The following is a 57,671-nucleotide window of genomic DNA, read 5'->3' as shown; positions in this document are numbered from 1 at the left end:
CTCATTAGACTGCTGACCAGATAAGTCTTTGTGCGTTTAACCACACTCATACTCCTGCATTAATTAAGGTAAGTTATTTTCGAGCAACCATCTGAACTTTGCCGAAGAGCGTTTCTTCGTCGGCTGTGCTGTTCACATAGGCATTCCAATCGCGCTCGGTTAAGACGGCGGTCTGATCACCTTGAGCATGGAACACCTGAATCTGGTTGAACGTGAGATTTTTGTAGGCTGGAATGTCTTCTCTGGGATTGCCTCGCAAGCGTCCCATAAACAGTGCTGTAATAATTCGATGTCCGCGATCGCTCGAAAAATCGGGATTCGCCGAACTGTCGTATCGAATCGTGATTTGCTCTGCATCCAATTTTTCAACCGTGGGCTTAATCGCGTCGATCAGATCCTTTAGGTCAGGATTCTTTCTGGGAATTTCCGATCGCAGGTAACTCTGAATCAATCTGGCTTGCCAGGAAAAGACTTTTTCTTGAGCTTTAGAATGAAGCGAAGAACGATTTGAGATCGTCTGAATTGTTTCGATTGCTTTTTCTAAGTCGCCGCTCTGAGCGATGCTTACAGCTTCGTTGAATAGGACTTGATCCGAATCGATCGGATTCGGATCAGGTGCTTGTACGACTGGAGCAGGCGGCGCGGATTGAGGTTGTCGTGTGAGCACAAACGTAACGAGTCCAACAATCGCACTTATCGCCGCGCCTGTTCCAATCCAAATCGCAAGCCTACGATGCTGGGGCGCTCGTGGTTGTGGCAACGCTTCTGGAGTTAATTTGGAAGTACTTGATCGAGCTTCTCCGACCTTGGATGGCTGTGAGTGAGAAACTAGGGTTGCCGCTGGAACCGGAATTGGGTCTGATGGCTTGGCTGAAACAAGGGTTGCTTCCGGTACTTCAAGCATGGGATTCGCAGGCTTGGGTAATTCGACCGTGACTTCCGATTGTTGCAGTGTTGAATTCGATGACTCGACCGCAGCTTCCACAGGTGATGTTTCGGCAATCGGCGCTGGTGAAACAATCGTGGCTGGAGTTGTACTTTCTGTTTCAGCGGTTGCAATCGGCTCGATTTGAGCGCTCAATTGCAGCAAATCATCTAACGCTTGTGTCGCGGTTTGATAGCGCTCGATCGCTCGATATCGCACCATCTTTGTAATCACGTCTGCAATCGGTTGGCTTACTGTTGCAAACTGCTGCCACGATCGTTCATCCGCATCAAGATCATCTTTGAACGCTTCGGGCGATTGTCCCGTCAATGCTTGAATCGCGGTAATTCCCAACGCATATATATCACTGCTCGGACGGGGTTTGCCGCTGAACTGTTCTGGAGGCATATAGCCGAGCGTTCCTACAGAAATCGTCACGCTGGTATGACCTTGTTTGACAACATGCGATCGCCGAATCTGCTTGACTGCTCCAAAATCAACGAGCACCAATTTGCGATCGGCTTGGCGGCAAATCAAATTCTCTGGCTTGATATCGCGATGAATCACCTGATGGTCATGCACAAATGCCAACACCGTCAAGACTTCGATGAGCATCTGATAGACCTGATGTTCTTGCCAAGGTTGTCCTGCAATGAGCTTAGCGCTCAAAGGTTCACCAGCAATAAACTCTTGTACTAGGTAGAACTCTTGATCATCGCGAAAGTACGCTAACAACCGAGGAATTTGATCATGATTGCCTAAGTTTTCTAAGATTTCTGCTTCTTGTTGAAACAATCGCCAAGCGTCCTGCAAAAACTCAGGATCAGGATTCGCAGGTTGGAGATGCTTTACGACACAGCGGGGCTTTCCAGGTCTAAGCAAATCTCCGGCAATGTAGGTTCGACTAAACCCACCTTCGCCAAGATAATCGAGGACTTCGTACCTTTGAGCCAGTTTGACTCCCTTCGGCATATAGTATTCGCGTGGAGTGACTCGCCCACCTCCCTGAGACATGCGGTGCTGTCTGCCCAGAATTTTTCTCATCATGACTTGATGCCTCTGAATCAATTACTGGTGGCTGACATCTGTGCGATCGATCTGCCCATTCGCATTCGAGTAAGACAGAGTCACTAAATTGCTGGGATCGTTGCCGATTTTGACTTGCATTCCATCTCTGAGTTCGATTCCAGAGCTTGGAATCGGAGTCCCGTCAAGATAAATTCCGTTCGTGCTGGAAGTGCCGTTGCCATCTCCATCAAACAGATAGTAGATATCGCCCTTTTTGCGGAAGATCGCTTGTTTACGAGAAATCACACCCCAGCCTTGAGTGGGAAATTTGATGTTCGACCAACTCACATCCCGTCCTAATCGATGTTCTGATTGATTGAGGTTGAGACTTAACTGGTTGCCCTCACCATTCTTGAGATTAATCCGGTGCAGACTGCTGACACTGGTGGGGCGGAACAGTCCTGAAGCCGCTTTGGAGATCGCTCTCCACGATTTACGATCGCGCTTCTTGCCTGACACATCCGGAACGCTTAAACCCACCGGAATGCCTGCCATTTGTTGAGTGGGCTTTTGACGGAATAAGAGATAGGCAATCACGAGAATCAATGTGGTAAATCCGCCGATCACGCCCCAGAAGAGAAACTGTGGACTGACCGCCCGTTCTGCAATCTTCTGGTTAGAGTCGCGAATTAAGCGATCGATTTCGGAATGGTACTTGAACAATCCTTTGACCGCTTCAAACTTGAGCTTTGCACCTTCGTATTCGCCACGTCCATAAAGCTGTAGACCTTGCTGATAGAGTTCATTGATTGTTCCGGTTTGATTTGTTGCGCCTGCCGGACTTAAAAACTCTCGAATCACACTCGCAGGAACCGCAAACGCGACTTCTTCAGCGTCGTTGCCAAAGCTGAACGTTGCAATTCCGATCACTTTCCCTTGCTCATTTAAGACCGGACCACCAGAAGTTCCCCTAAGTATGGTTTGATTCAACTGAATCACAGGCGTTCTATCAGCTAGAATCTTGTTTGGATTTGCCACGGTGTTATCCATTACCGAAGCTTCTGAAAGTGCTTTCTCATTTAAGTCTGCTGCTCCTGGATAGCCAATCGTCGTCACTTTATCTTGATACTGAACGATTTCAGCGGGGTCTGATAACAACAACGCAGGTGTATTTTTAAGCGCAATTTTAATCACGGCAACATCTTTGTTTCCGCCTTCACTATCTTTGGTGTCTTGGATCGGCTTACCTAGCTTTTTCAGATCAAACTTAAATTGATAACCACGATCGCCGCTCGATTCGTTGAACAGAACAACATTCTGATAAAGTACAAAGTCCTCTAACTTGCTATCGTTGCGAATTCGAGATTTGACTTCCGCCGATACATCTTCGGGCTTGTCTCCGGTAACTTTTTCTACGAGTTTGTTGAACAGAATGGATTTACAGCCGTTTTCACCTTTCTCGACCGTACTCACCACATGAGCATTTGTCACAATGTATCCTTCAGTGTTGATAAAAAACCCCGATCCTGTTCCTCCCGCAAACACTCGCTCATTCTCTTCAGATTTAACCTTGCCGTCTTTGAAATACTCCGTATAGCGGTACGTTCCGGTACATCCTGCCTCAATGCGGACGACCGAGGGTTTAGCATCTAAGACTAATTGCTTCGCTGAAGCTGCTTGAGCGATCGTAAGAGTCGGAAGCAACAACAAGCAGGTTGAAACAGCGCGATAAGGAATACACTTACGCATAGTTAAAGCTCTTTATTGTAAGGATGCGAAAATTCGATACAGCAGCGGATTCATCAAACCGTGGAGCGTTCCAGTCAAGTCAATCGCCCGAACAAAATTGAGAACTTTGATCAAGCTCTCTTCGTGTGATTGAAGCGGTCTATGTGAACGATTTACCTCAGTAATTTCACACACAATTCCTGGGTTTCAATTTATTCTTCAAAATATTTAAAGGATTGTCAAGCCCCATTAAGAAGGCGATAAAAGCTAGAGTTATTCCTGGAAGTGCTGTAGATTAGGAAAAATCTCTGTCCGCTGCATCGTAAAAATCGCAACTGTTTGTAAAGTCAGCATGGTCAGAAAACCCGTTGAAATTTTCTTCTCTTACTCTCACAGAGATGAGCCGTTTCAAGATGAGCTAGTGAAACACCTGGGAGTTTTGAAACAACATGGAATTATCCAGGCGTGGCACGATCGCCAAATTGTGCCCGGTAGTCAGTGGGCAGACAAGATTGATAAGCATCTCAACAGTGCAGATGTGATCTTGTTGCTGATTAGCGCTGATTTCATCGCTTCGGACTATTGCTATGGAATTGAACTCAAAAGAGCAATGCAACGTCACGATCGAGGTGAAGCTTATGTGATTCCTGTGATTTTGCGTCCGGTCGATTGGCGAAGTGCGCCGTTTAGTCAGTTGCAAGCACTTCCGAAAGATGGAAAAGCAGTGACGCTATGGACAAATCAAGATGAAGCGTTTACGAACGTGGCACAAGGGATTCGTACCGTAGTAGAAGCGATTCGTCAGCGTGAACAGGAGTCAGTCCGTGTTCCTCGTGAACGAGAGTCAGTTCGCATTCCTTGTGAACAGAAGGCAGTTCGCGTTCCTCGTGTCGAGCCATTTCCACCTGCACCGTCTTCGATTCAGCACACGGCACTTTCGATCGCGATGGTCTTGCTCGGATGGCTATTAGCCAAACTGATCGGACAACAAATTGACATTCCTCAATCCATCATGCTTGCGGGTGGTCTGGGTGGGTTGATTACTGGACTATCGATTACCATGCGACTTCAGTTAATTCGGCAAACTTATTCTCGGTATTTGTTGCGATCGCTGCTGAGTTGGACAGTTGGTAACGGGATGTGGGGTTTTCTCGTCGGGTGGATTGTTGAGTCTGGAGGGGTTAGTCAATCAGAGGGCGTGTGGTTTGTCATCCTGCCAGGAATTGCCGCTGGAGTACTCTATCTAATTTGGAAGTTGAGACAAATTTACTAAAGCGCTGTCTCTGGCTCGATCTCGAAAATATAGTCGTGATCGAACACGATCGCATCGGGATGTCGAATCACTGAAAAGCCGAAATTGCTAATCACATCGGTGGTGAACGTTGCGATCGCGAGTTGAGTTAATTTTCGATCTGAAATTTCTGGTCGTTGAATAAAGTAGTCTCGACGCGCAAAGAATAGCTTTTCATCTCTGGGTACGATGATTTGATTCAATCGATGCGTTTGCTGAATCGGCTTGAGATACAGCGTGATGAATTCCTCTTGATTGCGCTGGAGCCGATAAAGCCGTTCATGCTGTAACCAACTCATTCGGAACAATAATTTGATGATTTCAAAACCGAGAATGTAATTGTAAATATGATTTCGTTCCTCGGTGCTGACAACGACACGCAGTGCAGATTCGAGGATCAGATCCGGTTTGACTCGCGAATCCTGAGCAGAATGGATGTAAAACTGGCGAATGTAGTCTCTTAGAACGGGTTCTGTGAGTTCTGTTTCGATCTGAAATCGATCGAGGTTGAGTTTGACCTTTTGACGAATTTCCTGATTTTCGACTAGCTTAGAGATTAAGCCATTTGCAGTGTATTCATCCAGGAATTCGGCTCTGACATCAGATGACGCGGCACAGAGCAAATGACACAGAGACAACACATAACGCCGCTGATTCCAGGGCAAGCTCTCCGCCCAGGATTTTGCTTCGGGTGGAAGCTTTTGCAAAATATTCTCGATCGAGTCCGGGTGCAGAGGATGGGTCATGATCGGGAAACTGAACACACTCGTTTAGTGTGCCCACTCTAAATCATCAATAAAAAAGCAGCGATGTTTGAGATCACTGCTTGAGAGGTGTATGCAATTGCTAAAGCGTATCTTCTGCTTCAGAGATATCGTTCTGCGCTGAGATGGAGAACTCCAGGGCGCTCTTGACTTGCTTCGTTTCGTTTTCTCGTTTTCAGTGTAGGAAGTTGACAAGAGTGTAACCTCCTCCGATCGAGTCACCCGACCGAATGAGATCACACATCGTAAACGCGACATTCTGCTGCGTCCGGATTCTCATCGCAGTAAGCATTAAAAGCGCTTTTCGTGTCCGATCGACGATGTGAAATTTCCGCTTGAACTTCTTCGACCGCATCCCAAGCCGTAGCACATTCACCAGACATCATGCCATTTTCGCCACAAGCCGCATGAGCTTGATTCACGAGATCATCTAGTCGCTGTGCGATCGTAACGTCTTCTTTTGCTTGAGTCATAACCTTACCCCTGGTTGTAGTGCAAACTGGGTGAATACCTTTAGTGTGGCTGCAAATTTCAGAATCAGGCTGACCCTTAACCTTTAATTTAACAATCCGATCGCTGCCTAAGCGGATGCTTTAAGAGGGTGTTTGGAAAGCAATCATTCATCGCATTCACCCGCCCGGAAATGAATCTCCGGGCTGATCGGGGAAGCCCACTAAACTGGGCTAAGAACTCCGTATTGCTCTCTTAGCCCGCTTCAGCGGGGTTTCCTCCATTAGCCCGGAGATTCATTTCCGGGCGGACTGGCAACGCAGCAAAGCCGCTTTTTATCCTTCTCAAACACCCTCTAATGCACGCTTTGTACAGCTAGAGTTTCCGGTGAAGATTCTAGCTCAAGATATTGCTGCCAAAAAGTCGGAGAAATCAGTTCTTGTGCCGCATCCTTCCACTCCTGGCTAACAGACGACCATTTCGATCGCCCTTCAGATACAATACTCGTCCATTGCTCCAGAAGATGAAGGTGCGTGAGTGGATCAATTTCAGATTGATTCTCGTAGCTCCGACTGAGTTTCAGCACCTTGGGATGCGTCGTTTCTGGGTCATTGTCCTTGAGCAAGCTTGGACCTTTGAGATAGTCTGCAAATGCGTTCATCAACATCTGAGCACGATCGTAGTCGGGCATTAACAACGCCAGCATAATTTCTCTGGTGTAGTTGTTAACGACGTGCGTGTAGTTGGGTGAATAGTGGATAGCGTAGGTGATTAAGTCATTGCGGAAATAGTAGTAGGCTTCCCAGTTCAACTTCTTCGCAGATGCAGGAATGTGCCAGACTGCCATTGAGGGGAATGTCACGATCGGAATGCCGAATTTTTTCTTAGCTCTGAAACAGTACTCGACATCATCGAGTTTGATAAAGAACGGTAGCGGCAGGTTGAGTTGGTCTACGAGTGTTCTAGAGAATGAGCAAAACCAGAATCCCCCGTAATCTGCATCTTCTTCAACGAGAAGCTGATTGAGGGTTTGAGATTGTCGCAGGTCGAGACAGTGATTGAGTGGAACTAACGAGCCAGATGCGCCCTTTGTTTTAGAGTCCTCGCTATAAGTTGCTCCTGCTTCATACAGAACGTGCTTATCAATGAGGCTGAGTAAGCCACCTGCAACGATCAGTTCAGTTTTAGCGTACTCGTGCACAGCGAACAGCCGATAGATACTTTCGCTTTCTAGTTCAATGTCGTCATCCATTAGTAGAAAATGCGAAGAATGTCCATCTGCTAGAGCTTCCATCAATCCTCTAGTGAAGCCACCACTACCGCCTGCGTTCTTGTTCGGAAAGATGTTGACTCTTGAATCTTGAAACTCACTGGGGTTCAGCGTTCTACCATTGTCAGAGATGAACACTCGAAGGGGTTTGTCTCGAAGTAGCTCATCTTGCAGAAGAGTCGCCATTGTCTCTCTAACGTAGTTCTCTTTCTTGTACGTACAGATGACGATACCGAGTGATACTTCTCGCGATCGCGGTTGATCGGTCGCAATCCAACCGGATTCAAAACAACCTTCTTGGCTTAAACAGGTGATTTCAACATAGATTCGACCTGCATTCTCGTTTTGCAATAGCTCGATCGATGAAAGTTTCACAGGTGACGAAAGTTGACACTGCTCGAAGCTTTCTTCTAAAATCTTCTCCCTTTCGTTGCTTTCATTGGTTTCCCGATAAACTACAACTTTAAAGCTGCCTTCTAGCTCCAAAACATAGTAGATAGAGCTTAGCGATGTGTAGTTAACATAGTATTTTTCATAGAATGAGTTGAAGTAAGAGCTTGAAGAAATGACTCCACCTTGCTGGAAGACCACTCTTTTGCTGCCGTTCTGTTCATCGATCGAGACTGTCTCGTTACAGTGAAGGTATAGTTCAGAGATGTCGGGCGATTTGGGAAGTTTGATTCTGCCTAAGATGTTCATAGAGTTCGTAGATGTTAGAGTAACGAAATGAGTTCGGGCATCTGTTCGATGATCTGATGAGCACCCGCTGATTGCAGGACAGCAATCCGATCGCTGCGCTCTTCATCAGTAATATGTGCGCCACCTACATAGCCAACAATCAGTGGAATCTCAGCCGCGATCGCTGATTTGACTCCGCTCACAGAATCTTCGATTGCAATACAGTTTGCAACATCTACCCCCAAATTTTGCACTGCATGAAGATAGATATCGGGAAGTGGTTTCGGTCGTCGTACCGGGAGAGAATCGTGAGCACTAAACACACGATCGTTCTCAAAGTGGCAAGTTAGTTCAGATGCCATTAAACAAGCTTTCAACCGTCGCGAACTGCTGTTGCTCACTAAAGCAAATTCAATATTACGATCGTTTAATTCATTCAATACAGCAGGAGTTCCCGCAGTCGGTTTCGCGTTGAGACTGAGATGTTCGATCGCCCGATCCTCTTCTTCGAGCACAAGTCGTTGAATGTCAGTTTCACTCAGAGCCGATAGACAATCTGCATAAACCTGCATCAAGATTTCTCGATAAGGCTTTCCCGCAAACTGTTTGATAAACTCAGGAAGCGTGTAGGATCTTGCACCAGGAAACTCATTTGCGACTTCAAGCGTAAGCTGCCACGCGCTTTTAAGAGCAATAATTTCACTATCAACAACAGTTCCATCGTGATCGAACAAGACAACTCTAGGCGGCGATATCATTCTGAAAATGCTCCTCACTATTATGATGCCTTAATGTAGCGGATAATCCAAAACTGCGAATCTCCCTTAAAGCTCGATCGCATTCTCGATCGAGCATCCTGCTACATTCATTTCGTTCCAGCCCAAGAGCCTGACTAAAGCTTGCTCCTGCTCGAATTGCACTAATCACATCACTCCGATCTTGAACATTGAACTTGCTTTCTTGTACTGCTAACATCCAAGCTGCGATCGGGAGAATCAAGCGGTGAGAATTGATTTCTTGAATGTACGCATCTTGCAGAATTGGAACAATATACTTACCGAGCTTTCTAGAAGTTTCTGTGGCAATCCGTTCAATCGCATCGGGGAGCGCTTCATTACTGAGCCTGAGTAACACACGATCGATGTACTGTTCGCACATCTGATAATCGACTGGAGTTGCAGCCGCGATGTCATCCATCAGCGATCGGAGAAACAAGTGAAACTCAGGTAATCTAAGAACTTGATGCACGTACTCGATTTCAGCTTCAACCGCTAAACAAGCAATAAAAGTGTGAACCGCATTGAGTAGTCTTGACTTGATGTACAAAAAGGGATCGATGTTATCGGTCATCGTCACGCCTGTGTCTTCCCAGGAAGGTCGATCGCTGCTGAACTTGTCTTCAACGACAAACTGCCAGAAAGGTTCTGTGACGATCGGAGCAACATCATGAACGTTCAGTAATTGACGCGGATATTCACAGTCAGAATCGCACTGGCGAGGAACGATTTGGTCTACAACCGTATTCGGAAAGCTTGTTTGATTTGCAATATGTTCAACAAGTGCTGGATCAAGCTGCTCGGCGTAAGTTAGTACCGCACGTTGCAAGATATCACCATTCTTCGGTAAGTTGTCACAAGACAGAATCGTTAAGGGTTTCAGGTTGCGATCGCGCCGTCGTCGTAATGCCTCAACAATGAAGCCAATCACAGTCGTAGGGCGAGTTGGATTGTCTAGATCATGAGCAATTTCATCACAGTTCGTATTGAGATTAAACCGTGAATCAAGGCAGTAGCCCGCTTGCGTCACTGTTAGCGTAACCATCTGAACAGAGGGCGATGCCATCAATTCAAGCACTTCGTTCGGATTTTCTGCACCATTGATAATCTGATTGATTGAGCCAATGATATCTGCCGATTCGTGCTGTTCGTCTCCGTCGTAGCGCTCGACTAGAGTATAGAGAAAATTTTGGGGTTGCAGAGTTGCGATCGCATCTCTACTTTTGAGACTGACCCCGCAAATTCCCCAGCGTGGGTCTTTCTGCGCTAAGTGTTTGTGAATAATGCGAGCCAGATGCGCCCGAAAAAACCGACCCGGACCAAAGTGAACAATTCCAGTTTTTAGTTCACCACGATTATAGGGAGGCTGTTGATTCCAGAGTTCAGGAACAGTCGCGACTGCTATTTTATTTGCGTTTTGAAATTCTGACGCTGGCAAGAGATAGCCTTTCATAGCGTTTTTTTAGTAATAAAGCTTAGGTTGGACGCAGAACATTTTGTGCATGAACTCATCCGGGGGCTGTGTGCTTTTATCGTATGGGCGACAAATTCACTTGCTATCTATCGTTGGTGGGATTAGTCGATTCTCACCATTCGCTGACATGAATTCATCGACACGAACTTTTATAGCAGTAGAAGCTTAGATTAGGACATCCTCGGAGTCGCCCCCAAACCCCCAATTCTGGGGGCTTAAGAGGGTGTTTGAAAAGCAATCGTTCATCGCATTTACCCGCCCGGAAATGAATCTCCGGGCTAATCAGGGAAGCCCACTAAACTGGGCTAAGAACTCCGTATCACTTTCTTAGCCCGCTTCAGCGGGGTTTCTTCCATTAGCCCGGAGATTCATTTCCGGGCGGACTCGCAACGCAGCAAAGCCGCCTTTTGTCCTTCTCAAACATGATCTAAGACTCTTGCTCTCCCAAACTTGGGGGCTGGGGGGCTTTCTAGAAGTGTCCTAACTGAAATAAGTACGGCTATATCAGGCAGAAAAATACCCCGCTGCTGCAATACAAGAACTGCAAACAACGAGGTATTCTTCAGATCGCTTAATCGACTCTAACTTTGCCAAGAACCACTGCAATGGGGTGCAATCTCACACTCTAGAAGTAGGCTGCCTTCTTCCTTGCCCAATGTGGCACAAGCGATCGCGGCAAAATCAAATTTAGGAGTGCGATCGGCGTAAAGCAAACCGTTTGCTTCCTGGAAAGTGTCCGTTAACTGCGTATAGCAGAAGCCGCTGAACATTTCGACCCGATTCACAGCACTCAGGAGACTATAGTATCGCTGTTGCAGATCGCAAACATCTGAAGTGCGATCGTATCCCCAAGCTCGATCGGCAATTTTGTCGGTTGGTTTTGTGTAAGCGATGCCACCAAACTCAGTGAGCATGATCGGCTGTCCTTGGTGCGGATAGCCATCAAGGGTGAGAATTCGTCCACCAGGTCGCTGGTTCTGGAAAAGATCCGAAAGCTTCACTTCAGGACCGTAGCGTTTTGCTAGTTGTTGAGGCTGAGTGTCATAGTCGTGAATCGCGAGAATGTCCGTAGTCGTACTTTCCCAACCATCATTACCAATCACCGGACGAGTCGGATCAAGGGTTTTCGTCAGATAGTAAAGCGTTTGAACATAGTGCCGATGAGCAGGCGTTTCTGCAAGGTTTGGCACACCCCAAGATTCATTAAACGGAACCCAGGCAATAATACACGGATGACTACTATCTCGATCGAGCACTTCCATCCATTCTTTGGTGATTCGCTCCACGGCTTTTCGAGTAAATCGATAAGCACTGGGCATCTCTTCCCACACTAATAAGCCCATCACATCCGCCCAGTAGAGAAAGCGGGGATCTTCGATTTTTTGGTGCTTACGAACGCCATTGAAGCCCATTTTCTTCGTGAGTTCGATGTCAAGGCGCAGAGCTTCATCTGAAGGCGGAGTCATCAAGGATTCAGTCCAATAACCTTGATCCAGCACAAGCCGCAGATAGTAGGGATGACCGTTTAGCATGAAGCGATCGCGCTGAATACTCGCTGTTCGCATCGCAGTGTAGGACTTGACTTCATCGATCAAGACACCGTTTTGCCAAAGCTGAACATGAGCATCAATCAATGTTGGTTTCTCAGGACTCCATAACAAAGCATTGCGATAGTCATCAATGCCAGGATCAGACAGGGCAATGCGGCGATTGATCGCGTCGTCCACAACTTCGTACATATCATTGACGAGTAAGCGATCGCCAACCGTTAAGCGCACTTTGATATAGAGGTCGTCAGAGCTTTTTCCGGCGGTGACAGCTTCAAATCCAATTTCCCAACGCTCAAAATGCGGTGTCCAGCGAATCTTCTCAATGTAAGTTTCCGGGACACATTCAAGCCAGACAGTCTGCCAAATTCCGCTCGTGCGAGGATACCAGATACTATGCGACTCTGTTAGCCAGTCTTGTTTTCCTCTAGGCTTTGCTAAATCTTGCGGATCATCTTGTGCCCAAACTGTAACGTGTTGCGTGGTTTCCGCGTTCAGCGTATGAGTAATGTCGAAACTAAACGGAGTGTGACCGCCTTCGTGATTGCCCACAAATTGACCATTGACCCAAACCGAAGCGTGATAATCGACTGCGCCAAAGTGGAGTATGACTCGTTGACGATCGCAGGGCACTTCAAATTCTCGTTCATACCAACAGTGGGGATGAAAGTCAGTGTCACCAATGCCGCTCCGCTCTGACTCAGGCGCAAAGGGAACCTCGATCGTGTGTGTCCAATCAGAAACATCCGCAGGCTGATTCCAGTCTCCTTGATTGTTAAAAGAGAATTTCCAAGAACCGTTTAGATTAGTCCATTGCGATCGCTGAAGCTGTGGGCGAGGATACCCTGTTTCAAGTTGACGACACAGAGCGACCGGGTGAGAAACGGAATGAGCGGTACTATCGAGGCTTTTACCGAGTAGTTTCATGGGAAAAGGACTCCTTGGATTCGGAGAGGGGGAGGTCAGTGCTTCAATCTGTTGGATCAGCAAAGTAAAACGCTAACACGAAAATTAATACTATCAATAGAACTTTTATTTCTTTAGAGATGATTGTTTTGATACTGATAATTCAAAAACAATATCTAGCTAATTTCAGGGCTAAAGGTTTTTTCTAATGAAAGCAATGTATTTTTAGTGACAGATTTTTTCGAGATTTAGAATCGCTCCTACGTATATTTTAGCTCAGATTAATCATTCTTATGGTAGAGGAAATCTGATTTATAAATAGTATTCTTTTCCGTTGCTGAAAGTTTCATAGAGCGTCTCGCTTAAGCGGGTTTATGGTTCTGTGCGTTAATTCCATCTCTTTAGATAGAAGTAACAAAGCGATGGTGTCACTATGCTTACTTGCAATACTGCTGCGGCACTAGAATATTGTTTCTGATAGCAGAAAATATAGGGCAATGCGCTCAGTTTGAGTGAATAAAGTAGCAACAATAAATGAACAGGTACGAAGTTAGCAGAAGTTATTTCTCCCAACTCGTCCTAGACAGTCATGGTTTAACAGATTGACGTAGTTATTTTGAACCTTGGAGAACTTTCAATGTTTGATTACTTGATTGTGGGTGCTGGCTTTGCAGGAAGTGTGATTGCAGAACGGCTGGCAAGTCAGGCTGGAAAAAAAGTGCTGATCTGCGATCGCAGAAGTCACATTGGCGGCAATGCTTACGATCATTACAACGATGCTGGAATCTTAGTTCACCGCTATGGTCCTCACATCTTCCACACCAATTCCCGCGATGTCTTTGATTACTTATCAAACTTCACGCCCTGGCGACCTTATGAGCATCGGGTTCTAGCAAGTGTGGACGGTTTGCAGGTTCCGATTCCAATCAATTTGGATACGATCAACAAGCTTTACGGGCTAAACCTCACATCGTTTCAGGTTGAAGAATTTTTTGCATCCGTCGCTGAACCAAAAGACTATATTCGCACCTCTGAAGATGTTGTAGTAAGCAAAGTGGGTCGCGAACTGTATGAAAAATTCTTCCGCAACTATACGCGCAAACAATGGGGAATGGACCCGTCTGAGCTAGATAAGTCGGTGACAGCACGAGTTCCGACCCGCACCAATCGCGACGATCGCTATTTCACAGATACCTATCAAGCAATGCCGCTGCATGGGTTTACTCGCATGTTCGAGAAGATGTTGGCGCACCCGAACATTAAGGTGATGCTGAATGTTGATTATCGTGAAATTCAGAAAGTGATCCCGTACCGCGAGATCGTTTACACCGGACCTGTGGATGAGTTCTTCGATTATCGCTTTGGTAAATTGCCGTATCGATCGCTGGAATTTAAGCATGAAACGCATGATAAGACTGTGTTCCAATCTGCTCCAGTCGTGAACTATCCGAACGAACACGCTTACACTCGCGTCACAGAGTTTAAGTATCTAACCGGACAAGAGCATTCAAAAACCAGCATTGTCTACGAGCTACCTCAAGCAGAAGGCGATCCTTACTATCCAGTCCCACGTCCTGAGAACGCTGAAATCTACAAGAAATACAAAGCGATCGCAGATGCAACTCCCGGTGTTCATTTCGTCGGACGGTTAGCAACTTACAAGTACTACAACATGGATCAGGTTGTTGCTCAGGCACTCGCGACCTATGCGAAACTCGTTGAGCGTCCGACTTGGCATCCTGAAGAAATTCGCTCTGTTGCTCCTAAAGCGATCGCGCCAGATCAGGACTTTTCAATCAGTCAAAAGAATGGCGGAAAATCACTATCTTCAACCTAAACAGAGGAGCATCTTGTGTCATCTCAGCAAACGATTCTAGTCACAGGTGGAGCAGGTTACATTGGCTCCCATGCTGTTTTAGCTTTGCAGCAAGCAGGCTATCGCGTTGTAGTGTTAGATAATTTATCCAACGGGCATCGAGAGTTTGTCGAGCAAACCTTGAACGTGCCGCTGATTGTGGGAGACACCAACGATCGCGCTTTACTTGATGATATTTTTTCTAAAAATGCGATCGCGGCTGTTATGCACTTTGCAGCAAACATTGAAGTCGGAGAATCTGTTAGCAATCCTGCTAAGTACTATCGAAACAATGTTGCTGGAACATTAACGCTACTTGAGGCAATGGTCGCTGCATCGATCGAGCATTTTGTCTTCTCTTCTACTTGTGCGCTTTACGGAGTTCCTCAGTTTGTGCCGATCACTGAAGATCATCCACAAGCTCCGATTAGTCCGTATGCCACAACCAAGTGGATGGTGGAAAAGATTCTGCAAGATTTTGATGCTGCTTATCATCTCAAGTCCGTTTCTTTCCGTTACTTTAATGCTTCCGGTGCAGATCCCGATGGACGTTTGGGCGAAGATCATCATCCTGAAAGTCATCTGATTCCGCTGATTTTACTCACTGCTCTGGGACAAAGAGATTCAATCTCAATCTTAGGCACTGACTACCCAACACCGGACGGAACTTGTATTCGAGACTATATTCACGTGAGCGATCTTGCTCAAGCACACGTCTTAGGATTGCAGTATCTACTTGAAGGCGGCGATCGCAATGTCTTTAACTTAGGCAATGGGAACGGGTTCTCAGTGCGAGAAGTGATTGAAACAGCCCGTCAAGTCACAGGCAAACCGTTTCAAGTCGTAGAACGCGATCGTCGTCCGGGTGATCCGCCGATTCTCGTTGGCAGTAGTGAAAAAGCGCGTCGAGTGCTGAACTGGCAGCCTCAATATGCGGATCTACACGCGATTTTGAATCACGCTTGGCAGTGGCATCAAAAACGTCATGCTCGATCGAGAGAGGCACAACCGACTCCCGTTCGGTAAATTTGAGAAATAACAGTCGATGGATCAGAGTATGTATTCCCGAACGCTGCTGAAACCGGATGGGCGCAAACTGACGCTTTATAGTCGAAATGCGATCGATGACAATATCATTGCTCCTAGCCCCAGTGATGAGCCAGTTCAGGCAAGTCCTTATCTGCGGTGGCATCCGTTACGCGGCGAGTGGGTCTGCTATGCCAGCCATCGACAAGGGCGAACGTTTATGCCGCCTCCAGAGTACAATCCGCTCGCGCCCACTCGTGATCCTGAGTTTCCGACCGAGCTACCGCAAGGAAACTATGAGGTTGCTGTCTTTGAGAATCGGTTTCCTTCGATGAGTCCGATCGCGAAGACAGCACCGCATGAAATTGTTGAAACACTTCCAGCGAATGGAGCCTGTGAAGTGGTTGTATTTGCTCAAGATCCGAATGAATCGCTGGGATCACTTACACTAGAGCATCTTGAATTACTGATCCAAGTCTGGAGCGATCGTACTCGCGTTCTCGGTGAAGTTCCACAGATCCAGTATGTTCTCCCGTTCGAGAATAAAGGGGTCGAAGTGGGTGTTACCTTGCATCACCCGCATGGACAAATTTATGCTTATCCGTTTGTTCCACCTGTTCCGGCTCGAATGGGTGAACAACAGAAAACATACTATCAACAGCATCAACGGGGACTATTGCAAGATTTAATTCAACAAGAAATCACAGAGCAAAAACGGATTTTGTATCAAGATGAAACTGCGATCGCATTTGTTCCGGTTTGCGCCCGCTATCCTTACGAAGTTTGGGTTGCTCCCATTGATCCAGTTGCCACGTTTGTTGATCTGACACCTGCTCAACGTCAAGGACTTGCTAAAGCGCTGAAAACGGTAACGCTGAAATTCGATGGTTTGTGGCAGCGATCGTTTCCTTATCTAATGGCATGGTATCAAGCTCCCATTGATGATCAACCCCATCCAGAATGGCATCTTCACGCTGAGTTCTATCCACCTTACCGCACCGCTGAACGGCTCAAATATCTGGCAGGAACAGAACTAGCAGCAGGAATGTTCGCAAATGATGCACTACCTGAAGAAAAAGCCAAAGAACTCCAAGCGGTTGTCGTGCAAGTTGAAGATAAGCTGACAGTTTAGGACTCAGGACGATGAACACATCGATGCAATCTAGAACTCAGCAAGCATCCAACCCTCAACGCATTGCAGAGATTGATCAAAAACTAGAGTGGATGCGTGATGCCTTGCACGAAACGAATGCGGCTGGCTTGCGATTGCGGGGAATTGATTGGTTTGCTTGGGCAACAGCAGGCGGATCGAACATGGTGCTACTGGCTGCCGAAACAGGCGTTGCTGAAGTGCTGGTCACTTTAGATGGTGCGTGGATTCTTACAGATGAAATCGAAGCTCAACGACTTCAGGACGAAGAACTCCCGATCGATTCTCCGTATCAATGGGCGATCTATCCTTGGGCAAAGACTGAAGATTGCGAATCCTTTGTCCGACAAGCGACTCAAGAAGGAAAAGTAATCAGCGATCGACCCGCACCGAATGAAGGTCAGGCAGAAACTTCACTGCCTCAGCAGTTACTCGATCGTAAACAAACGCTTTTATCGAGTGAAATCGATCGCTATCGTCAAGTTGGACGGCTTGCAAGTGAAGCAATGACTGAGGTGCTATCTCAAGCTCGTCCTGATTGGACAGAAGTTCAACTTGCGGGAGCGGGAGCCGCTGCACTCTGGACTCGCGGACTTCAACCTGCGTTAACTTTGGCGGCTGGACAAGACCGCTTACCTAAGTATCGCCACACATTGCCGAAACAAGTTGAGATTGGTCGGTGTGCGATGCTCGTTTTTTGTGCTCGTGGGTTTGGTTTGTATGCAAACCTCACTCGTTTTGTTTACTTCGATCGACTGACAGAATCAGAAGCGACATTACATCGTCAAGTTCGAGAAATTGAAGCCGCTGCGTTAGATCAATGCCGAGTTCAAACGCCTCTGAATCAGGTCTACCAGACGTTACAACGCGCTTACGAACATCAAGGCTATCCAGCAGCGATTCAAGAACATCACCAAGGTGGCACGACTGGATATCTATCGCGTGAAGCGATCGTAACGCCCGCATTGCACGATCGCTTACAAGCAAACATGGCGATGGCATGGAATCCCAGTTTATCTGGCGCTAAAATTGAGGATACCTTTTTGCTCCACGAAGACGATCGCCTTGAAAATCTCACGCTTGATTCAACTTGGAAAACCATCGAAGTAAACGGACGACAGCGCCCCCTTCCTCTAGAACGAATTTAACAATGACGACAGGAATTTCAACAAGCTTTACTCAGATTTTTAATGCTGCTCCTGCGACTCAAGCGAGTGCACCTGGGCGAGTAAATTTACTCGGCGAACACACCGATTACAATGATGGGTTTGTGCTACCGACCGCAATTCCGCAGCAAACTACGATCGAACTTGGACTTAGCCCGAATCACCAGCATCATTTTTATTCTCAAGAACTATCCGAACAAGTCAGTTTATCTCCTGGTGATTCAATTCCGTCAGGATTTGGTAGCTATGTTCTTGGCTGTATTCGCGCATTGGAGGAACAAAGCATCGAAATCCCTCCGCTCAATGTATTTGTAACTTCTTCTGTTCCAATTGGATCAGGCTTGTCGAGTAGTGCCGCTCTAGAAGTGGCAATGCTGCGTGGATTGCGATCGCTACTCAATCTCGATCTCGATGATGTTCAAATTGCTCAACTTGGTCAGTATGCCGAACGCCATTTTGCTCACGTTCAATGCGGCATCATGGATCAGATGGCATCGAGTTTAGCGGACTCTAATCATCTTTTGTTTCTAGATACGCGCACCCTTGAACGTGAACTATTACCTTTTCCAGAAGAATCTAGCTTTGTCGTGATTGATAGCGGAATTCCTCGCACTTTAGCAGGCAGCGGCTACAATCAACGTCGCTCAGAATGTGAGGAAGCAGCCCGATTGCTTGGAGTGACTGCCTTGCGAGATGTGGAAGATATTAATGCGATCGCAGAATTACCCAGTCCTTTAAAGGAACGGGCGCGTCATGTGATTACAGAGAATAATCGGGTTTTAGAAGCGCATCGTGGTGTGTCTGCACAGCAATTTGGACAATTGATGAATGCGTCCCATGCTAGTCTACGAGATGATTATGAGGTATCTGTTCCGGGGTTAGATCACTTAGTTGCAATGTTACAAGAAACTCCAGGGATACTCGGAGCGCGGTTGACAGGTGCGGGATTTGGTGGGGCTTGTGTGGCGTTAATCGATCGCAGTGGAACGTTCCAAGAGACTGCAATTCAAGACGTGTTAAAGCGCTACCAAGAAGCAGGATACAACGGAAGAATTTTAGTCGAGGCTGAATAAAAACTACGATCGCATTACCAATTATTTACTCTGGGATGAGTTCAATAATTTGCTTGATAATAGAGATGTTTCCAAAAAACATCCTCCTTCAGGTCTATGACTTCCCCAAACCTACCTATCAAGCTGAACAATTTAGCTTTATCTGATCTATCCAAAGTTGTTCAAGTTCCTCGGTACGATCGCAATCATCTCAAGAATGGCTTTGTTCATATTGGTGTAGGGGGATTTCATCGATCGCATCAAGCGTTATATCTGGATAACTATCTTCATCAAACGTCTGATTTTCGTTGGGGAATTTGTGGAATTGGACTACTCCCGCAAGACCGCTCGATGCGAGACGCGCTACTATCTCAGGACAATCTTTATACCTTAGTCGAACGCTCTCCCAATGCAGATCACGCCCGAATTATTGGAGCCATCGATCGCTATTTATTTGCACCCGAAGATCCCCAATCTGTGATTGCAGCACTAGCCTCTCCTGACTGTCATATCGTCACACTGACTATTACGGAAGGCGGATATTACTACAACGAAAGCAATGGCGAGATTGAAATCGAACACCCCACGATTCAACATGACTTACAGCATCCAGAGGAGCCGATCGGAACCTATGGATTTTTAGCAGCAGCACTCGATCAACGTCGGAAGCAAGGACTTGCACCTTTCACCGTTCAATCCTGCGACAACTTGCAAGGTAACGGCAACATTACCCGCAAGATGTTAACTGCTTTTGCAGAACTCCACGATCCAGCACTTGCTCGATGGCTTTCAGACTATGGTGCTTTCCCGAATAGCATGGTTGATCGCATTACTCCCGCAACAACGGAAAGCGATCGCGCTTTAGTAGCAACTCAATTTGGAATCAAAGACGATTTCCCAGTCATCGCAGAACCTTTTATCCAATGGGTGATTGAAGATCAGTTTTCTGCTGGTAGACCTGATTTAGAAAAAGTCGGGGTTCAATTCACCAACGATGTTCACCCTTATGAATTGATTAAAATTCGATTGCTGAATGCAAGTCACGTGCTTATCGGCTATCTAGGGACACTACTCGGCTATACCTATGTTCATGAAGTGATGGCAGATCCTCAGTGCCGACAAGCAGTGATGGCATTGATGGAAGAAGTTACCCCAACCCTGCAAGCTGTCGAAGGGATCAATCTAGCAGAGTACAAAAAAACGCTGATCGAGCGATTTGAAAATCCGATCATTCGCGATCGCGTTTCTCGTCTCTGCTTTAATGGCTCTGCCAAGACTCCCAAATTTATACTGGGTACATTGCGCGACAAGCTAGACCAAGACGGATCGATCGATTATCTGTGTCTTACGATCGCGGCTTGGTTCCGATGCCTGATGGGACAGGATGATCAGGGACACGCGATCGGGATTGATGATCCGTTAGCTGATGTCCTTGTCGATCGAGCAAAGAACGCTCCGGTTGATTTACGTCCTTTGTTAAGCTTGAATGCAGTGTTTGGCAATGATTTATCCCAAGACTCACGGTTTGTCGAAACTACAACCAAGATTTTGCAGCAGCTTTCTACTATTGGAGTCAGAGCAACGTTAATGTCTTGATAGTTTTGTTTAAGCGTTACGAGATTAATTGTTATTTCGACTAACTCGAATTCCTTCTTGATCGGATGGTTTTGGCGATCGAGCAATTTGCTGATGGGTCTGAATTGCTTCATAGATGGCATCTTGCCGTCGCGCTTGATCTCGTTTGATGCTGGAATAGTTGTTGCCAAGTCCAGGAGCATCCCATTGATTCGTGCGTGGATTGATATAGGAATAAGTCCGGGCTTGCAGCACTGCTTCCGACCCGCTTAATCCTTGTGCGTAAGCTTCTCGAAGTCGATCGATATATCCGCCTTGATCTAGTGCAGCTAATGGTGCTTGATTCGCAAGATCAATTCCATTCAATTGTTCTACCAGTCCCAAGCTCAATCCAACCGATCGCGCCGATTGTTCGATCGCTTCGTACTGTCCACGCAGACGAGCCAATTGACGACGATCTGCTTCATCTGGCGAATTTGCTCCATGTTGGTAAGAGAAGCTACCCATGTTCCACACGCCATTACCGGGATCAGTGTGTCCATAGTACGCCCAAGTTTTGCCACCGTCGGGGGTGCGAGTTCCTTCTGCACTTCCGACTGCTCTGGCAACTAAGGAATCAGAACCTCCGTCGAATAATTCATCGGGAGCCATTGCGACTAAACGATCGTTATTTGGGCGATCGTTGTTCACTAAAGGTCGGGAAACAACGGGAGCAGAAGCAAGTTGTTCATTAGATTCGGGTTCAAATAGAACGGCAGCGGGCGACTGAATCGGTTTGTCCACAGTTGGCGGAGTTGGATTGTCGATCGCTTTTGGTGCAGATTGAGCAGCGGAAGCGTTCGGGTTAAAGTTCAAAAGTCCTTGAGCTTGTGCCGATCGAACTCCACTGAGCGAGAGTACGATCGCGCTCATCATCAGAGAAACAATCTTTTTCATCGGGGCTTTAAGGTACGTTGCAGTAAGCTTTTATCGGGTTCAACCAGTGCCCAACTGTTATTGGATTGTTTGAGCAGCGTGGCAAATTGCAGGAGTCGTCCGGTCGCGATTTTTTCTCCTTCGCTTAAGGCTCCAAGCTTGGGTTTTTCTAGTCCACACAGGCGGAAGAGATAACCGGGAGTATCTGCACCAGAGAAGTACACACACCCTCGTTTATCCGCATAAACGGTTCCGTCTGATGGAGCATAAACCGCTCTGCCCTCAAGCGCGATCGAGATATCTCCAAGTCCTCCAACGACTTTTGCTCCAGCAATGTCATCTCCAGGTTTTAGTTGCCATTCTTGATAGAGCTTAGGTTCTGGCATGATGTTCTCAGCGTGTTGTGGAGAAGAACAGCCAGACAGTAGCAATAAGATGAATCCGAATTTAGCGAATCCAGAAGCGATAGCCCTGGTATTGATTGCTCTCATACGAAACGACAAGATAGGTTTGAGAAGTGGCTTTCTCCAGCGCATCGGCAGCAACGCGATACACTTCGCGATCGGTCGGTGTTCCGGTTCGCAGCGAAGTTTTTGGCAGGACACAGTAAGGCTCTTTCAATAGTTTGCGAACGGCTTCTTTTGAGTTTCCAATTTCAACTTGAATGAGTTTGGCAATGTCTTCTTTGGAAGTCGATTGTTGCGATCGCACTGATCCCTGACATTCTAAAGAGGCTTCTTTGCTACCAAATGAGGGAAGTCCCATCGCTTGAAAGAAAATACCAAGCGCGAGAATTCCTGCAACTCCCGCCAATAGCTGATTGGAGTTGAGTTTTTCAATCATAATTTGCCTCCTACGAACAGTCCTAATGTTATTAATAACAATCGATAGATTCCTGCTCGATTCGCTTGCGGAATGAACACTGCCGCATAAGCCGCTAATAGGGCGGGAACAAACATCAAGAGAATCACAGGGAATTTCAAGATTGGAATCAAAATTACGAGATAGCTCAGTCCCACTCGTAGTCCAGCAGCAGCTAGTATCCAGAGCGCAGCATCAATGACAAGGGCGGAATTTTGCTCAGGCAGTTTTAACAATCGCTGCACGATCGGGTAAGTCGATTTCCGACGGCGAGAACGCATTACAGGACTGTTCGTGGTTGGACGGGAGGGCATAGCGGGCTGCGGTGGATTCACTGCGGTCTGAACAGGACGGGGAGGTTCGAGCGGCAATCGCACATTCGTGGAGGTCGATCGCGCTGTGTCTTGTTCCTGCATTTTCTCGACGGTGACTTTGAGTTCGTCGATCGCTTGCCAAGTTGCATTCAATTGCTCGTTAAATTGAGTCAGAACAGCTTCAATGGATGGAGTGGCTTCCCAGGTCAGTTTGACTCGCGTAGAGGCGGATTGATTGGGTGTTTTGTTCGTCGCTTGGCGCTTTGTGGTGGGCGCTTTCTCAGTTTTCGTTGTGCGGCGTTTTTTTGTGGTGGGCGCATCGGTGTTAGACTCAACGAGCGATTCACTGCGGGTCGGATCAGCGATCGACTGATTCGCGATCGACTTCTCCGCGCCCAACTTCGTAGTCTGCCGTTTGATGCTCGGCTGAGTCTGGGTAATCCGAGTAGATTGGCTTTCTGTTTTCACTTCTGTCATCGCGGCTCCTGGGGCAAGTGAATCTCTCTAGTACGATAGTACTATATATAGTATTAGTGTGCTAGTCGTCAGAAGTCAACCGTATCAATTAAATTCATTTTGAGAAAATTCGCTTTATCACAAAACGGCACACTTTTGTCGTGATAAGTACAAAAAATTAATTTTCTGTCGCTTACAGTGGGAAAAAAGTGACGGAGAACTGTCATGGGTTTAAAAACACAGGTTGAAATTTTTCCACTCGAATCGATCAAGGGCGGAATGGCAGAGTTTTACACGCCGCAATCGAGTCATGAAACGATTTTGGTAAATCTTCCCGCAGGCACGATCGATGATTTGTTTGTGCATCGGACTCAGACTGATCAGTTGCTCGTCGTGCGGGGAAGCTTTGTGTTAGTAGTATTACAAAATCGTAAGTATCAATACATTCCATTAAGCGAGGATCAGCCGCAAGTGGTCAAAATTCCGCCCGGAGTGCCGCACGGTGCAATCAATTTCAGCGGTTCGCCTTGTGTCTTGGTCAATGCGGTGTTGCGTCACAGTCCACCGATCGATCGAGATTATCGTCCATTGCGCTGCCCGATCCCCTACGATATGGATAAGGCTGCTCAACTTCAACACATTCACCGTCCGAGCCTCGCTTAACAAATTATTTTTAATCTTCACGATGCCGTCGATAATTGGCAGATAGCCATTCCCCTGTGTTTCATGCCTCTCACAATTCTCGTCGCAGAAGATGACTTAGGAACTCGCCTCTCGATCAGCGACTATCTGGAATGCTGTGGATATTCCGTGGTGTCAGCAGAAAATGGGAAAGATGCGATCGCGCTGCTCGAAACGCATCAGCCGCATTTGATCGTGACGGATGTTTCGATGCCGATGATGGATGGGTACGAGTTGGTGCGGCAAGTCCGCCGTAGACCTGCACTGCGATTGTTGCCGATCGTGTTTTTGACGGGGCGGACAGATACGGGCGATCGGGTTCGGGGATATCAGCTTGGGTGTGATGTTTATTTGGCGAAACCGTTTGAATTGCCTGAATTGGGCGCGGTCGTGCGGAACTTACTCGATCGCAGTCAAATGATTGAAACGAGTTGGCGATCGAGGCAGGATTTTGAAACGGCAGAGGTCGAGCGGGAAAGAACGGGTTCGGATTTGAAGATTACTTTTACCGATCGCGAAAGAGAAGTATTAGCGCTGTTGAGTGATGGATTGTCAAATAACCAAATTGGCGATCGACTTCATCTCAGTTCGCGCACTGTGGAGAAGCACGTTAGTAGTTTGCTGCGGAAAACTGAAACGAGCAATCGAGCCGAACTGGTGCGGTTTGCAATGGAGCATCATTTGGTCGTGTAATTCAAACTTTGCGACCCAAGATAATGACATCTCGATCGACATCCCACGATCGCGCAACCTGCGGCAAATAGCCCCATTGCTCGAATCCGAATTTTCTTAGTAGAGCGACACTGGGCGCATTTTCCGCAAACGCGATCGCAAGTAAAGTATGAATTTCGAGCTTCGGGCATTGTTCGATCGCATGAGATAACAAGGCTTGTCCGACTCCTTGCCGTTGAAACTGAGGAGAGACATATAAGCTAATTTCGGCAGTCGATCGATAAGCTGCTCGTCCGTAGAACATTCGCAAGCCGAACCATCCCGCGATCTGATCTTCGCGCTCTAATACCCAGAGAGGGTACTGTTCCGAATGACTGTGAAACCAAGCTAAACGGCTTTCGACCGTGACAGGTTCAACATCAGCAGTAATAATTTTTGTGGCAACCGCGTGATTGTAGATTTCAACGATCGCGCTTAGGTCGGATTCGAGGGCAGTTCGGATCATTGTGGCGTGACTTGTTGAGACATCCAATGGAGATACGATTGCGACCCTGCCACGATTGGAAGCGCGATGATTTCGGGAACTTCGTAGGAATGGAGATCGCGGATTTTGGCTTCGAGATCAGGAAAGCGATCGAGGTCGGATTTGATGATTAATTGCCATTCTTCGGACTGTTCAAGTTGGTCTTGCCAAGTGTAAATTGACTGAATCGGAAAGAGTGTGACGCAAGCTGCTAACTTTGAAGTGACCAGCGATCGAGCAATCATTTCTGCCTCGATTTTGGAAGCTGCTGTCACCAGAATTACGCCGTATCGTGGATTGTCCTCAGTCATTGCGCGATTACAATAAAGCCATTGATTTCAGTTTATCGCGACATCATGAGCAAAAAAATTCTGTTGGCACTCGTTTGGATTGGATTTGTCGGGTATGCGTTTACGCTGGCTCCACCCGATCGACCAGAGACGTTCGAGCTAATTAAGAATTTATCAACGCTGAATGTTGAAGGAATTAATCCGCTGATCGTCGCGCTGTTTAACATCATGGGCGTGTTGCCGATGGCTTATGCTTGCATCACGTTTTTGGATGGTCGATCGCAGAAAATTCCTGCTTGGTTTTTTACGCTGTTTTCGTTTGGTGTAGGAGTATTTTCGCTGTTGCCGTATCTGATTTTTCGTCAACCTGCTCCAACCTTTACGGGACAGAAGAACTGGTTTTTGAGAGTGCTCGATTCGAGAATTACGGGAGCCGCGATCGCGCTGGGTGGAATCGGTTTATTTATCTATGGCGTAACGAATGGCGATTGGAGTAACTTTGTCCAACAGTGGCAAACGAGCCGATTCATTCATGTGATGAGTTTGGATTTCTGTTTGTTGTGTGCGCTGTTTCCAGTTCTGTTGCAGGACGATATGAAACGACGTGGAGTAGAAGATTCGCAAGTGTTCAAGATTCTGTCATTTATTCCATTCTTTGGAGCATTGATTTATCTGGTCTTGCGTCCGCCAACAATCGAACAATCAACCGCAGTTTCGCCTTCGCAAGTTCCCGCGACATGAACTGGCAGCACCCTCCAGAGAAATTAGAATTAGGCGCGAATGATGTTCACGTTTGGCAAGTGAACTTAGATGCAATAGCAGTCTCGATCGAGCTTTTATCGATAGATGAACAAGCAAGAGCGAATCGATTTAAGTTCGAGCAACATCGGCGGCGATTTATTGCAGGGCGAGGATTTCTGCGATCGCAACTTGCGAAGTACCTGAACACTGATCCAACGAGTCTAAAGTTTGACTATGGAACACATGGAAAGCCATTTTTGAAAGACTCATCGATTCAGTTCAACTTGGCGCATTCAGAGCATTTAGCATTGTTGGCGGTGAGTCTCGATCGAGCCATTGGAATCGATATTGAACCCATTCGAGCGGTTGAACAATTAGAGGCGTTAGTCGCTCGATTTTTTCTACCTTCGGAAGCTCGAACGATTCAAGCACAGCCAGAATTATTTTTTCAGTATTGGACGTGCAAAGAAGCATTTCTAAAAGCAACTGGAACTGGACTATCAAAACTCAAGGAAGTGGAGATCGATCGAACACAGTTGAAAAAGATTCCGGTTGAAGCGCGATCGCAACAATGGCAACTTCAGGAGATTTCTATCAATGATAAATTTGCGGGTGCGATCGTAGTAGAACGTAATTGTCCTACGCTTAATCTCAGCTACTTTTTAGAGGATGTTTGAGAAGGACAAAAGGCGGCTTTGCTGCGTTGCGAGTCCACCCGGAAATGAATCTCCGGGCTAATGGAGGCAACCCCGCTGAAGCGGGCTAAGAGCGTCATACGGAGTTCTTTAGCCCAGTTTAGTGGGCTTCCCCCGATTAGCCCGGAGATTCATTTCCGGGCGGGTAAATGCGATGAACGATTGCTTTTCAAACACCCTCTTAGGATGAACATGATTGATACAGTGTTGTTGAATGATTGGTATCCGGTTGCTCGATCGAGCGAGATTTAAGCCGGAACTGTTCGATCGATTCGATTGTTCGATACTGATTTAGTCCTATGGCGCGGCGACAATACTGCGGTGATGGCGTGGCTTGATCGATATCCGCATCGCAGTGTAAAACTCTCGGCTGGAACTGTTGAAGCAGATACTTTGGTCTGTCCCTATTCATGGAACTGTCCATCGATCGCAAAGTTATTTCTTAGGGTAGAGGGTAATTCTTCCTATTTTGATCTAGTCTCAAATACGCCTCTCTAACCCAGAATACCAACGTGCTGCCTTCGCCAGAAATCACCGAAGCAACGGTTCGCATTACTGAAGCCTTATCGCAGCGTCCTGTAAGACAGCCCGATTTTGAGGCGGAGAATCGTGCCCTGCAAATTCTTGCCCAACAACTGGCAGGAGATACTCGATCGCTGCTCAAAACTTTGACGACGCTGGCACTCGATCTCTGTCAGGCGGATACAGTTGGCGTAAGCTTTCTAGAATCTTCTCAAGCAGATGAACAGAGCTATCGCTGGATCGCAATCTCAGGAACGCTCTCTCAGTACGAAGGCAACACTGTTCCTGCTGATAATCCTTGTGCAACCACGCTACAAGCTCGACAGCCTCAACTCTACTGCCATCCCGAACGCTATTTCGACTATCTCAAGCCGATCGATGTTTCGATCGCTGAACTGTTACTGATTCCCTTATATGCAGATCAGCAACCCTTGGGAACGATTTGGCTCGTGACACACGATCCCGATCGACATTTTGATGCTGAAGATCAGCGAATCATGACTAATCTTTCTGGGTTTCTGGGTGCAGCGTTGGCAAACTTGAGAGCGCGGCAACTTGCTGAAGAACAATTACAGCAAAAACAAGTTGCACAAGCTGAGATTAACAAAGTCGCTCAACGTGCGATCGATATTCTTGAAAGCACCACGGATTGTTTTGTTGCTCTTGACCAAGATTGGCGGATTACCTATGTGAATCAAACTACAGCCAGATTGAACAATCTTTCACCTGAAGAAATGATTGGTAAAACACACTGGGAAATGTGGTCTTGGTCGGTAGGAACGATTGTGGAACAGAACTATCGGCAAGCGGTTGCAACTCAAACTCCAGTGCATTTTGAAGTGCTGTATGAACCCTTAACGCTGTGGTTGGAGATTCATGCGTATCCGTCGAGCGATGGCTTGAATCTTTTCTTTCGCGATATTAGCGATCGTAAAACTGCTGAAGCGACTCTCAATCAACAAGTTGCGGAAATCAAAGCAATCTACAATACGGCTCCGATTGGACTAGCTGTATTAGATCCCGATTTGCGCTTTGTTCGGCTGAATCAATACCTTGCAGAAATTAACGGATTGCCTGTAGAGGCTCACATCGGGCGAACCGTTCGTGAGGTTGTCCCCGATTTGGCAGATAACGTAGAACCGCTCTTTCGTCATGTGTTAGAGACTGGAGAGCCGCTCTTAAATCTGGAAATTAGCGGTGAAACGATTGCACAACCAGGAGTGACGCGGACTTGGCTTGAAAACTGGTTTCCGTTGAGACATACCACAGGAGAAATTATTGGAATCAATGCAGTCGTACAGGAGATTACCACCCGAAAGCAATCTGAATCCAAGCTGAGCGAAAATGAAGAACGATTGCGGCTTGCGCTAGTTGCTGCGAATCAAGGCTTGTATGACTTGAATGTGCAAACGGGAGATACGATCGTGTCTCCCGAATATGCTCAAATGCTGGGTTACGATCCGGCAACGTTTCGAGAAACGAATGTGGCATGGCGCGCTCGACTCCATCCCGATGACGCGAAAAGAGTGAGTCAAGTCTATATCAGTTACGTTTCAGGTAAAACGAGTGATTACCGGGTTGAATTTCGCCAGCGCACCAAGTCGGGCGATTGGAAATGGATTCTCTCACTCGGCAAGATTGTTGCTTGGGATAGTGAAGGGCAACCGTTAAGAATGCTCGGAACCCATACGGATATTGACGATCGAAAAGCCGCTGAAGCTGAACGTGAACAGCTTTTATTGCGAGAACAAGCTGCCCGCGAAGAAGCAGAAAAAGCGAATCGAATCAAAGACGAATTTCTTGCTGTGCTGTCTCACGAACTGAGAACACCACTGAATCCAATTCTCGGTTGGATTCGACTCTTGCAAACTGGAAGACTCGATGCGGCTCGAATGCAAAGCGCTTTTAGTACGATCGAGCGCAATGCTCAACTGCAAACGCAATTAATTGACGATTTGCTAGATGTGTCGCGAATTCTCAGAGGTAAGCTGAAACTTGATGCGGCTCCGGTGAACTTAGAAACTGTGATCAACTCTGCGATCGACACCGTTCAACTTGCAGCCGAAGCGAAATCAATTCAGATTGAGACAACACTAGAGCCGATTGGAACTGTGATCGGTGATGCTGGACGAATACAGCAAATCATTTGGAATTTGCTTACGAATGCGGTGAAGTTCACACCCAATCAGGGACGAGTGACTGTTCGTTTAACCACGATCGAGAATGATGCTCAGATTCAAGTGATTGATACTGGAAAAGGCATTCGCGCTGAATTTCTGCCACAGGTATTTGAGCGATTTCAGCAAGCGGATTCTTCTACGACTCGGCAGTTTGGTGGATTGGGATTAGGTTTAGCGATCGCTCGTCAATTGGTCGAGTTACATGGCGGTACAATCACCGCAGATAGTTCTGGAGAAGGACAAGGCGCAACTTTTACGGTTCGATTCCCTTTGAATCAATCGGCTCAAACAGTAGCCCCCTTGATTGGTCTTCCTGAACAATCTATCTCGCTCAAAGACAAGCAGATTCTAGTCGTCGATGATGAGAAAGATGCGCGTGAGCTAGTCCAGTTCATTTTGGAACAAGAAGGCGCGATCGTAACTTGTGCCGCATCCGCGATCGAGGTTCTGCAAATTCTCAAAGCTAAAACCATTGATCTGTTAGTCAGCGATATTGGGATGCCCGATTGTGATGGCTATGAATTGTTAAAGCAAATTCGCTCTCAAGGGAAGAACTTTCCTGTGATTGCTCTTACAGCGTATGCAGGTGAACTGAATCAAACGAGATCGCGTCAAGCTGGATTCGCCAATCATTTAACGAAACCGTTTGATCCGCGATCGCTGATTGATTCTGTCTCAGCTTGTCTTTGCTAAGAGGGTGTTTGAGAAGTAATCGTTTATCGCATTCACCCGCCCGGAAATGAATCTCCGGGCTAATCAGGGGAAGCCCACTAAACTGGGCTAAGAACTCCGAATTGCGCTCCCAGCCCGCTTCAGCGGGGTTTCCTCCATTAGCCCGGAGATTTATTTCCGGGCGGACTGGCAACGCAGCAAAGCCGCTTTTTATACTTTTCAAACACCCTCTAAGGTTTGCTCTAGTAACTTCGTCGCAGCATAAATCGCATCAATATGTGGAGTGGGAATCTGTGTTAATCGTCCCAATTCCGCCACTGATCCGACGATCGCATCTACTTCTGTCGATCGACCCGCTTCAATGTCCTGCAACATCGAAGTTTTGTGAGCGCCAACCTTTTCTGCTCCATCAATTCGCTGTTCTAGCGTAATGCCAAATTCAATTCCGAGATGATGTGCGATCGCTTGAGCTTCGAGCATCATTTGACGAGCTAAATCGCGGGTTAGTGGATTTTGACAAATCTCGACTAATGTTGCACGAGTTAATGCACTAATCGGATTGAATGCCAAATTTCCCCAAAGCTTGACCCAAATCTCAGTGCGAATCTGAGTCCGAATCGGGGCTTTGAATCCGGCTTGCTTGAGCACTTGAGCGAGAGACTGTAACCGATCGCTCTTACTGCCATCGATTTCTCCAAGCGTAAAGCGATCGCCTTCGATCTGTTGAATCACACCGGGTTGAACAATCTCCGCTGCTGGATAAACGACCGTTCCAATTACGCGATCGGCTCCAATATTCGCTTCGACAATTCCCTCTGGATCAACCGCTTGAATGCAAGTCCCTTCGTAAGCTCCGCCCTGTTTGCGAAAGTACCACCAAGGAATGCCATTCTGAGCCGTCATCACCATTGTTTCTGAGTGGTACAGCTTCGGAAGTAGGGGTGCGATCGCTGGAACACTCTGCGCTTTTAATGCAAGAATCACCACATCTTGCGGCTCTACTACATCAAAATCATCCGTTGCCAGCGTCGGAGTTGCAACCTGAATCGAACCATCTGCCATGATCAACTTTAAGCCGTGTTGTTGAATCGCTTTGAGATGGTTTCCGCGAGCGATTAATGTGACTTGTTCGCCCGCGATCGCTAGTTTGGCTCCGAGAAATCCCCCGATCGCGCCTGCTCCAACAATGCAAATTTTCATAACATCAATCCCGATTAAGCTTCAATTTTAAGCAGTTTCGCCATCGCTAACCGCTGGAGTTTGCCCGTTGCACCCCGTGGAAGCTGATCGAGAATGTGAATCTGATTGGGCACTTTGAAGTCACTCAAGCTTTCCGCGCAATGTCCCTTCAATTCTTTCTCAGTTACATCCCCTTTCAGTACCACTGCTGCATGAATGTCTTCTCCAAGCGATTTATGCGGCACAGCAAACGCTAATGCTTCCGCGACCGCAGGATGACGCAGTAGAATATCATCCACTTCTAAGGGCGAGATCTTTTCACCACCACGATTGATTAGTTCTTTGATTCGACCTGTTAATCGCAAGTAACCATCCTCATCGATCGTGCCTTGATCCCCAGTCCGAAACCATCCCTCCACAAACGCGGTCGCATTCGCAGTCGGATTGTTCTCATAGCCATCAATCACATTTGCACCTTTAACGACCACTTCACCGAGTGAGCCTTGAGGTAACAAAGTTCCCGCTTCATCCATGATGCCAACTGCAACTCCATACCCAATTCCAACGGTTCCCGGTTTGCGAACTTTGGGAGGTAAGGGATTCGTACTCATCAAGTGAGCCGCTTCAGTCATGCTGTAAGACTCGACCACTGGAGCATTCAAGGTTGCTTCTAACTGTTCAATGATCACCGGAGGCAAGGACGCACTACTCGATCGAATAAATCGAAACGGATTTGCTTTGACAATCTCCGAATTGCGGCTTGCACGAGCCAAAATCATCTGGTGCATGGTTGGCGCAGCAGAATACCAAGTCGGACGAAAGCGATCGACGAGTTGCCAAAACTCCAGCGCATTAAAGCCATTCGGACAAACTAAGGTTCCGCCCGAAGCTAAGGTCGATAGTAGACATCCCACTAAGCCATGAATGTGAAACAACGGCATCAAACAGAGCGTTGTATCTTCGGAGGTGAGTTGATAGGCTTCAATGATGTTTCGAGCCGAAGCAATTAGATTGCGATGTCGAATCGGAACTCGTTTCGGGCGGCTGGTCGTCCCGCTCGTGTGCAGAATCATTGCAATATCATCCTCGGTCGGTGAGGATGAAGTGATTGGAGTTGCTTCTCCTCGTATTAGTTCAAAGTTTAGCGTTCCATCTGGTTGTACGATCGCTTGAATCAATTGCATCTCCGGAGGAGCAGCCGCGATTGCCTCCGGCAACAGCGAAGCTCCCGCTTCTTCAACGGTATCTGGCAAAGTAATTAATGCTTTCGCTTGTGTGTCTTCGTAGTAGAAAGCGAATTCTTCGGTTTTGTACTTTGGATTGAGTGGGGCAGCCGTCGCGCACAAGGTCGCCGCAAGGAAAGTTAAGACCATTGCAGAACTGTTTGGCATTGCGATCGCAATTCGATCTCCAGACTGTAAGCCGAATTGCTGCAACTGGCTGACTAGGTGGTTGAGATTGTCTCTGAGTTGTTGATGCGTGAGAGTTGCCCGATCGGGGGCAACTAACGCAGGTCGATCGTTCTCTCCGGTAAGCAGATCAAAGATATTCATGGAATCAGTAAGGTGAGGTTGATCAAACTTTAGCGCTTCGAGTGTGTTCAGGATCTTTTGTTGATGATGAAATGTCGCTGCGATTCAGTCCGCCCGGAGGTAAACGCTCCGGGCTAATGGGAGAAAGGAGGCTGAAGCCCCCTAAGATCGCAGTCTTAGCCCACTTCAGTGGGGTTCCCTCCATTAGCCCGGAGATTCATTTCCGGGCGAAACAGCGGGTAAACGAACAGACGGGATTGCGGATAAACCAACGGGTGGAATTGTGAATGAACACACCAAAATTCACAAATTTAGCGCTCTTTCAGGCAGTCATCGCGAATTGGTTCGATCGTTCTGTCGATCGAGTCGTCATTGGCACAACTCGACAATGCTCTTTCGGAATCGAGAGATACATCTGATCGCCGACTTGATGCCGCACATTCGGAGGAGTAACCACACTCAAGCACACATCACTATTTGCAATCCGAACCTGATACTCTCGAAACTCTCCAAAGTAATCTTGATGTTCAACCGATGCAATAAAGCAATTCATCCGAATATCATCGGTTGGACACTCGATCGGATCAAGCACGATCGAATGCGGACGAACACTGAGTGCGACATCTTGCCCACTGCTCACTCCCGGAGCTAAATCGTCTGCTGCAATCAGTACACCTCCGACATCTACTTGCTGCGATCGCGTTAAGGTTCCCGGCAGAACATTACATCGCCCAATAAATCGCGCCACAAATTCAGTCGCAGGCGTTTCGTAGATTTCTTCGGGTGTTCCTGCTTGCTGAATTCGACCGTCGGACATGACTACAATGCGATCGGATAAGACTAATGCTTCTCCTTGATCGTGTGTGACATAAACGGTTGTCAGTCCCGTTTCATCATGAATTCGGCGAATCTCATTCCGCATTTCATCCCGCAAACTGGCATCTAAGTTTGACAACGGTTCATCGAGTAAGAGAATTTGCGGCTCAATCACGATCGCACGAGCTAAGGCGACTCGTTGTTGTTGTCCTCCCGAAAGTTGAGACGGATAGCGATCGGCAAGTCGATGCAAGTGAGTGATTTCGAGCGCTCTTGTGACTCTCGATCGAATCTCTGAACGGCTCATCTGTCGTAGTTCTAAACCAAAAGCAACGTTTTCAAACACAGTTTTGTGTGACCAAATTGCATAGCTTTGGAAAATCATTGACATATTGCGCCGCTCTGGTGGAACGGTTCGCTGCTTGGTTGAAATCGCCCGACCATCGACCAGAATTTGACCATCATCGGGAGAAACAAAGCCCGCTAACATTCGCAAAGTCGTCGTTTTCCCACAGCCTGAAGGACCCAAAAGCGCAATTAGTTCACCATCTGCAACATCTAAATTAATGCGATCGACGGCTGTGTTCTGACCGAAGTACTTAGTCAGATTGTCCAATGTAATGGATGCCATGATAGTTACCTTCTAAGATTTTTCCAGCATGAAATCTTCACCGAGCAGGCGATACGCTACTCCAACTGCACCAAAGACTAGCACCAACATCACGACACCTAATGCCGCAACTCGCTCAAAGCTACCTTCGGTTACTAAATCAAACAACACAGTCGCCATCACCTGTGTATTGTTACTAAACAAGAGAATGGCACAGCTTAATTCCCGCACTGACAAGATAAAGACGAGAATGAATCCCCCAATCAAGCCGCGTTTGACTAAGGGCACTGTAATCTGTTGCACAGTCTGAATCTGTGTTGCACCTAAGTTTCGAGCGGCAAGCTCCATTTCAGGATTGATGCTTTTGAAGATGTCGCTTGCATTAGAAAACGCGATCGGGACAAATCGAGTCGTATACGCCACAATCAAAATCAATCCGGTTCCGAATAGTACGATCGGCGGACGAGAATAAGCCGCAAAGATACCAACTGCAATCACAATACCCGGAATTGCTAACGGAATCATCGGCAGAAATCCAAGGATGCGCCAACCTTTGACGAGTCGGTGCGTCACAATGTATGCGATCGCAATTCCAACAACCATCGCGAACAATGCCGCAGCAGCAGAATAGGTCAAGGTGTTGATAATTGACAATCTAGTAAATGGCAATCGGAACAAGACATCTTGATACCATTGCAGAGTTAGATTCGAGAGCGCAAACGGTTGTCCCCAAGCTTTCGACAGCGATGTTCTAAGCAACATATAAAATGGCAAGAACAGAGACAGCGTGGATACGAATAGGCAGAATCCGAGGAACGCCCAACGCCAATGTCCTACATCAATTAACCGTTTGCGTCCACCTTTTCCAGTCAGAGTGGTATAGCCTTTATTGGCTAACAATCGCCGCTGTACCCACAACAGAACCAGCGTGATCACAATCAGCGACATTGAGAATGCAGAAGCTAACTCAACATTTGGCGGGAACTGGAACTGTTGCCAAATCTCGGTTGTGATGATCGGAACTCTAGCGGGAACTAGGATCAGAGTCGGAGAACCGAAAAGCGCGATCGCTTCGAGGAACGAGAGCAAGAACCCCGACAAAATCGAAGGTAACACTAACGGTAAAGTGATCCGAAACATCGTTGTGAACTTTCCAGCACCGAGAATTGTAGCTGCATCTTCTAGCTCAGAAGAGACAAATTCTAGTGCAGAACTGGTGAGCAAAAACGCATACGGATAGCTATAAATGCCCACGACAAAGATCGCGCCCCACATCGAATAGATGTTTAACGGACCTTGAGCCGCTCCTGTAATGCTGACAAATACACGATTTAGCCAACCCGAATTAGGAGCCGCTAACAGAATCCAAGCAATCCCACCTAAGAAATGCGGAGTTGTGAACGCAACTAACAATAACGTTCGCAGTAAACCTCGTGCGGGAATGTTTGTACGAGTAATCATCCACGCCATCGGAACCCCGATCGCGACACTCATTATCCCAGTGCCAGTTGCCAAAATCAGCGAGTTACCTACCGCTTGGAGCAATCGCGAACTCTGAAACACTTTGAGATAGTTTTGCAGCGTAAAGCCACCCACTTGGGGAACAGACAGACTCCGCACAATCAGCCAGAACACGGGCAATCCGATCAGCACAATCAGAATACCAATCATCACTGCCCAAAAGATTGGGGAAAAGTTCCATTTGCCTTTGAGTTTGCCGATTTTGCGAGGTGGCGAACCTGGCGCAAGGCTTGTTACTGGATTTGTCAACGTCGATCGCTCCTTTTTTTCTCAAGGTTTTCAGAGTCTAAGTTTGAAAAGTAATCGTTTATCGCCTCAATCGCCCCTCGAATGGAATTCGGGGCTATCGGAACAAAGTCTGTTGAAACAGACTGAAGAGGATATGACGACTGGCTTTCAGTCCCCTTTAGTGGACTTTCTCCGATAGACCGTGATTTCTAATCACGGGCGGAACGCAATTGCAGTGAAGCATCTTTCTATACTTTTCAAACATCCTCGAATAAGAGAATGTCTTGAAACCAACTCATTCATCGCATTCACCCGCCCGGAAATGAATCTCCGGGCTAATCGGGGGAAGCCCACTAAACTGGGCTAAGAACTTCGTATTGTGTTCTGAGTCCGCTTTAGCGGAGTTTCCTCTATTAGCCCGGAGATTGATCTCCGGGCGGACTCACAACGCAGCAAAGCCGCTTTCATCCTGTTCAATCCCTCTTCTAAGCGTCAAATTCTAAGCACCAAATTTGTCGCGCCATTTGTTCCGAATATTAGGAATCCCCGCTTGAATCTGTGCAGGAGTCGGAATAATCGGACTCATCTCGCCGATCGTTTTTGCACCCGCGACTTTGACATCTGCTCTCAACGGTTGCTCATTGTATTTTGCCACCAGTTCTGCATATTCCTGGCTCATGAGGAAGTTCATGAACAATCGAGCCGCATTCGGTCGAGGCGCATCTTTGAGAATGCCGATCGGTCCCACAACAATCACCGATCCTTCGTTTGGATAGACGATATCAACTGGGTTGCCTTTGGCTTTTGCGGTTAGAGTTTGCCCTAGAGTCACAATCCCGATCGCACGTTCACCAGAGACGACATCCGACACGGCATCGTTAATCGATCGACCTAATTTCGGATTCAATTGATTGAACTGCGGGAAATAATTGTCCCAGCCAAATTTCTGATCCATCGCCAAAGCCCAAGTTCCGACTTGTCCACTCGCAACCCCGCTTCCGGTTGCAACTTGGTCTTTGTACTTCGGATCGAGCAAGTCTTTCCAGCCTTTCGGGGCTTGATCGGCTTTGATCTTTTGCGTGTTGTAGCCAATCACGATCGGGATTAGTGCCCCAGTTTGATAGAGATTTTCAGGGTTCAAATTGCGGAATTCAGGCAACATTTGATCCTTGCCAACAGGCTCATACTGTGAAAGTTTGCCTTCGGATTGGAGTTGCAGCATTTGACCCATATCGGTTGTCCCAAAGACATCGCAATTCTTCACGCCCGATTGCATTTCCTGATTCAATTGTTGAAACAAAGTACCAGCAACTTTACGAGTTCCTTCAAACTGAATCCCTGGGTATTTCTTAGTAAATGCTGCACCAATTTCATTCACAATATCTTGATTAAAGAAAACAGTGTAATAAACTAATTTTCCTTCTTTTTTCGCTGCTTCATAGAGTGCAGATTCGTTATTTCCGTCCACGACAGGTTGAACGGTTGCGCCAGAAGTTGAGCTTCCTGATTGGGCTGTGGTATCAGAAGCACATCCTTTGAGTACCGTTGTCGCTAATGCCGTCGATCCAGCAATTAGAATGAATTTCCGGCGTGAAAGTCTCGAAAACAAGTCGTCCATAATGCAAAACTCTCAGAAACAGGTTGAATTCGATCGCACAATTTTCCCTCAAGTTGTTCAAACAAAACTTTAGGGTTCAAAACTGATTGAAGTTAAGAAATGATCAGCATAGGAATGACTGCAATTCATCGACGAATTTCTATCGATTAGGAATTAAGAATTGCAATCTTTCCAATATTCAGTAGTGTACAGAAAGTTTTAATCATTACAGCAACTTACACACTTCTAAACAATAGAATTTATCAATACCAAGAGTAAGCAGACCAAAAGATATAACAAAATGAATGAATGGAATAGGATGCAGTCGATTGAGGTTTTTGTTTAGAGGGTGTTTGAAAAGCAATGGTTCATCGCATTTGAAAAGCAATCGTTCATCGCATTCACCCGCCCGGAAATGAATCTCCGGGCTAATCGTGGGAAGCCCACTAAACTGGGCTAAGAACTCCGTATGCCTCTCTTAGCCCGCTTCAGCGGGGTTTCCTCCATTAGCCCGGAGATTAATCTCCGGGCGAACTCGCAACGCAGCAAAGCCGCTTCTTATCCTTCTCAAACGTTCTCTTAGCTCAACGCCTCTCATCCCTTGCAATATCTATCTAAAGAGCGATCGAGCGCGATCGCATTTGATGTTATATCTATCCTGAGAAATACCGCTTCCGTCGTCATGTCCATTCGATCGCCGTCTGTCTTTCATCAATTGCTCCAAAAAATTCGGCAATGGATCGGATTGACTGTCCCTGAGCAACCTTCTCCTTCTCGGCAGATTCTAGATGTTCTAGAAAGCATTTCTGATGCATTCTTTTCGCTCGATCGCGATTGGCACTTTACCTACGTGAATACGCAAGCGACACGAGTATTAAATCGTTCTAAAGAAAAACTCATTGGAAAAACGATTTGGGAAGTGTTCCCCGAAGCTTCAGAGACTGCCTTTGGTCAGGAATATCGTCGAGCGATCGCTGAACAAGTCACAGTACACATCGAATCGTTTTACCCACCACTGAATGCTTGGTTTGCAGTCCGAGCTTATCCGATCGAGTCTGGGCTTGCCGTGTACTTTCAAGATGTCACGCAGCAAAAAACAGAACAAGCCGCTTTCCAAGAACAACAACAAACTTCACAGCGTCGAAGAGCAGAAATCGAAGCGATCTACACCACTGCTCCCGTAGGATTGTGCTTTAACGATACTGAACTTCGCTATGTTCGGATCAATCAGCAATTAGCAGAAATCAATGGTGCATCCGTTGAGCAACACATTGGGCGGACGGTGCGAGAATTGCTTCCAGAACTGGCAGATCAGATAGAACCGCTCTATCAGCAAGTGATTGATTCAGGAGAGCCACTGGTTAACTTAGAAGTGACCGGAACGAATCCAGCACAGCCTGGAGTGATGCGAACCTGGCTATCAAGCTACTATCCACTCAAAGATGAGGTCGATCGCATTTTAGGTGTGAATGTGGTCGTGCAGGAAATCACTGAACTGAAAGCACAAGAAGCCGAACGCCAACAAGCAGCCGAAGCGCTAAAACGATCCGAAGAACGGTATCGATCGCTGTTTAACTCGATCGATGAAGGCTTTGCTGTGATTGAAATATTATTCGATAACACAGGCAAAGGAGTTGACTATCGTTTTCTAGAAATTAACCAGCAGTTTGAACAACAAACAGGACTTAAAGATGCGATCGGCAAAACTGTTCGCGAACTGGTTCCAGGCATTGAAAGCTTTTGGGTTGAAACTTATAGTACCGTTGCTCTCACTGGGCAACCTGTTCGGTTTGAAAATGTTGCCGAAGAGATGAATCGCTGGTTTGATGTCTATGCGTTTCGATTTGAGAAGCCAGAAAAAAACAAAGTTGCAATCCTATTTCGAGATGTCACCGATCGCAAACGCACCGAAGAAGAACTGCGCCAAAAGAATGCCATTCTCAATGTGATTAATGAATCGACTCCTACTCCGATTTTTGTCAAAGACCGCGAAGGACGAATTATCTATGCGAATCCAGCCACATTGACAGTATTTGGAAAGCCTGAGTCTGAAGTGATTGGATTTTCCGACCCGGAGATCTTCCCATGCGAATCAAATCGCGCTGTCGCAGAGAACGACCAGCGCATCATGGAAACGGGGCAAACCGAAATCGTTGAGGAATCTCCAGACGGAATTCGGACATTTCTTGGCGCGAAAGTCCCCTATCGTAACGAAGCGGGAGAAGTCATTGGTCTAATTGGCATCGCGAGTGACATTACAGAGCGGGTGCAGTTTGAACGAGAGCGCGATCGCATTTTGCAACAGGAACAAGCGGCGCGAGAATCTGCCGAAAAAGCAAACCGAATCAAAGACGAATTTCTTGCAGTGCTGTCTCATGAACTAAGAACGCCGCTAAATCCAATCTTAGGTTGGATCAGATTGTTACAAACGGGTCGCTTAGATGCAGCAAGAACAACAGAGGCTCTAAGTACGATCGAGCGCAACGCTAAACTTCAAGTCCAACTGATTGATGATCTGCTCGATATTTCTCGAATCATTCGTGGCAAATTGTCGCTCAATCGAGAACCTACCAACGTTGCAACAGTCATTTCAGCCGCGACAGAAACGATGCGACTCGCTGCCGAAGCTAAACAAATCAAGCTAACCCTGGAGTTCGATCGGCAAGATTATTTTGTGTCTGGGGATGCTGGACGACTACAGCAAGTCTTCTGGAACTTGCTCTCGAATGCAGTCAAGTTCACTCCAGAGCAAGGACAAGTGACGATTCACCTGTCGCAAGTGAAGCAGCAAGTCCAAGTCCAAGTGATTGATACCGGGAAAGGGATTAGTCCTGAGTTCTTACCCTATTTGTTTGAATACTTTCGCCAAGAAGATGGTTCGATCACGCGGAAATTTGGCGGTTTAGGATTAGGTTTAGCGATCGCACGTCAAATCGTTGAACTTCACGGGGGAACGATCACCGTAGAGAGTCCTGGAGAAAACCAAGGGGCGACATTTACCGTTCGATTGCCTCTAATGCAAGCGATCCCACCTGATTCGCAACCTGCTTCATCAACGACTACAATTCCCAGTGATTCACCACTGAACGGCATTCGAGCGCTGGTGGTCGATGATGATCCAGACACCCGCGATTTTCTCAGCTTCCTACTCCAGACCAATGGCGCGATCGTGACTGTAGTGGAGTCTGCACTCCAAGCGATTCGCGCGATCGAACAATCGCCGCCTGATATTCTACTCAGTGATATTGGGATGCCAGAGATGGATGGCTATGCGTTGATTCGAGCGATTCGTACCTCAAAGCACCACTCGATTCCCGCGATCGCACTAACCGCTTACGCAGGAGAGAGCGATCGACAACAAGCATTAAAGGCGGGATTCCAACAGCATATTGCAAAGCCGATTGATCCAGATGCTACATTGTCGATCGTGCTGGAATTGGTCAACCTACGATCGGGCTAACGATTCGAGGCATGGCGAATGAATTCGCGCTTATACAATTCGCGCCTAGCAAAATGGTGTGTTGATGATGGTCTGTTGCTGCGATTCGGTCCGCCCGGAGGTAAACCGTCCGGGCTAATGGAGGAAAGGAGGCTGAAGCCCCATAAAAGTGCGAGTTCAGCCCACTTCAGTGGGGTTCCTTTCGATTAGGAGATTTCTACGAAAGAGCTTACCGCTTGAAAGACTGCCCTTCGGCTTCGCTCAGGGCGCGATCTCTAGCTGACTGAGCGAAGCCGAAGACAGCGGGTAATTTGTTTTCGATAAATCTCCTTAGCCCGGACGGTTTACCTCCGGGCGCAATGGCGGGTAAACAAACACGCCAGAATCTACGCACCCTAGACTTCGTTTGTTTAGCTGCAAATCACATTGGCTACGGCGCTAAACCATTACGTCTCCAGTGCAAGTTGAATTAATCGATCGACTAAATTCGGATAAGAAACACCCGATGCTTCCCACATCATCGGATACATACTGGTCGCGGTAAATCCAGGCAGTGTATTAATTTCATTGATCAACACTTCACCCGTCGATTCGACATAGAAAAAATCCACCCGACTTAATCCCGCTGCATCAACCGCATGAAACGCCTGCAATGCTCTTTCCTGAATCAAACTTGTAATTTCTGCTGGCAGTTGTGCGGGAATCACATGGCTCGATTTGCCTGCGGTGTACTTCGTTTCGTAATCGTAAAAGTCGCTATCAAAACGAATCTCACCAATTACAGAAGCCTTTGCTTGATCATTTCCCAACACTGCACATTCGACTTCTCTAGCAACCACTCCCGCCTCAACGATAATTCGTCGATCGTAGCTCGCAGCACTATCCAAAGCTGCTTCCAATTCTGCACGAGTTCGCACTTTCGAGATCCCAACGGACGATCCTAAGTTTGCAGGTTTGACAAAGCAGGGATAGCCTAGTTCAGCTTCAATACGATCGCACAATTTCGGAAACACACAAGGATTCGAGTACACTTCCGCTCGACTCACGCCCAAATACTTCACCTGCGGCAAGCCTGCTTGAGCGAATGCCATTTTCATCGCCAGCTTATCCATCCCAACCGAGGAACCCAACACACTAGAACCCACGAAGGGTTTTTGCATGAGCGTGAGCAAGCCTTGAATGGTTCCATCTTCGCCATTGGGACCATGTAGAATCGGGAACCAAACATCGACTTGCGCCGCCTCAGTTGGAAATTGCCAAAGATTCGTTGCGCTATCGTCACAGTCAATCGCTCCGGAGTCTAAGACCGATCGAGCAATATCGGGCGATCGCCATTCTCCATCCTTCTGAATATAAAACGGCATCAGGTCATATTTCTCCGCATTCGCCGGATCGCTGAGAGCTTGAGCAATCGATCGAGCCGACGCGATCGAGACTTCATGTTCGCCAGAACGCCCACCAAACAACAATCCAACTTTTAGCTTTGTCATGATCCTGTTCCCAATTTTCTTATGGACTTTAGACGATTTGGCGAACTCCGTCTAGAGGAAGTCCAAAAATTTGTGCGTTCCAGTATCGAGAATAAAGTGGGGAGTGGGGAGTGGGGAGAGAGCAAGTTTCCATTCCCTACTCCCTACTCCCCACTCCCTACTCTTTGCAACTCAGCACGATCAGTGAATCGTCACCGCTTCTTTGGGTTTACGAGTGGGAAGTTCACGATCGGATTTGCGCTTTAGCCCGATCGCAACGGCTTCTTTACCATCAGATTAGCTTTCCTTCAGGGCATTACCGGAAAACGGTCGATGTGCATGTTCGTTGGCTGCGCGAGAAACTAGAATCTGCTCCTAGCGATCCTCAGTACCTCAAAATGCTACGAGGCTTTGGCTACCGATTGGGATAGAAACTTCGCATCTACTCAATTTATTTATCTTTATTTCTGTAAATACAGTAATCTGTATTTACAGAAAACCTGAGATTGACGATCGTAAATTAGGTAAATTCAAGCTTGCGATCGTCAATCCCACTTCCCTGGAGATAAATTGATGGTCAACAAGAAAACTAAGTCCAAGGTACAGCCTGAACCAAATCCAGTTCCCCCTACACCAGAGCCTGCACTCTCTGAAAACAATGCAGAAGTTTCCCCCGCTATTGTGGATGAGAAGCCTGCTACTAAAGCAAAGTCCAGTCGTACCACTAAGAAGACTGAGATACCTCCGGTTGAGGCAGTGATTCCTCCTATTGCGGAGCCTGTTATTGCGGAGCCTGTTATTGTGGAGCCTGTGCCCCAGAAGTCGGACAAAAAAGCCGAAAAGGAGAAAGCAACGAAACTGAAACGGCTCACGTTGGATATTCCAAAACCCTTGCATAAAGCGATCAAAGCGCAAGCGGTAGAGGAAGGAATTCCGATGGTGGATATGTTGCGAACCTTGCTGGAAAACCATTACAGCAAACAATAGTTCAGCCTCTAACTTAAAGCAGATTCGCAACGTCTGAATGCCCTAGAGAGTGTTATGCACTTTTGCCACTACCTTTGCCACATCAATGGTGCATAACACTCTCTAGGCTCACCTTTTCCAATTTAGCGATCGACTGACTCCGAAACTAGCTCAGCACTTACTTGAACTCGCCTCAATTGAAGCACTAAGCGCTGCGCTTGATGCGGGTAAAGCAGAATTGGCAGTGTTGCAGGTAAAGTTTTCATCACCTGCGTTGCTGTCTCAATTTCACAGCCCGTAATTCGAGCGATCGCCATTGTTCCATCAAATTGCGCCTCCTGGGTCAGTGCTTTCATAACGCGCACACGCCAAGTTTTCGCTGCCATTCTCCCTTGTTCCACATGACGCAATCCAACCATCGTGGCAATCACGACTAAGCGATCGCCGTTTCTCAGCCGAAGGTCGCCCGGAGGCATCCACTGTTCTGGCTCTTGCACCGATTGATACAGAATAGGAACAATACCATAACCACTGCTAACTTCTGATAAAAGATGCCCCTGTAGTGTATCAGTTGCAGTGATTTGGTACGCCGTCACCAACACGGTTTGTTGATTCAAGCGAAACAAGTGCAGAATACTTTCACCAAATGCTGACGCTGCAAATGCCGCTGCTGATAATCGGTACGCACCCAGTACTCTAGCGTAGGGAAGTAACTGTCGAATACTGCTGCTAAAGCGCGGATCAAAGATGCGAATCACCAAGTTAAGATTTGGGTTCTGCTCACGTGCTGTCAATGCGATTTCTAAATTCGCGACTTCATCATCTGTGCAAACAATGATACTTCTAGCAGTTTGTAAGTTCGCTTTTGTTAAAACGTTAGTAAGTTTACCTGTTAACAATGGCATCTCAGGCAAAATCGTTGGTTCAAGTGCAGTGCTATGAATGCCCACGATAGGCTGCTTCATTTCCTGAAGTAGTGTTGCGATTCGCTGCCCAACTCGTCCAAGCCCAACAATCACAATATGATCCTCATTTGGAACAGTCGGACGACGCTTTAAGAGTTGAAACTTAGCAGTCAGCAAGCGTTCGGTTAAGAGAGCGTACAATACACCAACGAATGCCGTTCCTGCGATCGCAAGCACTAAACTAAAGATTCTCAATCCCCAAGGAATCGGTAGCTCTAGTTTGACTTGCCCAAATAAATCACCATAGCCGCCTAGAAGCAGGATTGCAGTGGTAAAGAACGCATCCTGAAGCGTGAGATTGGGATAGTTCCACCAAAACAGTAAAGTTCCTAATGATATCAGTAAGCTAAGGGTTACACTTGCAACGATTCCTACCTTTTGTGTCTGACTGCTATTCTGCCAAGCTTGTTGTAGTTCATGTTGAATATTTCGCTTTTGAAACAGACCTAAAAGCGTTGAAAAATCCAATTTCTGTTGGGATTTCTTACGTAATCTTTGCTGCGGTATCTCATCTACTTCAGCGTACACGATCGTATCTCCTGCACGAATCGTTTGATCTCGATCCCAGTCGCAGAAAGCGGCTCGATTGTAGCTCAAAACAGTGCGAGTCGAGTTGTTCAACTCATACAGTTTGCGGCGATCGCACCAGGCGTGATCAGGCGATATTTGTTCCTGAATAATCCGCACCAGTTGATGACCTAAACGGAATAAGCCAACTGTTTCTTGCCTCAATGCTGCTAGAGCAAATGCGGGTGCAGGCAGTTGAGTTGCTTCAAATGCGACAAAGTTACCCAACTGCTGCTCTAAGAGTTGATTTAGATTTTGCTGGTCGGAGCGGATGATGAGCCGCACAGTGGGATTAAGCGATCGAGCAGCAAACGCCGCCTGCACGTTAATGGTTTCACTGCTAGTTACCAGTAAAATCGCACGACATTGAGCAATTTTTGCTTTTTGTAGTACGTCCTGCTGCCGACAGTCTCCAATGATCATATCGTCTAACAAGGTGGGCAGTTCTGCTATTTCCCAAGTTTTGTCGATCGTTTCTTCGATCGCAATCACGCTCACGCCAAATTCCTTGAGATAGCGCACACACTGCTGTCCCAAACTGCCTAAACCGCAAACCAGAATGAATTCAGACGATCGAGGGCTAAATGAGGGTGACATACTCCTGTTTGCCAACTGGAAAACTGCCACCCCTAATATAAGCTGTTATTCGCCCTGTGAATTGTCGATCGTCCGCTTTCTGCAAAGATTAGCCTATCTAAGAGCATGTTTGAAAAGTATAGGAAGATGCTTCACTTCGATGCCATTTCGCCCGTGATTGGAAATCACGGTCTATCGGAACAAAGTCCACTGAAGGGGACTGAAAGCCAGTTACAGCAAACTCTTCAGTCTGTTTCAACAGACTTCGTTCCGATAGCCCCGAATTCTATTCGAGGGGCGATTGATGCGATGAACGGCTACTTTTCAAACACCCTCTAAGCAATAAGGGGGGTTGAACTGAGCATTGAGCCTGCTTGAATGTTAGATGAAGTTGTCAGTAATTCACTGCTACTCGCCGCACGAATCAAAGGATCATTGATAGTCGCACTCCTGTTTTGCACAAGTGAGAGCCGCCCAAATCCCAGCCCACTAGAACTTGCGATCGCAGTTTCACGATCGAGTCCCGCTGCACCGACTCGCGGATCTAGATTCAAAGGCTGATCGAGTTCCAAGAGAACAATCTCAGTATTGTCGATCGCAGGTGGACGACCGACGGAGAAAGGATAGTTGTTGTCATTGGCAACTAAGATTGTGTTTGCATCGATTACAAGCAGATCTTCGATCGTTTGAAACGGCATTCGATAGAGGGTACTACCGTCGCCGCTTAGATCGTTCGGGTCTTGGATGTTCAATAGATTGGCAACTTCTACCTTATCAACGAAGCCATTTGCATCTTGCTTAGAGAAGTCGATCTTGAAGACCTTCTTGAACTGTGCACTAGCAGCCTGACCATTATCACGCTCAATCACCAAGTACTCGTTCTCATTGACCACTGCTAAATCCCCGATCGCATAGCTAGGGTTATCTAGCTTGTAGTAACCCACCAAGCCGAGGAACTTACCTGCCGCTGGATCAAACTCATGAATCCGCAGTGTACCCGCTGGATCTCCGACGACGGTTCCTTCAAGTAAGGGATAGATACGGCTTTTGTCGGGATTGATTGCCATGCCCTCGAAGCCTTGAGAGCGGTTGAGGTTTGCCACAATCAAATCACCATAGTAAGGCTGGTTCGGGTCGTTCAGATAGGGTGTATTAAGGTTGCCATTGGGATTGGCATATCCACTGCCTGCTAGATAGTCGTTAACAATCACAGAACGTCCGGTACGAGAAAAGTCAGTGAAGAAACCATCGACACCTAAATCAATAGACCTCCTGCACGAATCCTGATCACAGATTTGAACTCCTGAAAAGAGGACTAGATGCCACTCAGGAGACTGATCAAATGTACGATCGCATTCAACACCTGCCACCAAAATCGTTCAAACGCAAGTGCGGAGTGAAGCGTGAAACCTTCGAGAAAATGGTTGAAATTCTCAAACCCAAGCTGATCCGAAAAGGCAAACGAGGCGGACAAGGCAAGTTTGGAGTCGAAGATCAACTCTTGATTGCGATGGAATATTGGCGCGAGTATCGGACTCAGTTCCACATCGGACAAAGTTGGGGGATTCATGAAACGACCGTGGGGCGCATTGTGCGGAAAGTTGAGAACAGTTTGATTCGGTCGGGCGAATTTCGGCTTCCGGGCAAGAAGGCGCTGCACTCGCCTGATGCAGGGTGGAACCTCCTGTTAGTTGATGTCAGCGAAAGTCCGATTGAACGTCCAAAAAAAAACAGCGACCTTACTACAGTGGTAAGCAAAAATGGCACACACTAAAAGCGCAAGTCGTCGTAGACTATTTCAGCGGTCAAATTGTCTGCACCGCATTTGGCAAAGGGCGCAAGCATGATTTCCGCTTGTTCAAGGACTCGCAGTTGCCGACCCAACTTGAGCAACTCTGGGTGGCAGACCGAGGCTATCAAGGCATCGCCAGACTTCATGCTTACAGTTGTACGCCCTACAAAAAATCGCGCAAGCGTCCGCTCTCCAAGCAAGAACGTCAGTTTAATCGACAATTAGCGCAAGTTCGTATCACGGTGGAGCATACCTTTCGCAAGTTGAAGATTTTTCGCATCTTATCGGAGCGCTACCGTAACCGTCGCAGGCGATTTGGGCTACGGTTCAACTTGATCGCAGGCTTGCTGAACTATGAGCTTGCTCATCCAATTTGATTCGTGCAGGAGGTCTAATGAACTGGCGGTATTCCGCAGTCGGATCGCCGTTGTAGCTATTAGGCAGGAAGAAGGATTCATTTCGCAGCGTGTAGACGTGAATGAATAATCCAGCGTCGTGAGCATCCTGAATCAAAGTCGTCGGTGTACCTGTGATGCGATCGCCATCACTAATTAAGCCATCACCATTCAGATCGTCTGCTTGACCATTGCTATCCCGATCGACAGTTGATAGCGGAACAATTCGCTGCTTATTGGGACCAATTCCAGTCGCATAAGTTGCAATCTCGGCTAGACCTGTTGGAGTTGATAGATCAGTGTAGGTGCGAGTGTCACCGCTGACGACAAAATCGAAAGGTCGTCCAGCACTGCCGAACAGTTGAATCAAAGGAATGTCCATACCCGCAGCAGGCATGATTGCATCGTTTAATTCCTTCAGATTGCTAACTTCAAATGACTGAATAAAGATGCGGCTCGGATCAGTGAAGTTAACATCTTGAAGCGTATCAATTAATAGTTGGCTCGTATTGAATCCTTGATCCAAAAAGAATGTTGGGTGTTTCGTTTCAGGATAGATGCCAATCTTGCGTCCGGTTTCTGTCTCGACTTGCTTAACTAGCTCGATCACTTCTGCCAGTGTCGGCACTTTTAAGCCGTCTTGATCAAAAGCAGTGCTTCTGAGGGCTGGAAGACGTTCGATCGCATTCAGTTGCTTCACTTCTGCGAGGGTGAAATCTTCAGCGAACCAACCGCCAATCAGATTGCCATCAAGCCGTTTTACCGTGAGTCGATCGACAAATTCGGGACGCAGGTAAACATCGGTGCTCGTATCGGTTGTGTTCAACACTGGATTGCCGTTTGCATCTCGTCGGATTGTGCCATCTGGGTTTAGTTGCACCACTGCTAACATCGGTTCGTGTCGAGCAATCAATACTCCATCTTTCGTGACGACCAAATCTGGCTCAATGAAATCGGCTCCATCAGCGATCGCTTTTTTATAAGCAGCAAGGGTATGTTCTGGACGATCGCCACTGGCTCCCCGATGTCCCAGAACCAGAGGGGTTTGACCATTCAGCGTGTTAAATTCAGGTTTGCTTAAAACATCCGGACTTTGAGGAGAACGCACAAACGCGCCCGTGATCTGATCGCGAACGAGATCCCCAGTGCCAGGAAAATCAGTAAAAAAGCCATCAACACCCAATTGAATGAACTGGCGGTATTCCAATTCAGGATTGTTGTTGTAGTTAGATGCTAAAAAGCGTCCTTCGTTGCGGAACGTGTAGGCGTGAACGAATAAGCCTTGCTGGTGAGCATCACCGATTAAGCTAGACGGCTCAAGTGTAATGCGATCGGCATCATTAATCACGCCATCATTGTTTAGATCATCAGCCTGACTATCATTGTTATTATCTACATTCTTCAGAGAGACGATCATGCGCTTCCAAGGACCAATGCCATCTGCATAAGTTGCAATTTCTGCTAAACCTGTGGGAGTTTGCAGATCAGCATAGGTGCGAGTGTCCCCATTGACCGCGAAATCAAACGGACGAGCATTCACATCCTGATACAGCAAAGAACCCGTGGTGTAGTCTACATCAAAGGCATCGAGCAATTGCACTAGAGGAATGTCCGTTTTGGTGTTCAGTTCTTGAAGATTGCTCACCTCAAACGACTGGATAAAGACGCGGCTTGGATCAGTAAAGCCTGTTCGCTCCAAAGTTTCTAACAGTGGCTCTTCTAACGACAGACCGAGTTGATCATGATAAGTTGGATGCTTTGTTTCAGGGTAAATCCCGATTTTCTTACCCGTTTCTGCCTCGACCTGTTTCACTAGATTGATCACGTCTTCGAGCGTTGGGATCTCGAATACACCATTAAAAGCCTGAGTGCGAAAGCTCTGAGGCATAATTGCTCTCAGTGTCTTGATTTCTTCAAGCGTGAAGTCAGAGGCGAAAAATTCATTTTCGTAAAGCACACCATCGATCGTGCCATTGCGACGACGATCGGCAAATTCAGGACGGCTCGCCACATCAGTCGTAGTGCCCAGAGTCGGCTCATGACGGGCAATCAGCACGCCATCTTTGGTCGAAACAAGATCAGGTTCAATGAAATCTGCACCCCGCAGAATCGCTAATCGATAAGCCTCGATCGTATGTTCTGGCAGTTCTCCACTTGCTCCCCGATGCCCGATTACCAGCGGTGCTTGCCCATTAAGCGTAGGAATGTTGAAATAGTTCGGCGTTGCGACAGGAGCGCTTAGAACTTCGCCTGTTGCGTTGGTATTGAACACAAAGGGACCGAATTCTTCTCCAAACCAGAGCGTTTCATCTTTCGCAATCACAAACGATTCGATGTCAAAATCGGCTCCGGTCAGAGTGCGATTGCTAGTTGCACCGTTCACAATCTCGAAGGGAATCTGACGATGTGGATCAGCGAGTTGAATCAAGTTTTCAAAGTTAATACTGAGTGTTCCATCGCCGTCCTTACCTCGAAAGCTTGGATCAACTGAGTACACGCGCAACAGGAAATCAGCACTGTTGTTCTTTGCACCGTAACCGTTATCAGGCATAAACCAGAATGTTGTCGGAGTCGCAAATTGAACGGCACTAAATCCCTGCACAGGTTGTCCAGGAAAGAGTCCGGTGCGTCCGTTTGCAGAAATACCCTGACCAGAATCAGGACCTGGAGCAAAGGTATCTGCGGGAAGCGATGCAAAGCCTTTCAGAATTGTGTTTGCCATAGTTCGGTAGATGATCAGTGAATGTGTTCTTTGTAATCGTTAGGGAAAGCTTGATCGATCGCAGTTCGCCTAAATGGTAAAAGGGCTGCTTGTGAGCGAACTTTGTGAATTAACAGCGACCTGAAGTTCATTGCTGTTGGCTGCACGAATCAAAGCCTGATTTAACGACAGCCCACTAGAAGAGTTGTTCGGATTTACCTCAAGTTGGCTCATGGTTACGGGGAGCTTCTGAGTCGTCGCATCAGTGTAATCGCCAAAGGTAGAACCCAACCAAGCTTCTACAGGCGCTACCGTTTTGAACTGTCCGACTGCTCGATCTCCTGCTGCATCCGTGACGCGATAAAAGTACAAAGTTCCAGAATGTAGATCAGATAAATCAACTTTGGCAGGTAGATAGGGATTAGCGATCGTGGCTGTTTTTGTACCTTCGATCGTGCTGAAATCTGCCAAAGTGGAATACTCAAAGGTAACAGTGCCTCGAAAATTGCTGCTAGCAAGTAGGACTGTCGAATTCTGGGTTGTATCACCGCTTGCAATTCCATTCAGTGACTCAACTTGTGGAGTGCGAGGATTGTAGCTCGTTGTATCGATCTCTAATGGATTCGGAAAGCTGTTAGCAATGTTTTCCCAAGGCACGAACTTAAAATTAGAATTGACATTCTCTAGTTCACCATCATCCTCAACTAGCACAGCCGGATCGTTAGAACCATCTTGCGTAACGAACAACCCAAAGGGAAAGTTAGCTCCTAGCGGGAGATTGATTACATCAGCTCCGTCCGATTCCTGTACACTGTCGATGCTGCCATTTGATCCCACCGCAAACCGTCCGAGGAACTGATTAAAGCCATCACGAGTGTAAACCGCAAAGGTATTGTCTCCTTGGCTAGAAGAGAGCAGATAGCCTGTTCCATTCTTGCCGTAGTAAATCGTGAGTCCTTCCACATCGTCGGTTAAGTTCGCTCCACCGAGTTCTTTGACTCGATCGATTAGAATTCCGCTATCGCCTCCATTCGGTTCTGCTTCATACTTCCAGATGCCGACATTCTCCTGCCCAATGTAGAGGAAGCCCGTTTCTTGGTCTACGACCATACCTTCGAGTTGGGAATCAGTATCAGCGGGAGCAGGAACCGTAAAGTTACGAACTCGATCGATTCCGATCGTGCCGTTTCCTCGATCGATGAGCTTATACTGTGCAACATCCCCAGTTTCGCGGCGGTTCACAAACACAAATGAATCACTGCTAACCGGACTGCGATACAAAGCAATTCCGTAAGCACTGCGCTCATCGGAAGAGTAAGGCGGCGCAAACGGTTCAGACTGAAATAATGTGCCAATGTTGCTATCTGTAATGTCTTCTAGATACTGACCATTAGTTGCATTCGGATTAATTTTGAAAATTGCTAACTTGTCGTTGTTGCGATCGGTTGCGATCGCAATATCTGTATGCACTCCACCTAGCTCGAAGTTGTATTGCAGATCCACATTGTTATAACGAATATCGCCCGGATTAATCGATTGCACCAGAGAACCGCCCAAGTCATACACTCGCAAACCACCATTTTTTACCGAAGTGACAACTAAGCTTTTTGCTGCATCGATCGCATTCACATAGATAGCAGGATCATCGGCATCTGACTCTTGAATATCGTCATCGAGCAAATCTGGACGAGTCTCAACTGTGGGCGTAGCCGTAGACAGGATTTCAGCATCCAAAGCAATGATTTGAGTGAACTGAGTTGGGCTGAAATTATTGTCACTGGTGATGATGAGAGACTGCCGACCATCCGGTAAACGAGAACCAAAACTAATACCTTCAATGTTATCGGTTCCAGTGGGTAGCTCTAGATCATCAAAGTTGAGTAACAATCGCTTCTGAACGGGTTGGATGTTTCCTAGAACTGCTTCACTTAAGTTATTCAGCGAATCATAGAAGCTGATATCTGTTGCACCTTGTAGACTGATTTCGTAGAGCTTGATTGTATTGCCTGTGTTGCCGGGAGTTCCGACTGCACCTGCGGAGAAGGAGCGTTCTAGAGCTAGGAATGTTCCTCGATCGTCGATCGCTAAAAGATCCACTAAACCATTCGTCGCGAAACCATTATCGGGATTGGGCGGCAAGGCAACCGGATCTGTAACATAGAGATATTCTTTCTCAGGTTGTCCACTAACGAGATTGTATTGCACAATCCGATTGCGGCTTCCAGTAGATAACGAGGCAACAGAACCATCCTGCACTAAAGCATTCTCTGTCGCAGTAAATAGAAAATTCTGATTTGGCGTAATCGTTAAGCTCTCAAACGCTAAATTATTTCGCACTCCAGATAGTTGAGTTTCTCCGACATCTAATAGCCCGTTGCCATTCGTATCTTGAATCACAGGCAGGAACTTAGCAGGAATTGGCAGGGCGCGAAGTTGTTGTCCAGTAGATAAATTGAATTCATTAATAAAAGGATTTAGCACTCGATTGGCACTAACTTCGCCTTCAGAGGAAACAAACACCGTCGAGTTTTTAGTTAAAGCAATGCCTTCTGGATCAAGCGTATTTGCTGCAAAGGGATTACCGTTTGCATCTTTCAATTGAGTTACATTAGTGAAATTCACATCGCCGCTATCCAGTTCGCCATCCTTTAGATCGATCGAGGCTGTGTAGAAGCGGGCATTTGAAGAGCGATCGTCAGAAATCGCATAGTATCGATCGTATGCAGAATCATAGGCGATTCCAGAAAGTCCACCCACAGCTACCGGAGTGCCATTAATGCTGCCTGCGGCTCCAGGTGGCGTAAATCCTGTAGGAAAAATTTCTTGTCCCGCGAATTCAGTTTCGATCGCAGTTCGTCCGCTCGGAGTTGCACCAATTTGCACATCGACAAAGACCTGCCGATGATCAGAACTAGGAAACCCATTCCACAGTGCAGGATTAAACGTTCCCACTAATGGAAAGAGCGGATCACTATCAAGCGTCCAAAATACGCCTGAATTCGCGATCGACAAATCGACCGAAGGCAACACATAATCCGCCCGCAGATTCCCCGGAGAACCATCAGCAAAATCTGCGGTATCAAAGGCAGGATTTCCCCGCTGAGTCAGATTACTTTGCCCTTGAAGTGTTGCCTGTTGCACAGCACCGGGACTCGTGGGAATAAAGTTCGTATTGATATTCGGATTTTGCAACAGTTGTAGAATTGCATTGCGATCGCCCACTCGAAACGCATCACCATCGAAAGCCTCGGCATTCTGGTCGCCCATGATCACAAAGCTAGAACCTGGTCGCAATCCTCCAGTCCTGCGCTGATCATCATAGATATAGTCACCCTCTCCAGGAGTCACATAATCTGCCCAAAAGCGAATCTCATCATGGTTCCGCTTGCCATTCCGGTCTTCAGTTCCATCAAAAACTGGAGGAGTTGGATGGCTTGCAAGTACATGAACTGTTCGACCGTCGATCGAAATTGGTACATCCCAATGGTTCTTAGAAGAAAGGCGCAAAATCGCCTGTTCCTCTGGTGTGTAGAACTCAGCAAGATTTTCTCTAACTGTTGTATCCGGGTTATCTACTGTCGGATCATTCGTCAGCAAGTTCCCTGGCATATCCTTCCAGAGAAATGTTTGAAACGTGCGAACATTCTGAGTATCGATCGGGTATTTCGACAGCAACACCATGCCAAACTGTCCTGGAAAATTCCCAAATCCAAACGCATCATCCCCATACCCTAGCGCACCAATCCCATCAGTAATCGCGGTGACAGCAGCACCATTATTGTTCAAGTCAAACCCTGTCGGAATTCCTGTATTAGAAGGTGCAATGTAGAAGTAGGGATAGTTAACCGGATCAGCACCATTTTGAGAAACCGATAAAAAGTTTTGCTGAAAGAGTTCGACTGCTCGTTCTGGATCAGGTGTGAAGAAATCAAATTCATTGATCAGCAATACATCGGGATTTGTGCATTGAATAATCTCCGCTACTGTTCTTGCCTGCTGTACTCTTACCGCTTGCGGCGTTGGCGTTCCTCGACTATCAGAAATCGCTGGATTGGAGAAATCATTGATAATTTGCCCTTCTGCGGCACGATTCAGCGACGCATTGAACTGGGAAAAACGAACAGTTTCAGACATAACTTTTCCAGGTGAATAACAGAACGGGGCTTTCTTGCTGTCTAGAAGAAATGAACTGTGATCAAGTTAGTCAGACGATTGAATCGCGATCGATGAATAGCAAAATTGTACAAAGCCAAAAAAGCAGAACAAAACGCAGCCCTTAAAGAAAAGGTGCAACGATCGAGAACAGAAGCGCTCCTAAAAGATTGCTCTTTGACCTAGGGAAAAGCTTTCCCTCAGTAGCAAGATATATCCTTCATAGAAATTCAGTCAGATTTCGGGCTACAGTTAGTCTGCCTCTTTATGCTCACTTGCTTGGAGGTTATCCCAGGATGTACCAGGACTCACCGACAGCACTCTAGCATCACCTTTCCCTTAGATTCATGTTCTCTGGAACACAGCAAGACCGAAAATTTGTGTATCAGTTCATTGAGAAGGAGCGCATCAAAGCGATGCAGCGATTGGCGAATGCGCCGGATCGTCAAACTTATCTCGCGCTTCAGCAAGAGATTGCTCAACAATTGAACATGACGGTGCGGAACGTGCAGCTTTTGATGAAAGCGTGGCAAACCGAGGGTGTCGATGGGATTTTGCGACGAGAACGATCGGGGAGAGCGGCGACTCGAAGATTGAACCAATTACATTCTGCAAACGTACCGTCAATTTTCAATCGCTATTTTATGCACTCTAGATGTCGATTAGCTTACAGCATTTATTTTTGATTCTAGCCCATCTTAAAAAGCTCCCAAATAGGCTCTATAGATTGCGATCTCAGATTGTGGTTAGCAAAGATCTAATCCTTCTCAAGCTTAAATAACTGAAAATATTATCTTGAATGAATCACTCTCAGTTAAGCACGAATTAAAAACGAAGTCTTCAACTTAACAGGATTAAAAGCGAGAAAATTGCTTTACCTCTACTCGTCTTGCGCTAACTTATCCGGTTTTGCTGCACATTATGAGAGCTTTAGAATTATCACTATGATTATCTCAAGAAGTACTTTGCTTTTGTCCTGATTGCTTCAAGTCATCAAGGGAATACTACAAGCAATCAGTAATATTATGTTCAGATGTTGCCCACTAGCATTTTACGCTGAATTCGCCCCCGTTGCTTTGCTCTCAGCTTAAGCAGATGTCTATGTGATTTGAAGGTGTCTCCACTTCATCATACCTGCCAAATTGCTCCTTCGATTTAGTCAGTTGCGATGCTAAGAATCATTGTATGAATTCAACCGTTTGTACTCAAAAATTTTCCTACGTCCACGATCTCTTTGAAGCACAAACTCAGAAAGATCCGGAGCGAATCGCTCTCATTTCTAGTTCTCAAACATGGAGCTATCAAACATTAAACGAACAAGCGAATCAACTTGCACACTACTTGCAAAAACAAGGCGTACAACCTGAAACATTGGTCGGTTTATATATCGAGCGATCGCCAGAGATGCTCATTGGGTTACTTGCTATCTTAAAGGCAGGAGGAGCCTATGTTCCGCTTGATCCAACCTATCCTAAAGAACGGATTGCTCTGATCCTAAATGACGCTCAAATTTCGGTTGTACTTACTCAAAAACAGTATGCTTCTGAGATTAGTTCAAACGGTGCAACAATCGTTTGTGTTGATACCGATCGCGCACTTTGGCAACAAGAATCTGCAAACTCTCCTACCACAACGCTGAACCCTGGAAATTTAGCTTATGTGATTTATACTTCTGGCTCAACTGGAATGCCCAAAGGTGTGATGATCGAGCATCATTCTCTTAGCAATTTTGTTGGTGCGATCGCAGATGCCTATCAAATCACCCCCACCGATCGAGTGCTTCAGTTTGCATCAATTAGCTTTGATGTTGCAATTGAAGAAATTTTTGTCACCCTAGCTCAAGGTGCAACCCTGGTTCTACGATCGCCTGAAATGCTGCGATCGATCCCAACTTTTCTCGAACAGTGCAACGCCTACCATATAACAGTGCTAAACATTCCAACAGCGTTTTGGCACAAAATCTGCGCTGAATTTCCATCTGTACAGCTTCCTGAGTGTGTTCGGCTTGTTGTGATCGGTAGCGAACGGGCACTTCCTCGCTGGCTTGAAGCCTGGAAGCAAAACGTGTCAAATCAAGTACGATTAGTGAATGCTTACGGTCCTACTGAAGCAACAGTCAGTACTACATGGTGCGATTTGAACACTGTGGAAGTTAATCACCGCGTCGTGCCCATCGGCAAGCCAATTAACAATGTTCAAGTTTACGTTCTAGACGAATCAGGTCAACCTATCTCTACTGATAAACCTGGAGAGCTTTATATCGCTGGAGCAGGACTTGCCAGAGGCTACCTTAATCGTCCTGAGTTGACTGCGACAAAGTTCATTCAACGGTGTATGCAGAATGATGTACTTGTCCGCCTTTATAAAACCGGAGATTGGGTTCGTTATCGAGAAGATGGTTATTTAGAATTTCTCGATCGCATTGACAATCAGGAAAAAATTCGCGGCTTTCGCATCGAGCTTGGTGAAATTGAAACGCTGCTTCATCAACATCCAGTCGTAAAAGATACGATTGTGATTGCGAGAGAAGAACATCCTGGTGATAAGCGTTTAGTGGCTTATGTTGTTGCCAACCCTGAAAAGATCTCGGACGACACGAATTCAGCGCTAGAACACGAGCAGCTTGCTCAGTGGCAAATGATTCATGATGACGATCAGAACAATCGTGTTAATGACCAATGGGAGCCTACGTTTAACATCAGTGGTTGGGCAAACAGTTACACAGGTGAGCTAATTTCAGACGAAGAAATGCAAGAATGGGTTGATTCTACAGTCGAACGTATCCTTGCATTGCAACCTAAGCGAGTGCTAGAAATTGGCTGTGGTACAGGACTTCTTTTATTTCGAGTTGCGCCTCAGTGTTTAGAGTATGTTGGCTTAGTGATGTAGAAAAGTCCTGAAACGATTAGTTTATCGAGAGTCTTATGTGAGACAAGAATAGCTTGGGCGGGGCAAATTGTGAGATGCTCAAGTTCCTACACCAAAGCAATCTTATGCAGTTGC

General features: G+C 46.8%; 44 protein-coding genes (1 of these 44 running past the window's edge). 19 read left to right on the top strand and 25 right to left on the bottom strand.

Annotated features, from left to right (window positions below; all coding sequences use genetic code 11):
* The 3 genes in view from ACQ4M5_RS22895 to ACQ4M5_RS22885 are tightly spaced (at most 29 nt apart) and all read right to left on the bottom strand, a layout consistent with a single transcriptional unit that may run on beyond the window.
* Positions 1-44: the 5' end (the start) of a PPC domain-containing protein gene (locus ACQ4M5_RS22895; RefSeq protein WP_430677996.1), read on the bottom strand. It extends 928 nt beyond the left edge of the window; only the first 44 of its 972 coding nucleotides appear in the window; its start codon is at positions 42-44; the stop codon falls past the left edge of the window.
* 29 nt (positions 45-73) lie between these two features.
* On the bottom strand, positions 74-1,972 hold the full coding sequence (locus ACQ4M5_RS22890) for a protein kinase domain-containing protein (RefSeq protein WP_430677995.1): 1,899 nt from the start codon (positions 1,970-1,972) through the stop codon (positions 74-76).
* 21 nt (positions 1,973-1,993) lie between these two features.
* The gene (locus ACQ4M5_RS22885; RefSeq protein WP_430677994.1) at positions 1,994-3,682 is read right to left on the bottom strand and encodes a trypsin-like peptidase domain-containing protein; all 1,689 of its coding nucleotides are present in this window, start codon (positions 3,680-3,682) and stop codon (positions 1,994-1,996) included.
* A 331-nt stretch (positions 3,683-4,013) separates the two neighbouring features.
* Between ACQ4M5_RS22885 and ACQ4M5_RS22880 the strand changes: the two genes are divergently transcribed.
* Positions 4,014-4,934, top strand: a complete 921-nt coding sequence (locus ACQ4M5_RS22880) for a toll/interleukin-1 receptor domain-containing protein (protein WP_430677993.1) — start codon at positions 4,014-4,016, stop codon at positions 4,932-4,934.
* Here the strand turns inward: ACQ4M5_RS22880 and ACQ4M5_RS22875 are convergent.
* The 6 genes from ACQ4M5_RS22875 to ACQ4M5_RS22850 all read right to left on the bottom strand — a co-directional run bounded on the left by ACQ4M5_RS22875 (position 4,931) and on the right by ACQ4M5_RS22850 (position 12,838).
* Positions 4,931-5,698, bottom strand: coding sequence for a cobyrinic acid a,c-diamide synthase (locus tag ACQ4M5_RS22875; RefSeq protein WP_430677992.1), 768 nt, complete (start codon positions 5,696-5,698; stop codon positions 4,931-4,933). The genes ACQ4M5_RS22880 and ACQ4M5_RS22875 overlap by 4 nt on opposite strands.
* A 254-nt stretch (positions 5,699-5,952) precedes the next feature.
* Positions 5,953-6,189, bottom strand: a complete 237-nt coding sequence (locus ACQ4M5_RS22870) for a CP12 domain-containing protein (RefSeq protein ID WP_430677991.1) — start codon at positions 6,187-6,189, stop codon at positions 5,953-5,955.
* A gap of 332 nt (positions 6,190-6,521) precedes the next feature.
* Entirely contained in the window at positions 6,522-8,135 is a 1,614-nt protein-coding gene (locus ACQ4M5_RS22865) for a glycosyltransferase family 2 protein (RefSeq protein ID WP_430677989.1), read from the bottom strand.
* Between the two features lie 14 nt (positions 8,136-8,149).
* Entirely contained in the window at positions 8,150-8,872 is a 723-nt protein-coding gene (locus tag ACQ4M5_RS22860; RefSeq protein ID WP_430677988.1) for an HAD family hydrolase, read from the bottom strand.
* Positions 8,856-10,343: a mannitol dehydrogenase family protein gene (locus tag ACQ4M5_RS22855; protein WP_430677987.1), complete on the bottom strand. Its 1,488-nt coding sequence runs from the start codon at positions 10,341-10,343 to the stop codon at positions 8,856-8,858. The genes ACQ4M5_RS22860 and ACQ4M5_RS22855 overlap by 17 nt, the downstream gene beginning before the upstream one ends.
* Before the next feature lie 602 nt (positions 10,344-10,945).
* Positions 10,946-12,838, bottom strand: coding sequence for a glycoside hydrolase family 2 protein (locus ACQ4M5_RS22850; protein WP_430677986.1), 1,893 nt, complete (start codon positions 12,836-12,838; stop codon positions 10,946-10,948).
* 616 nt (positions 12,839-13,454) lie between these two features.
* Here ACQ4M5_RS22850 and glf point away from each other — a divergent pair.
* The 6 genes from glf to ACQ4M5_RS22820 all read left to right on the top strand — a co-directional run bounded on the left by glf (position 13,455) and on the right by ACQ4M5_RS22820 (position 20,662).
* Positions 13,455-14,654, top strand: coding sequence for a UDP-galactopyranose mutase (gene glf / locus ACQ4M5_RS22845; RefSeq protein ID WP_430677985.1), 1,200 nt, complete (start codon positions 13,455-13,457; stop codon positions 14,652-14,654).
* Positions 14,655-14,669: 15 nt separating this feature from the next.
* Positions 14,670-15,698, top strand: a complete 1,029-nt coding sequence (gene galE / locus ACQ4M5_RS22840) for a UDP-glucose 4-epimerase GalE (RefSeq protein WP_430677984.1) — start codon at positions 14,670-14,672, stop codon at positions 15,696-15,698.
* Between the two features lie 31 nt (positions 15,699-15,729).
* Positions 15,730-16,830 (top strand): galactose-1-phosphate uridylyltransferase, encoded by a 1,101-nt coding sequence (galT, locus tag ACQ4M5_RS22835; RefSeq protein WP_430677983.1) that lies wholly within the window; start codon positions 15,730-15,732, stop codon positions 16,828-16,830.
* Positions 16,831-16,841: 11 nt separating this feature from the next.
* Positions 16,842-17,996, top strand: coding sequence for a M24 family metallopeptidase (locus ACQ4M5_RS22830; protein WP_430677982.1), 1,155 nt, complete (start codon positions 16,842-16,844; stop codon positions 17,994-17,996).
* 2 nt (positions 17,997-17,998) lie between these two features.
* Entirely contained in the window at positions 17,999-19,087 is a 1,089-nt protein-coding gene (galK, locus tag ACQ4M5_RS22825; protein WP_430677981.1) for a galactokinase, read from the top strand.
* A gap of 96 nt (positions 19,088-19,183) precedes the next feature.
* Positions 19,184-20,662: a mannitol dehydrogenase family protein gene (locus tag ACQ4M5_RS22820; protein ID WP_430677980.1), complete on the top strand. Its 1,479-nt coding sequence runs from the start codon at positions 19,184-19,186 to the stop codon at positions 20,660-20,662.
* A 24-nt stretch (positions 20,663-20,686) separates the two neighbouring features.
* Here ACQ4M5_RS22820 and ACQ4M5_RS22815 read toward each other — a convergent pair whose 3' ends face one another.
* From ACQ4M5_RS22815 to ACQ4M5_RS22800, 4 genes are all read right to left on the bottom strand, one after another.
* Complete coding sequence (locus tag ACQ4M5_RS22815) at positions 20,687-21,577, bottom strand: hypothetical protein (RefSeq protein WP_430677979.1); 891 nt, start codon at positions 21,575-21,577, stop codon at positions 20,687-20,689.
* Positions 21,574-21,942, bottom strand: a complete 369-nt coding sequence (locus tag ACQ4M5_RS22810) for a hypothetical protein (RefSeq protein WP_430677978.1) — start codon at positions 21,940-21,942, stop codon at positions 21,574-21,576. Before ACQ4M5_RS22810 ends, ACQ4M5_RS22815 begins: the two co-directional genes overlap by 4 nt.
* A gap of 61 nt (positions 21,943-22,003) precedes the next feature.
* Positions 22,004-22,399, bottom strand: coding sequence for a hypothetical protein (locus ACQ4M5_RS22805; RefSeq protein WP_430677977.1), 396 nt, complete (start codon positions 22,397-22,399; stop codon positions 22,004-22,006).
* The gene (locus tag ACQ4M5_RS22800) at positions 22,396-23,208 is read right to left on the bottom strand and encodes a hypothetical protein (RefSeq protein ID WP_430677976.1); all 813 of its coding nucleotides are present in this window, start codon (positions 23,206-23,208) and stop codon (positions 22,396-22,398) included. Before ACQ4M5_RS22800 ends, ACQ4M5_RS22805 begins: the two co-directional genes overlap by 4 nt.
* A 204-nt stretch (positions 23,209-23,412) precedes the next feature.
* Between ACQ4M5_RS22800 and ACQ4M5_RS22795 the strand changes: the two genes are divergently transcribed.
* The gene (locus ACQ4M5_RS22795) at positions 23,413-23,850 is read left to right on the top strand and encodes a dTDP-4-dehydrorhamnose 3,5-epimerase (protein ID WP_430677975.1); all 438 of its coding nucleotides are present in this window, start codon (positions 23,413-23,415) and stop codon (positions 23,848-23,850) included.
* Positions 23,851-23,913: 63 nt separating this feature from the next.
* Positions 23,914-24,561 carry a response regulator transcription factor gene (locus ACQ4M5_RS22790; RefSeq protein WP_430677974.1) on the top strand — a complete coding sequence of 216 codons (648 nt, stop codon included), beginning with the start codon at positions 23,914-23,916 and terminating at the stop codon, positions 24,559-24,561.
* Position 24,562: 1 nt separating this feature from the next.
* Here ACQ4M5_RS22790 and ACQ4M5_RS22785 read toward each other — a convergent pair whose 3' ends face one another.
* Both ACQ4M5_RS22785 and cutA read right to left on the bottom strand, forming a co-directional pair.
* Positions 24,563-25,045 (bottom strand): N-acetyltransferase family protein, encoded by a 483-nt coding sequence (locus ACQ4M5_RS22785; protein ID WP_430677973.1) that lies wholly within the window; start codon positions 25,043-25,045, stop codon positions 24,563-24,565.
* Entirely contained in the window at positions 25,042-25,374 is a 333-nt protein-coding gene (gene cutA / locus ACQ4M5_RS22780; protein WP_430677972.1) for a divalent-cation tolerance protein CutA, read from the bottom strand. The genes ACQ4M5_RS22785 and cutA overlap by 4 nt, the downstream gene beginning before the upstream one ends.
* A 45-nt stretch (positions 25,375-25,419) precedes the next feature.
* Here cutA and ACQ4M5_RS22775 point away from each other — a divergent pair, with 45 nt between their 5' ends.
* From ACQ4M5_RS22775 to ACQ4M5_RS22760, 4 genes are all read left to right on the top strand, one after another.
* Positions 25,420-26,094, top strand: a complete 675-nt coding sequence (locus tag ACQ4M5_RS22775) for a DUF2834 domain-containing protein (RefSeq protein ID WP_430677971.1) — start codon at positions 25,420-25,422, stop codon at positions 26,092-26,094.
* Positions 26,091-26,771: a 4'-phosphopantetheinyl transferase family protein gene (locus ACQ4M5_RS22770; protein ID WP_430677970.1), complete on the top strand. Its 681-nt coding sequence runs from the start codon at positions 26,091-26,093 to the stop codon at positions 26,769-26,771. The genes ACQ4M5_RS22775 and ACQ4M5_RS22770 overlap by 4 nt, the downstream gene beginning before the upstream one ends.
* A gap of 294 nt (positions 26,772-27,065) precedes the next feature.
* Positions 27,066-27,287: a Rieske 2Fe-2S domain-containing protein gene (locus tag ACQ4M5_RS22765; RefSeq protein WP_430677969.1), complete on the top strand. Its 222-nt coding sequence runs from the start codon at positions 27,066-27,068 to the stop codon at positions 27,285-27,287.
* 14 nt (positions 27,288-27,301) lie between these two features.
* A complete protein-coding gene (locus ACQ4M5_RS22760; protein WP_430677968.1) occupies positions 27,302-30,184 on the top strand; it encodes a PAS domain-containing protein in 2,883 nt (960 codons plus the stop codon).
* Positions 30,185-30,382: 198 nt separating this feature from the next.
* Here the strand turns inward: ACQ4M5_RS22760 and ACQ4M5_RS22755 are convergent, their stop codons facing one another.
* The 5 genes from ACQ4M5_RS22755 to ACQ4M5_RS22735 all read right to left on the bottom strand — a co-directional run bounded on the left by ACQ4M5_RS22755 (position 30,383) and on the right by ACQ4M5_RS22735 (position 37,667).
* Entirely contained in the window at positions 30,383-31,363 is a 981-nt protein-coding gene (locus ACQ4M5_RS22755) for a 2-dehydropantoate 2-reductase (protein ID WP_430677967.1), read from the bottom strand.
* Positions 31,364-31,377: 14 nt separating this feature from the next.
* On the bottom strand, positions 31,378-32,895 hold the full coding sequence (locus ACQ4M5_RS22750) for an acyl--CoA ligase (protein WP_430677966.1): 1,518 nt from the start codon (positions 32,893-32,895) through the stop codon (positions 31,378-31,380).
* Between the two features lie 301 nt (positions 32,896-33,196).
* On the bottom strand, positions 33,197-34,321 hold the full coding sequence (locus ACQ4M5_RS22745; RefSeq protein ID WP_430677965.1) for an ABC transporter ATP-binding protein: 1,125 nt from the start codon (positions 34,319-34,321) through the stop codon (positions 33,197-33,199).
* 12 nt (positions 34,322-34,333) lie between these two features.
* The gene (locus ACQ4M5_RS22740) at positions 34,334-36,070 is read right to left on the bottom strand and encodes an ABC transporter permease (protein ID WP_430677964.1); all 1,737 of its coding nucleotides are present in this window, start codon (positions 36,068-36,070) and stop codon (positions 34,334-34,336) included.
* Between the two features lie 478 nt (positions 36,071-36,548).
* On the bottom strand, positions 36,549-37,667 hold the full coding sequence (locus ACQ4M5_RS22735) for an ABC transporter substrate-binding protein (protein WP_430677963.1): 1,119 nt from the start codon (positions 37,665-37,667) through the stop codon (positions 36,549-36,551).
* Positions 37,668-38,247: 580 nt separating this feature from the next.
* Here ACQ4M5_RS22735 and ACQ4M5_RS22730 point away from each other — a divergent pair.
* The gene (locus ACQ4M5_RS22730; protein WP_430677962.1) at positions 38,248-41,106 is read left to right on the top strand and encodes a hybrid sensor histidine kinase/response regulator; all 2,859 of its coding nucleotides are present in this window, start codon (positions 38,248-38,250) and stop codon (positions 41,104-41,106) included.
* Between the two features lie 425 nt (positions 41,107-41,531).
* Here ACQ4M5_RS22730 and ACQ4M5_RS22725 read toward each other — a convergent pair whose 3' ends face one another.
* Positions 41,532-42,575 carry a D-alanine--D-alanine ligase family protein gene (locus ACQ4M5_RS22725; RefSeq protein ID WP_430677961.1) on the bottom strand — a complete coding sequence of 348 codons (1,044 nt, stop codon included), beginning with the start codon at positions 42,573-42,575 and terminating at the stop codon, positions 41,532-41,534.
* A 164-nt stretch (positions 42,576-42,739) separates the two neighbouring features.
* On the opposite strand from ACQ4M5_RS22725, the gene ACQ4M5_RS22720 reads away from it, so the two are divergent.
* Complete coding sequence (locus ACQ4M5_RS22720) at positions 42,740-42,985, top strand: winged helix-turn-helix domain-containing protein (RefSeq protein WP_430677960.1); 246 nt, start codon at positions 42,740-42,742, stop codon at positions 42,983-42,985.
* A 142-nt stretch (positions 42,986-43,127) separates the two neighbouring features.
* Positions 43,128-43,541, top strand: coding sequence for a hypothetical protein (locus ACQ4M5_RS22715; RefSeq protein WP_430677959.1), 414 nt, complete (start codon positions 43,128-43,130; stop codon positions 43,539-43,541).
* Between the two features lie 122 nt (positions 43,542-43,663).
* Here ACQ4M5_RS22715 and ACQ4M5_RS22710 read toward each other — a convergent pair whose 3' ends face one another.
* Together ACQ4M5_RS22710 and ACQ4M5_RS22705 are read right to left on the bottom strand one after the other, a co-directional pair.
* On the bottom strand, positions 43,664-45,649 hold the full coding sequence (locus ACQ4M5_RS22710) for an NAD-binding protein (protein ID WP_430677958.1): 1,986 nt from the start codon (positions 45,647-45,649) through the stop codon (positions 43,664-43,666).
* Positions 45,650-45,963: 314 nt separating this feature from the next.
* Complete coding sequence (locus tag ACQ4M5_RS22705; protein ID WP_430677957.1) at positions 45,964-46,839, bottom strand: esterase-like activity of phytase family protein; 876 nt, start codon at positions 46,837-46,839, stop codon at positions 45,964-45,966.
* A gap of 131 nt (positions 46,840-46,970) precedes the next feature.
* Between ACQ4M5_RS22705 and ACQ4M5_RS22700 the strand changes: the two genes are divergently transcribed.
* Positions 46,971-47,797, top strand: a protein-coding gene (locus ACQ4M5_RS22700; protein ID WP_430674732.1) for an IS5 family transposase whose coding sequence is annotated in 2 segments (ribosomal slippage) — positions 46,971-47,358 and positions 47,358-47,797 — 828 coding nt in all. Because the reading frame shifts where the segments join, the coding sequence is not laid out codon by codon here.
* Here the strand turns inward: ACQ4M5_RS22700 and ACQ4M5_RS22695 are convergent.
* Both ACQ4M5_RS22695 and ACQ4M5_RS22690 read right to left on the bottom strand, forming a co-directional pair.
* On the bottom strand, positions 47,748-50,537 hold the full coding sequence (locus tag ACQ4M5_RS22695; protein ID WP_430677956.1) for a glycerophosphodiester phosphodiesterase family protein: 2,790 nt from the start codon (positions 50,535-50,537) through the stop codon (positions 47,748-47,750). The genes ACQ4M5_RS22700 and ACQ4M5_RS22695 overlap by 50 nt on opposite strands.
* Positions 50,538-50,606: 69 nt before the next feature.
* The gene (locus ACQ4M5_RS22690) at positions 50,607-54,650 is read right to left on the bottom strand and encodes a phytase (protein WP_430677955.1); all 4,044 of its coding nucleotides are present in this window, start codon (positions 54,648-54,650) and stop codon (positions 50,607-50,609) included.
* A gap of 365 nt (positions 54,651-55,015) precedes the next feature.
* On the opposite strand from ACQ4M5_RS22690, the gene ACQ4M5_RS22685 reads away from it, so the two are divergent.
* Together ACQ4M5_RS22685 and ACQ4M5_RS22680 are read left to right on the top strand one after the other, a co-directional pair.
* Entirely contained in the window at positions 55,016-55,354 is a 339-nt protein-coding gene (locus ACQ4M5_RS22685) for a hypothetical protein (RefSeq protein WP_430677954.1), read from the top strand.
* Between the two features lie 499 nt (positions 55,355-55,853).
* Positions 55,854-57,557, top strand: coding sequence for an amino acid adenylation domain-containing protein (locus ACQ4M5_RS22680; RefSeq protein ID WP_430677953.1), 1,704 nt, complete (start codon positions 55,854-55,856; stop codon positions 57,555-57,557).
* Positions 57,558-57,671: the final 114 nt, after the last annotated feature.

Source organism: Leptolyngbya sp. AN10 (assembly GCF_050565645.1).
GTDB lineage: Bacteria > Cyanobacteriota > Cyanobacteriia > Leptolyngbyales > Leptolyngbyaceae > Leptolyngbya.
This window is presented reverse-complemented; position numbering and strand designations above follow the sequence as displayed.

Excerpts from the sequence above, each read along its gene's own strand:
- cutA (WP_430677972.1), bottom strand. The coding sequence starts at position 25,374 with ATGACTGAGGACAATCCACGATACGGCGTAATTCTGGTGACAGCAGCT.
- ACQ4M5_RS22735 (WP_430677963.1), bottom strand. The coding sequence starts at position 37,667 with ATGGACGACTTGTTTTCGAGACTTTCACGCCGGAAATTCATTCTAATT.
- ACQ4M5_RS22710 (WP_430677958.1), bottom strand. The coding sequence starts at position 45,649 with ATGTCACCCTCATTTAGCCCTCGATCGTCTGAATTCATTCTGGTTTGC.
- ACQ4M5_RS22805 (WP_430677977.1), bottom strand. The coding sequence starts at position 22,399 with ATGATTGAAAAACTCAACTCCAATCAGCTATTGGCGGGAGTTGCAGGA.
- ACQ4M5_RS22745 (WP_430677965.1), bottom strand. The coding sequence starts at position 34,321 with ATGGCATCCATTACATTGGACAATCTGACTAAGTACTTCGGTCAGAAC.
- ACQ4M5_RS22690 (WP_430677955.1), bottom strand. The coding sequence starts at position 54,650 with ATGTCTGAAACTGTTCGTTTTTCCCAGTTCAATGCGTCGCTGAATCGT.
- ACQ4M5_RS22770 (WP_430677970.1), top strand. The coding sequence starts at position 26,091 with ATGAACTGGCAGCACCCTCCAGAGAAATTAGAATTAGGCGCGAATGAT.
- ACQ4M5_RS22715 (WP_430677959.1), top strand. The coding sequence starts at position 43,128 with ATGGTCAACAAGAAAACTAAGTCCAAGGTACAGCCTGAACCAAATCCA.
- ACQ4M5_RS22810 (WP_430677978.1), bottom strand. The coding sequence starts at position 21,942 with ATGCCAGAACCTAAGCTCTATCAAGAATGGCAACTAAAACCTGGAGAT.
- ACQ4M5_RS22870 (WP_430677991.1), bottom strand. The coding sequence starts at position 6,189 with ATGACTCAAGCAAAAGAAGACGTTACGATCGCACAGCGACTAGATGAT.
- ACQ4M5_RS22795 (WP_430677975.1), top strand. The coding sequence starts at position 23,413 with ATGGGTTTAAAAACACAGGTTGAAATTTTTCCACTCGAATCGATCAAG.
- ACQ4M5_RS22785 (WP_430677973.1), bottom strand. The coding sequence starts at position 25,045 with ATGATCCGAACTGCCCTCGAATCCGACCTAAGCGCGATCGTTGAAATC.
- glf (WP_430677985.1), top strand. The coding sequence starts at position 13,455 with ATGTTTGATTACTTGATTGTGGGTGCTGGCTTTGCAGGAAGTGTGATT.
- ACQ4M5_RS22875 (WP_430677992.1), bottom strand. The coding sequence starts at position 5,698 with ATGACCCATCCTCTGCACCCGGACTCGATCGAGAATATTTTGCAAAAG.
- ACQ4M5_RS22830 (WP_430677982.1), top strand. The coding sequence starts at position 16,842 with ATGAACACATCGATGCAATCTAGAACTCAGCAAGCATCCAACCCTCAA.
- ACQ4M5_RS22860 (WP_430677988.1), bottom strand. The coding sequence starts at position 8,872 with ATGATATCGCCGCCTAGAGTTGTCTTGTTCGATCACGATGGAACTGTT.
- ACQ4M5_RS22685 (WP_430677954.1), top strand. The coding sequence starts at position 55,016 with ATGTTCTCTGGAACACAGCAAGACCGAAAATTTGTGTATCAGTTCATT.
- ACQ4M5_RS22775 (WP_430677971.1), top strand. The coding sequence starts at position 25,420 with ATGAGCAAAAAAATTCTGTTGGCACTCGTTTGGATTGGATTTGTCGGG.
- ACQ4M5_RS22865 (WP_430677989.1), bottom strand. The coding sequence starts at position 8,135 with ATGAACATCTTAGGCAGAATCAAACTTCCCAAATCGCCCGACATCTCT.
- ACQ4M5_RS22855 (WP_430677987.1), bottom strand. The coding sequence starts at position 10,343 with ATGAAAGGCTATCTCTTGCCAGCGTCAGAATTTCAAAACGCAAATAAA.
- galT (WP_430677983.1), top strand. The coding sequence starts at position 15,730 with ATGTATTCCCGAACGCTGCTGAAACCGGATGGGCGCAAACTGACGCTT.
- ACQ4M5_RS22800 (WP_430677976.1), bottom strand. The coding sequence starts at position 23,208 with ATGACAGAAGTGAAAACAGAAAGCCAATCTACTCGGATTACCCAGACT.
- ACQ4M5_RS22790 (WP_430677974.1), top strand. The coding sequence starts at position 23,914 with ATGCCTCTCACAATTCTCGTCGCAGAAGATGACTTAGGAACTCGCCTC.
- ACQ4M5_RS22755 (WP_430677967.1), bottom strand. The coding sequence starts at position 31,363 with ATGAAAATTTGCATTGTTGGAGCAGGCGCGATCGGGGGATTTCTCGGA.
- galK (WP_430677981.1), top strand. The coding sequence starts at position 17,999 with ATGACGACAGGAATTTCAACAAGCTTTACTCAGATTTTTAATGCTGCT.
- ACQ4M5_RS22680 (WP_430677953.1), top strand. The coding sequence starts at position 55,854 with ATGAATTCAACCGTTTGTACTCAAAAATTTTCCTACGTCCACGATCTC.
- ACQ4M5_RS22725 (WP_430677961.1), bottom strand. The coding sequence starts at position 42,575 with ATGACAAAGCTAAAAGTTGGATTGTTGTTTGGTGGGCGTTCTGGCGAA.
- ACQ4M5_RS22850 (WP_430677986.1), bottom strand. The coding sequence starts at position 12,838 with ATGAAACTACTCGGTAAAAGCCTCGATAGTACCGCTCATTCCGTTTCT.
- ACQ4M5_RS22815 (WP_430677979.1), bottom strand. The coding sequence starts at position 21,577 with ATGAAAAAGATTGTTTCTCTGATGATGAGCGCGATCGTACTCTCGCTC.
- ACQ4M5_RS22820 (WP_430677980.1), top strand. The coding sequence starts at position 19,184 with ATGACTTCCCCAAACCTACCTATCAAGCTGAACAATTTAGCTTTATCT.
- ACQ4M5_RS22695 (WP_430677956.1), bottom strand. The coding sequence starts at position 50,537 with ATGGCAAACACAATTCTGAAAGGCTTTGCATCGCTTCCCGCAGATACC.
- ACQ4M5_RS22880 (WP_430677993.1), top strand. The coding sequence starts at position 4,014 with ATGGTCAGAAAACCCGTTGAAATTTTCTTCTCTTACTCTCACAGAGAT.
- ACQ4M5_RS22890 (WP_430677995.1), bottom strand. The coding sequence starts at position 1,972 with ATGATGAGAAAAATTCTGGGCAGACAGCACCGCATGTCTCAGGGAGGT.
- ACQ4M5_RS22885 (WP_430677994.1), bottom strand. The coding sequence starts at position 3,682 with ATGCGTAAGTGTATTCCTTATCGCGCTGTTTCAACCTGCTTGTTGTTG.
- ACQ4M5_RS22750 (WP_430677966.1), bottom strand. The coding sequence starts at position 32,895 with ATGAATATCTTTGATCTGCTTACCGGAGAGAACGATCGACCTGCGTTA.